The sequence below is a fragment of the Pseudomonas helleri genome, from assembly GCF_001043025.1.
Taxonomy (GTDB): domain Bacteria; phylum Pseudomonadota; class Gammaproteobacteria; order Pseudomonadales; family Pseudomonadaceae; genus Aquipseudomonas; species Aquipseudomonas helleri.
On the sequence record NZ_JYLD01000007.1, the window covers coordinates 56789 to 114459 of the forward strand.

Here is a 57671-nt window from a genome sequence, read left to right on the forward strand (position 1 = left end):
ACTGCCAGCGCTTCAGCCAAACCAACGAACACGCCAGCTACGGCGCCAGCAGCCAAAACCGCTGCTGCGGCCCCAGCCCCTGCAGCGGCGCCTGCGCCAGTGGCCGCCGCAGCCAGCACGAGCAAAGACAGCGGTTCTAGCTGGTGGCCTTTTGGTGGTGGCGACACGGCCAAAAAAGACGCCCCGGCTGATAAAGCACCCGTCGTTGCCAAGGTAGCCTCGGCGCCTGCCGCGCCAAGCACGTCGAAAAACTGGTGGTGGCCGTTTGGTGGTGATGACAAAGCCACCAAGGCCGCCCCGATTGGCGTGATCCCGATGCCGGATCCGAAAATCACCCAAGCCTGGCTGGACGAGTACGAGCCGCGCCTGCGTGTTGCCATCAAAGACTCTAACTTGCAGTTGGAGCGTCGCGAGAACTTGATCGTGATCGTCGCCGCCGCTGACAGCGCGTTCAAACCTACGCGTCCGGATTTGCTGATGCCGTCCATGCTCGGCCCGTTCACCCGTGTGGCCAAAGTGGTCGAAGGCGACCCTAAAACCGCTGTACTGGTACTCGGTCATGCCGACGCTTCGGGCACCATGGCAGCCAACACCCGCTTGAGCCTGGACCGCGCCAAATCGGTGGCCGCGATTTTCCGCATGAGCGGACTGCAAGGTAACCGTCTGACCCTGCGTGGCATGGGCTCTGTCATGCCACGTGCGGCGAACGACAGTAACGAAGGCCGTGCATTGAACCGCCGCGTAGAAATCATGATGACCCCGCAAGCCACCATGTTGGCGCTGGTCAGCAAATACAGCCAACCGGTACTGACCCCCGAAGAGCTGGTTGCCGCTCAACCGGCCGTAGCGCCTTCGACGCTGGCCAAGACTGATTCCGTGTCGGCTAGCAAGAAGGCAGCGCATGCCAAGAAAGCCGCACCGGCTAAAAAAGCTGCCCCGGCCAAAAAACCGGTAGTGGCCAAAGCCGCAGCGGACAAAAAAGTGGCTGCCAACGATCAGAACAAGAACTGATTGTTTTAGGGAAGGATTGCCCTCATGACCCAAGCGCTGGCCGATATGCGCCGCGATTACACCCGTGACGGGCTGGCCGAGGCGCAAGCCCCGGCCGAGCCTTTTGCGCTGTTTCATCAGTGGTTCAATGACGCGGTCAAGACCGAGCAACCGCCGGTTGAGGCCAATGCCATGACTCTGGCCACGGTGGACGCCGAAGGGCGTCCGCATTGCCGGGTGCTCTTGCTTAAAGGGCTGGATGAACAAGGTTTTACCTTTTTCACCAACTACACCAGCGCCAAGGGTGAGCAGCTGGCAGCGCGTCCTTTTGCCGCCATGACGTTCTTTTGGCCCACCCTGGAGCGACAAGTGCGCATCGAAGGCCAAGTGGTCAAGGTGACACCGCAGGAGTCCGACGCTTACTATCAGGTGCGCCCCTTGGGTAGCCGGATCGGGGCCTGGGCTTCACCGCAAAGCCAGGTGATTGCAGACCGTGAGGCGTTGACCACACTGCTGGCGGCCACTCAGGCACGTTTTAGTGACACGCAGCCGCATTGCCCGGAACACTGGGGCGGTTATCGTTTACTGCCACAGCGTATTGAGTTTTGGCAGGGGCGCCCGAGCCGCTTGCATGACCGGCTCAACTATCGCCGTGAGGGCGCTGAGTGGGTGCGTGAGCGTCTGGCTCCCTGAAAACGTAATAAACAACGGTGGTGTGCGAGTCAAAACGGCTATTTCGCGCTACCCTTGTCGTTAATTTGTAAGCGTCTGTCACCCACGCTGTGTCTGTACAGGCGCTGAATAAAGACCACATTATCTGCGCTGCGCGGTGACAGGCACCCGGTTGCAGAGTTTAATGAATCCCTGATCTTTTGGAGTTGATCCTATGCGTAAGACCGCACTGTTAGTTGCAGCTATTTCGACCATGACAGTTCTGTTGAGCGGCTGTGCCTCGAACTTGACCGGTGACACCTATTCGCGTGATGAGGCGCGTCGCGTACAAACCGTACGTACCGGCACTATCGTTGCCCTGCGCCCTGTGCAAATCGAAGGCACCAAAACCCCAATCGGCGCCGCAACAGGTGCTGTGATCGGCGGCGTTGGCGGCAGCGCCATCGGTGGCGGGCGTGGCAGCATCGTGACTGCAGTGATCGGCGCAGTAGCCGGTGGCCTGCTGGGTTCGGCTGCTGAGTCGGGCCTGACCAAAACCCAAGGTGTTGAAATCACCGTGCGTGAAGACGACGGCAGCACCCGTGCTTATGTTCAACAGGTTGAGCCGAACCAGGTATTCCGTACCGGCGAGCGCGTACGCATCATGACCGTTGACGGCACCAGCCGCGTGACCCAATAAGCTGTAGCTGGGCACTAAAACAAAACCCCGGCCAGTGTGAACTGGCCGGGGTTTTTTTATGCGCGGGTGCAGCCAGCCGGGTTGGCTCAGGACGAGCGTCTGAACGCCTGTTCGGCACCTGACAGCGATATGGCGATGCGATCCAGCAGCCTTTCGGCCGAGTATTTGGGTGCGACAGCGCACACCAGTACCACAGCCAACCCTAGCGCCAGCGCCGGGCGAGGTATTTTGCCGATGTTGGATTGGCTCAGCATGACCAGAAAAATGAATGCGGCGATCGTGCCTACCAACGCGCCCGCAATGGCTTCTGACAAGGGGTGGATGGTCAGGGCGATGTAGTTGATGCTGAACCACCAGGTCAGTACTACCCCGACCCCGAAGGCCGGCCAGCGCAAACGCGGGTTAATTTGCTGGCACAACAGGCTCAGCATCACGGTGAACACCAGGCAGGTATTGGTCGCATGCCCGCTGAACACCGCAATGTCCAGGCTGTGCAAGCCAATTCCCCAGCCCTTGAACAGGATTTTGGTCACGCCTACGATGAAGTAGGCAGACAGCAGGACACCCAGCCACAACACCGCGATTTTTTTAGAGGCAGCAGCCCACAGCCAGGCTGCGATGACCAAGGCTGCCGGGAACATCACACTGATGCCCCCGTACTGCACAAATTGAAGTTTTGCGTCCACATTTCCCTCGTTGGGCGACAAAAAACCATCAGGGGCAACACCGGTTAACGGTGCTGCCCCTGTGAGAATCCCTGTTGATGTTGAGTTACACGTCTGCCTGTTTACGGCTGAAGACGGCGGTAACAGCGTAGCCGATCAGAGCCGCGAGGATTGAGCCGGTCAAGATCCCCATGCGGTCCATGCCGACGTACTCACTGCTGCCCGGCACAAACGCCAGTGAGCCGACGAACAGGCTCATGGTGAAGCCGATACCACAGAGAATCGCCACCCCAAACACCTGTCCCCAGTTGGCTCCTGCCGGCAATGCCGCCAGGCCTGCTTTGATAGCGATCCAGGTCAGACCAAACACACCCACGGTTTTGCCGATCAGCAAGCCAGCGGCAATGCCCAGCGGCACGTGGTGAGTGAAGCTGTGCAGATTGACACCGGCCAGCGATACGCCCGCGTTGGCGAAGGCAAACAGCGGCAGAATCCCGTAGGACACCCAGGGGTGCAGGGCGTGCTCAATCGTCAGCAATGGCGAAGTTTCGGCGTTTTTGGTGCGCAGCGGGATGCAGAACGCCAGGGTTACGCCTGCCAGCGTGGCATGCACGCCGCTTTTGAGCACGCAGACCCACAGGATCAGGCCGATGATCATATACGGCGCGATCTTGATCACGCCCATGCGGTTCATCACGATCAGGGCAATCAGGCAGGCCGCTGCCAGCAGCAACGACACGCCGGAGAGTTCGCTGGAGTAGAACACCGCAATAACGATGATGGCCCCCAGATCGTCGATGATCGCCAGGGTCATCAGGAACAATTTGAGTGAAACCGGTACACGCTTGCCCAGCAAGGCTAATACGCCGAGGGCGAAAGCAATGTCGGTGGCCATGGGGATCGCCCAGCCATCGAGTGCATCGGGGTAGTCTTTGTTGAGGAACCAGTAAATCAGTGCCGGCACTACCATCCCGCCAATGGCCGCTGCGCCGGGCAGTACGACCTGGGAGGGTTTGGACAGGTGGCCCTCAAGCAGCTCGCGCTTGACCTCCAGACCAATCAGCAGAAAAAACAACGCCATCAGGCCGTCGTTGATCCATAGCAGCGAAGGTTTGGCGATTTGCAGGGCACCGATCTGCACGGCCACAGGCACATCAAGAAATGCCGTGTAGTAGTGCGAAAGCGGTGAGTTATTGATGATTAACGCCAGAGCCGCAGCTGCAATCAACAGCAGACCGCTGGCAGCTTCCATCTGAAAGAAACGAGTGAAAGTGCTACGCAGAGGCAAGGTGGCTCTCCAACGAATGGTTATTAGGTGCGACACCCTAACCTGTGCGGATAGTTGTTAAAACAAAAACTATATTCTTTTTTGTTATAAGCAACGTATTGATCCCGCACCGTCTACGAGACTATCAGCTATGTATCTAAATAAGTCGGGAAACAGCGAAATACGCTGTGGGAAAGGTCTTGCTGGAGCGAGGCAAACTCGCTCCAGCAAGGGCGATATTACGCCTCGATACCGAGGATATCGCGTGCTACTGCTTCAGCGATGCGGATGCCGTCAACACCGGCAGACATGATGCCGCCTGCATAGCCTGCGCCTTCACCGGCCGGGAACAGACCTTTGACGTTCAGGCTTTGCATCGACGCGTCACGGGTGATGCGCAACGGCGATGAGGTGCGGGTTTCGATGCCGGTCAGAACCGCGTCGTGCATCGAGAAGCCGCGAATTTGTTTCTCGAACGCTGGCAGTGCTTCGCGGATCGCTTCAATGGCGTAGGCAGGCAGGGCCAGGGCTAGATCACCCAGGGAAATCCCCGGCTTATAGGACGGCTCCACGCTGCCCAGCTCAGTGGACGGCTTGCTGGCAATGAAGTCGCCCACCAACTGCGCCGGGGCTTCGTAGTTGCTGCCACCCAGCACGTAGGCGTGGGCTTCGAGGCGCTCTTGCAGCTCGATACCGGCCAAAGGCCCGCCCGGATAGTCTTCTGGCGTAATGCCGACAACGATGCCGGAGTTGGCGTTGCGCTCGTTACGTGAGTATTGGCTCATGCCGTTGGTGACGACGCGGCCTGGCTCGCTGGTCGCGGCCACAACGGTACCGCCAGGGCACATGCAGAAGCTGTACACCGACCGACCATTTTTGGCGTGGTGCACCAGTTTGTAGTCGGCGGCGCCGAGTTTCGGGTGACCGGCGTATTTGCCCAGACGTGCGCTGTCGATCAGCGATTGCGGGTGTTCAATACGAAAACCCACCGAGAACGGCTTGGCTTCCATGTACACGCCACGGCCGTGGAGCATGCGGAAGGTGTCGCGGGCGCTGTGGCCCAGGGCCATGATCACGTGACGGGCCTTCAATTGCTCGCCGTCAGCCAGCACCACGCCTGTCAGTTGGCCGTCTTCAATCAGCACGTCAGTTACGCGCTGTTGGAAACGCACTTCGCCGCCCAGCGCGATGATCTGCTGGCGCATGTTTTCAACCACGCCGGTCAAACGGAAGGTACCGATGTGCGGTTTGCTGACGTAGAGGATCTCTTCGGGAGCACCGGCTTTGACAAACTCGTGCAGCACTTTGCGGCCGTGGTGTTTCGGGTCTTTGATCTGGCTGTAGAGCTTGCCGTCGGAGAATGTCCCGGCGCCACCTTCACCGAACTGCACGTTGGACTCGGGGTTCAGGACATTTTTACGCCACAGGCCCCAGGTGTCTTTGGTGCGCTGGCGCACTTCGGTGCCGCGCTCAAGAATGATCGGCTTGAAGCCCATTTGGGCCAGCAGCAGACCGGCGAAAATCCCGCAGGGGCCAAAGCCCACCACAATCGGGCGATCGCTCAAATCCTGTGGTGCCTGACCAACCACTTTGTAGCTGACATCCGGTGCAGGGTTGACGTTACGGTCGTCGGCGAAGGTGTGCAGCAACGCCGCTTCATCCCGCACGCTCAGGTCGATGGTGTAGATGAAGCACAATTCGGAGGTTTTTTTACGCGCGTCGTAACTGCGCTTGAACAAGGTGAAATCGAGCAAGTCATCGCTGGCGATGCCCAGGCGCTGCACGATGGCAGTGCGCAGGTCTTCTTCGGGATGGTCGATTGGCAACTTGAGTTCGGTGATTCGTAACATGACGGTGTCCAGTGTCGGGGCCAGGTAAACCCCGGCAGCCTTATGCGAACCGGGGATTATAGGCGGCTTCGAACCGTTGGGTCAGGTTAAAACAGCAATCTGCGGTTACAGTTGTCGGTTAGTCGTTACGCGCGCCACCAAAATAACCGCAACCGCGTTGAACCTGGCCATTGACCCGCAGTTCAGCCGAAAGGTGTTGCACGCTGCCGTTGACGCTGTCGGTGCAACGCTGCGGGGCGACCCAGAGCTCAATGCGCTGATTATTGGCCTCTGTGGACAGTGAGAAGCGGCTATCACCGATCTGCTCTTCAACGTAAGGCAGCGCCAGATCTTGTTGGCCTTCGCGTTTGAGGATCAAACCTTTACCGCCTGCTTGTACTTCCCAGGCAGGCCCGTTGCCGTTGGCGTGCACTGTTTGTTGCTTGAAGTTGGGGTCTTGGCAGGCAGCGCTGCTGCGCTCAAGGCGGTACACCTGTTGCAGCTTGACCTCGCCTTGCTCACCCGGAGTTTTGGCGCTGACGAAGCTGCCGCGAATATCGGCGAACAGCTTGCCTGGTTTGACCGGCATGTCGGTTGCGTCCTGGATCAGTGTGGTACTGGCGCCATCACTGACCACATAGCGCTGTTGGCCAACGCAGGGTTGGAAAACCAGTTGGCCGTTGTCTGACACCAGTTCGCCCTGAAGGCGAGTCAGGCCGGCGTTGCTATCAACGGGTTTGCTGTTCAGCAACTGGCAGCCGGCAAAGACGGGCAACAGGGCGACTAAAACTAAGGAACGGGCAGCGCGCATCATTCGGACTCCTGACTAATGCCGTCACGTTACTTAGGCTCGCCGTGCATCACAAGCCCGTCCCCTCAAATCTGACAATGTGCTTTAGCCCACCTGATAGGTCTGTCCGGTGTGCAGGCCTTCGACACTTTTGGCGTAAGCCAGCGCCACATCGGCGGCTGCTACCGGCTTGAAGCCACGGAAGTAGGGCGCGTATTTGTCCATCGCCTCTGCCAGCACCGTAGGGCTGACGGAGTTCACCCGTAGCCCGCGAGGGAGTTCAATCGCAGCTGCCCGGACAAAGCCGTCGAGCGCAGCGTTGACCAATGCCGCCGAACTGCCGGTGCGAATCGGCTCACGGTTGATCACTCCGCTGGTGAACGTGAATGACGCATTGTCGTTGGCGTACTCGCGGCCGATCAGCAGCAGGTTGACCTGGCCCATCAGCTTGTCCTGCAAACCCAGGGCGAAGTCTTTTTCGGTCATGTCGGCCAACGGCACGAAGTTGACATTACCTGCGGCGCAGACCAGCGCGTCGAAGCGTCCGGTTTGTTCGAACAAGGCGCGAATGGAGGCGCTGTCGCTGATGTCGACCTGAAAATCGCCGCTATTGCGGCCAATACGCACGATTTCATGGCGCGCCGACAACTCGCGATCAATAGCAGAACCTATGGTGCCGTTAGCGCCGATCAGCAGGATTTTCATCGGGTGTTCCTTGAGTGAGGAGGTGTTGGCTCAGTCTAGTAGTGGATTTTGGTGGCGATAAGCGCACTAATAGGAAACCTTTGGTTTTCATATGGAAACAATCCATGAGCGAGATGGATGATCTGGCGGCGTTTGCAGTGTTGGTCAATGCGGGGAGTTTTACCTTGGCCGCTCAGCAGTTGGGCTGCAGCAAAGGGCAGTTATCCAAACGCATCAGCCAGTTGGAGGCTCAGTTCTCGGTCGTGCTGCTGCATCGCACCACGCGGCGTTTGAGCCTTACGGCGGCGGGGGCTGCGTTATTACCCCAGGCCCAGGCACTGGTGCTGCAGGTTGAACGGGCGCATCAGGCGCTGGCGCGGCTCAAGGACGACATGGCGGGCCCGGTGCGGTTGACGGTGCCGGTGTCGCTGGGTGAAACCTTTTTTGACGCGTTGTTGCTGGAATTTTCCCGCGACTATCCCTTGGTCCAGATCGAGCTGGAGTTGAGCAACAGCTACCGCGACCTGGCCCGGGAAGGGTTTGATTTGGCAATTCGCTCTCAAGTGGGTAGCCATGAGCGGCTGGTGGCCAAGTCGGTGCTGAGTTGGCACGAAATGACCTGCGCCAGCCCGGCGTACCTTGAACAGTACGGCGAACCGACCACTCCGGCGCAATTGGCCGAGCATCGTTGTTTGCTTAATAGCCATTACAGCGGCCGCGAAGAATGGCAGTACCACCAGCAGCATGAACTGCATCGTGTTCGGGTTTCGGGGCCTTTTGCCAGTAATCACTACAGCTTGCTGAAAAAAGCAGCGGTGATAGGCGCCGGTATTGCGCGGTTGCCGTCTTACATGCTCCACGCCGAATTGGCTGACGGGCGATTACGCGGGGTACTCCTCAATTATCAGACCCGCAGCAACCCGATGTACCTGGTGCATCCCTACGAAGGTGGATTGCCCAAGCGCACGCAAGTTTTGGCGGATTACCTGATGCAGTGGTTTCAGCGTAGCGTGCTGCAGCCAACTCCCCCGTAGCAGTTGCCGAGTTTTACGAGGCTACGTCCGATTGCGAAGCGATCGTAAATGCTCAATGCAAGGTTGAGCTGACACACCGCAGATCATGGTTTTGCGACTGCTGCGCAGCCGAACGTAGCCTCGCGGTGCTCGTCAACTGCTACAGAGGTGGTGTGATCTTGTAGTCGCTGACGAGGCACGAGGCTGCGATGCGGGCCGCAGGACCGCCGCGATTTGCAGCCAACTTCCCCGTAGCAGTTGCCGAGTTTTACGAGGCTACGTCCGATTGCGAAGCGATCGTAAATGCTCAATGCAAAGTTGAGCTGACACACCGTAGAGCATGGTTTTGCGACTGCTGCGCAGCCGGACGTAGCCTCGCGGTGCTCGTCAACGACTACAGGGGTGGTGTGATCTTGTAGTCGCTGACGAGGCACGAGGCTGCGATGCGGGCCGTAGGACCGCCGCGATTTGCAGCCAAATCCCCCGTAGCAGTTGCCGAGTTTTACGAGGCTACGTCCGATTGCGAAGCGATCGTAAATGCTCAATGCAAGGTTGAGCTGACACACCGCAGAGCATGGTTTTGCGACTGCTACGCAGCTGGACGTAGCCTCGCGGTGCTCGTCAACTGCTACAGAGAGTGGGGGGATCTTGTAGTCGCTGACGAGGCACGAGGCTGCGATGCGGGCCGCAGGACCGCCGCAATCTGCAGCCAACTCACCCGTAGCAAAGTTGAACTGACGTACTACGACTGCTGCGCAGCCCAACGTAGCCTCGCGGTGCTCGACAACGACTACAGGGCGCGCAGCGCGATCTGCGGGCCAATAAAAAACGGCCCCGCAGGGCCGTTTTGTGCAGCAGGCAGGGTTAACCGCCCAGATACGCGTCACGCACTTTTGGATCGTTGAGCAGTTGCTCGCCAGTGCCTTGCATGACCACCCGGCCGTTTTCCAGCACGTAGGCGCGGTCAGCAATTTTTAGCGCCTGGTTGGCGTTTTGCTCAACCAGGAATACGGTTACGCCTTCATCACGCAGCTGTTCGATGATGTCGAAAATCTGCTGAATGATAATGGGCGCCAACCCCAGCGACGGCTCATCGAGCAGCAGCAACTTGGGTTTGCTCATCAGCGCACGGCCAATGGCGAGCATCTGTTGCTCGCCACCGGACATAGTGCCGCCGCGTTGGGTAAAACGCTCTTTAAGACGCGGAAACAGGTGCAAAACCTTGTCGAGTTGCTCCTGATAATCGTGCTTTTCAGTAAAGAATCCGCCCATGGCGAGGTTCTCTTCTACGGTCAAACGGGCAAATACCCGACGACCTTCCGGCACGACCGCGATGCTTTTGCGCATGATCTGCGCCGAGGTCAGGCCCACCAGTTCTTCACCCATGTAGCGAATACTGCCGCTTTGAGCTTGTGGCGAACCGCACAGGGTCATCATCAGGGTCGATTTACCGGCACCGTTGGCACCGATCAAAGTCACGATTTCACCCTGGCGCACTTCGACGTTGACGCTGTGCAGCGCCTGGATCTTGCCGTAGAAGGTCGAGACGTTTTCAAACTGCAGCATTTACGCTTCCCCCAAATAGGCTTTGATCACGTCAGGGTTGTCGCGGATTTGCTCCGGGGTCCCGTCGGCCAAAGGTGTGCCCTGATTGATCACCACGATATGGTCAGAAATGCTCATGACCAGTTTCATGTCGTGTTCAATCAGCAAGACCGTCACGTTGTGCTCGTTGCGCAACACGCTGATGAGCATCTTGAGGTCTTCGGTCTCTTTAGGGTTGAGGCCCGCCGCGGGCTCGTCGAGCATGAGCAGGCGCGGGCGCGTCATCATGCAGCGAGCGATTTCCAGACGGCGTTGCTGCCCATAGGCCAAGGTGCCCGCCGGGCGGTTGGCGAACTCGGTCAGGTTGACCTTGTCCAGCCAGTACGCGGCATATTCCATGGCATCGCGCTCGCTTTTACGGAACGCCGGGGTCTTGAACAGACCGGCCAGGAAGTTGGTGTTGAGGTGACGGTGCTGAGCGATCAGCAGGTTCTCAACGGCAGTCATGTCCTTGAACAAACGAACGTTCTGGAAGGTGCGCACCACGCCTTTGCGGGCGATTTCATGGCCAGACAGCCCTTGAATCGGCTCGCCATCGAGCAGGATGGTACCCGCAGACGGTTTGTAGAAGCCCGTCAGGCAGTTGAACACGGTGGTTTTGCCGGCGCCGTTAGGGCCGATCATCGATACAACCTGTTTTTCCTGGACGGTCAGGGCTACGCCATTCACCGCCAACAAGCCGCCAAAGCGCATGCTCAGGCCGCTGACTTTCAGTAACTCGCGGCTCATTTTCGCAGCTCCAGGTGAGGACGTTGCATAGGCAGCAGACCTTGCGGCCGCCAGATCATCATCACAACCATCAGGGCTCCGAACAGCAGCATCCGGTACTCACTGAATTCACGCATCATTTCTGGCAGCAGGATCATCACCACGGCCGCCAGAATCACGCCCAGTTGCGAGCCCATGCCACCCAGTACCACGATGGCCAGAATGATCGCCGACTCAAGGAAGGTGAACGATTCCGGGGTCACCAGGCCTTGGCGAGCGGCAAAGAAGCTACCTGCGAAACCGGCAAAGGTAGCGCCCAGCGTGAACGCCGACAGTTTGATAATGGTCGGATTCAAGCCCAGTGCGCGGCAGGCGATTTCGTCTTCACGCAGGGCTTCCCACGCGCGACCAATCGGCATACGCAGCAAACGGTTGATCACGAACAGCACGATCAGCACCAGCACCAGCGCGATCAGGTACAGGAAGATGACCTTGTTGATCGAGTTGTAGGCGATACCGAAGTATTCGTGGAAGGTTTGCATGCCTTCGGCAGCGGTCCGGTCGAAGCTGAGGCCAAAAAGAGTAGGTTTTGGAATGTTACTGATGCCGTTCGGTCCACCGGTGATGTCCGTCAGGTTACGCAGGAACAGACGGATGATTTCACCAAAGCCCAAGGTCACGATCGCCAGGTAGTCACCGCGCAAGCGCAGCACCGGGAACCCCAGCAGGAAACCAAAGGTTGCGGCCATCAACCCTGCCAATGGCAGGCACACCCAGAAGCTCAGGCCGAAGTAGTGCGCGAGCAGCGCGTAGGTGTAGGCACCGACCGCGTAGAACCCCACATAGCCCAGGTCCAGAAGGCCGGCCAGGCCCACCACGATGTTCAGGCCAAGGCCCAGCATCACGTAGATCAGGATCAGGGTGGCGATGTCGACGGCGCCGCGTGAGCCATAGAACGGCCAGATCAAGGCGACAACGACCAGCCCCAGAATGATCCAGCGTTGGGTGCTGGGCAGGGTCAGGAAGTTGGTTGCCTTGGCAGGGACTTTCGGCAGGCCCGGTGAAGCACGCCAGGCGGCGCTCAGTTGATGGTGGAACAGCACACGCAAAAACATCAGCAAAGAGCAGATCGCAATCACGCTCAGGGTGAAGGTGCTGGTGTGGTGAACTTCAATGTTGATCCCGACGATTGTCAGTTTCAGGCCGAGTACCGGGTAGGCGACGGCCCAGACCAACAGGGCGCTGAAGAGCGCCGCTTTAAGATTCCTGATCATACTTTTTCAATCTCCGGACGTCCCAGAATGCCGGTCGGACGGAACAGCAGTACCAACACGAGCAGGCTGAATGCCACGACGTCTTTGTACTGGTCGCCGAAAATGTCAGCACCAAAGGCCTCAGCCACGCCGAGCACCAGACCACCGAGCATCGCGCCGGGAATGCTGCCAATCCCGCCCAATACCGCTGCTGTAAAGGCTTTAAGCCCTACAAGGAAGCCGGAACCGGGGTTGATGACACCGTACTGAACGCTGATCAGAACAGCGGCAACGGCTGCCAGGGCAGCACCAATCACGAAGGTCAGGGCGATCACGTTGTTGGTGTTGATGCCCAGCAGGTTGGCCATCTTCATGTCTTCGGCACAGGCGCGGCAGGCGCGGCCCAGGCGTGAACGGGAGATGAACAGGGTCAGGCCGAGCATGGCCACCAGAGTGACGACGAAGACCACGATTTGCATGTAGGAGATGACAACTTCGCTCGCACCACCTGGGCCGAAGCTGAAGCCGCCGGGGATCAGGTTAGGAATCGATTTGTCTTTTGAGTCCTGGGACAGCAGCACCATGTTTTGCAGGAAGATCGACATACCAATGGCAGAGATCAAGGGGATCAAGCGGTTACTGCCACGCAAGGGACGGTAAGCCACCCGTTCAATGCTGTAGCCGTAAGAACTGGTCACTACGATGCTCGCGATAAACGCCCCGGTCAGCAGCAATGGCACGCTGTCCAGGCCCATCATGGTCAGACCGGCGATGGCGATAAACGCAATGTAGGAACCAATCATGTACACCTCGCCATGGGCGAAGTTGATCATTCCAATAATGCCGTAAACCATCGTATAGCCGATGGCGATCAGGGCATACGTGCTGCCAACGTTGAGGCCGTTAACCAGCATTTGGAAGAAGTGATAGATGTCAGGCATTACAAGCTCCTAAAAACCTGAGACGCATTTCACTGGTGGAGTCATTTTCCGGCCTGTTTCGTACGCTTTTTTAGCCGTTTGAGCACAGGTCTTTTGCCAGCGAACCGCTGGTGACGGTTTTAAAGATTTTCAGGTGGGGAGACTTTCGGATCACGAAAGCGCGGCCCAATTTCTGTGGGCCTACGGCCCGTAAAACAAAGCCCACCGTTCGCGCAGTGGGCTTTGTAGTCAGATCAAGAACCGACCCTTATTGAGGGCTTACTTCTGTTTTAGGCTTGCCGAAGTGCCATTCGTAGACCACGAATTTGAAGTCTTTGAGGTCACCTTTGGCGTCGTAGCTCAGATCACCGGTAGGGGTTTTGAACGTGCCAGCATGGATGGCTTCAGCCACTTTGGCCGTGTCTTCGCTCTTGGCAGCGGTGATGCCTTGGGCAATCAGCTCAACCGCAGAGTAAGCCGGGAACACGAACGGTCCGCTCGGGTCCTTGCCATCTGCCTTGATGGCATCCGCAATCGCTTTGTTTTCCGGGTCTGTGTCAAAGGATTTCGGCAGAGTGACCAGCAGGCCTTCGGAAGCATCCTGGGCAATTTGCGAGATGGAGTCGTTACCCACGCCTTCAGGGCCCATGAACTTGGCGTTCAGACCTTTCTCTTTGGCTTGGCGCAGGATCAGGCCCAGCTCAGGGTGATAGCCGCCGTAGTACACGAAGTCGACATTGGCTTGTTTGAGCTTCTGAATGACGGATGCGAAGTCTTTATCGCCTGCGTTGATGCCTTCAAAAACCGCGACCTTGATGCCGTCTTTTTCAAGCGTTTGTTTAACTGCAGTCGCGATGCCTTCGCCGTATTGTTGCTTGTCGTGCAGGACCGCAACGACTTTAGGCTTCACAAACTTGGCGATGTAGTTGCCCGCTGCCGGGCCTTGGGCGCTGTCCAGGCCAATGGTACGGAAGACCAGTTTGCAACCACGACTGGTGATCTCCGGGCTGGTGGCAGCCGGGGTGATCATGATGACGCCTTCGTCTTCGTAAATGTCCGAAGCCGGCTGAGTGGAGCTGGAGCACAAGTGACCTACAACGAACTTGACGCCATCATTGACCACTTTGTTAGCGACAGCGACGGCTTGTTTTGGGTCGCAAGCGTCGTCGTATTCTTTGGCTTCCAGCATCTTGCCATCGACACCGCCTTTGGCGTTGATGTCTTTGATAGCTTGTTTGGCGCCCATGAACTGCATGTCGCCGTACTGGGTCACAGGCCCGGTTTTAGGGCCAGCAATACCGATCTTGATGGTGTCTGCAGCAAACGAATGGCTGGCAACCCCGGCCAAAACCATAGCGGCAAACAGTTTAGTAATCTGCTTCTTAGCCATCTTTATTGGTGCTCCACTCTTCTGTTGTAATTTTTATAGTCCTGGAAGCCAAGGCAGCCGGACCGGGTTTTTTCTGAGCGAAATTCCCGACCAATCTCCCCTGCAACTGTACCGGTACAGTGTAGAGCGCCGGTTCAACGCTTGAATAGCGGGCTACCGGGAGAAAAAGCAGGAAATGTCGCCTAAACGAAAGAAAGAGACAGAATGGCGGCGGATTATGTTGTTGATCTATATCGGGATGTTGCCAGCTCAACAGGTTCGTCCTTGGCGCTTCACTCTTTCCTCGTTTCCATACCTCTGTTTGGGTTTTTCTACCGGGTGTGCGGCGCTATCATTGCGCCGATTTTTTTACCTGGTGAATCCCATGAATCAAGAACCTAGCACCCTCTATGCCAAGCTGCTTGGTGAGACCTCAACAATTGAATGGAAGGTGTTGCTGCCATTCTTCGCCAAAGGTGACTTGTTGTGGGTTGACCCCGCACTGGACTTGATCGACGCGGCCATTGCCGTGACTCAGGATGAAGCAGAGAAGATCAAGGCCTGGATGGCTTCTGGCGTATTTGGAAAGATGACTACAGAACACGCGCTAGACGTTAATGCGCGAGATCCTGAGCTGTGGGCCGTGGTGGTATCGCCTTGGGTGATGGTCCAGGAAAGGGCACAAATTTAATTGAACGCACCAAACAGGAGCGTTTATAGAGGGGCGATTTGGGCGAGGTGGTGTGTAGGCCAGTAACTGGTTTCACAATAGTGGCCACTTGCCGTAGAGAAACGCCACAGTCAGTTCTGTGGCATTTCGCTAAATGGGTAGCTGCTAAATGGGTAGCGAATGCGCTACTACAGTTGAAGCGCCGAGTAGCCCGATGCAAACCGGTGAGATTGATTGAGCTGTTCCAGCACACCGGGCAGCGCTTCAAACGGTACAGGGCGGCTGATCAGATAACCCTGGATAAAGTCGCAGCCATAGCGGCTTAAAAGCTCGAGTTGCTGGGTGGTCTCGACACCTTCGGTCACCACTTGCAGTTGTAGCGTGTGGGCCATGACGATAATCGCCTGAACGATTTCCATGTCCTGGCTGGAGGTTTGGATGTCCTGGATAAACGAACGATCAATTTTCAGGGTATTGAGGGGCAGGCGCTTTAAATAGGCCAGGGACGAGTAGCCGGTGCCAAAGTCGTCAATCGACAAGGACACGCCCAGCGCGCGTATCTGCCTTAATAGCTGTGAGGTATTGCTGATATTGCCCATTAAAGCGTTTTCAGTGACTTCAAGTTCCAGCCGATGCGGGGCGATCCCGGAGCAATACAGCGCATTTTCAATGTCCTCAGCCAGTTCTTCGCGCACCAGGTTGAGTGCCGAGCAGTTGACGGCAACCCCAAGCTGCTGCCAGCCGAGCCGTGAAAGTGTCGCCAGATCGGTGCAGGCTCTGCGCAACACCCAATGATCCAGTTCGGCAATCAGCCCGTTGGCCTCAGCAATATTGATAAAACGATCCGGGCCAAGCAAGCCATGCTCCGGGTGCTGCCAGCGGATCAATGCCTCCAGTTTGGCGACTCGCCCTTGCTTGAGGTCGATGATGGGTTGGTAGTGCAGTAGCAAGCCGGTGTCTTCATTCAGCGCCTGGCGCAGTTCTTCTTCGATTTGCAGTTCCAGTGAGGCACGTGTGGTCAGGTTAGGGCTGAAAAAATTCAGGCTGTTGCGACCACCGCCTTTGGATTGATAGAGGGCCAGATCCGCGTGCTTGAGCAGCTCAATGCTGCTGGTGCCGTCGTCCGGGAACACACTGATGCCAATGCTGGTGGTCATGACCATGCGCCTGCCCGTCAGCTCGATGGGCTCTTTGAGCGTGTGCATGATGCGCTTGGCCATGCTTTGCGCTTCGTCGCGATCGTGGATGTCGATCAAAATACAAAACTCGTCGCCGCCAAATCGCGCCACCACATCCCCGTGATTGCGGGCGGCGCCTCTGATCTGATTGGCAATGGTCTTAAGCAGCTCATCGCCTGCGTCGTGGCCCAGGCTGTCATTGATCCGCTTGAAGTGATCGATGTCGAGAAACAGCACCGCCAGTTTGCTGTTCTTGGCGGCCGCGTCAGCGAGTTTTTCAGCAAAGATCTGGTTGAAGCCGCGCCGATTGATCAGGTTGGTCAGCGGGTCGTAATGCGCCACTTGCTGCAATGACATGCGGGCTTCATCAAGCTGGCTGAGCAGGGCATTGACCCGTGCCAGGTCGTGCTCTTTTTGTTGCAGTTTTTTATCGACCAAGGCGGCACTGATGCTGCTACCGATCAACAGCAGCGTGATCATGGCGACCATCAGGGCGACTTGCCAGTGGTTGGTTTCAATGTGGGTCTGGTTGATCTCGCCCTCAGGCGATAGCGTGTGCAGTGCCCACATGCCAATAAAGTGGACGCATAAAATGGCGGTGCCCGCGGTGAGGCTGATGGCGTATTTAAAAAACTGATGGGCCATGCCGTGGGTAGTGCGCAAGGCTATGGCCATCTGCAAGGCCCAATAACTGGCACCCACAGCCAGGATTAAAGAAAGGGCAACGCCGATGAATTCGTAGTGTTGCTGGCTGTTGGAGTGCATGGCGGTCATGCCGGTGTAATGCATGCCGCCGATGCCCAGGCCAAAAATCAGCGCCGCGAGCATTAAGGGTATGCGCGAAAGGCCGGGCTGATTGAGCAGATGCATGGCAATCAGTGCGCTGACCCAGATGATAACCAGCGAGCCGATGGTGATGCCCAGGTTGTAATGAACCTCAAGCGAAGACTCAAAGGCCAGCATGCTGATGAAGTGCATGGCCCAGATACCGCCTGCCAGGCAGCTGGCGCCCAGCCATCGCCAAACCGTTTTGGCCGTGGCTTTTTCTGCATTGGCGGCACGTTCACCCATATGCAGCGCAGCCAAGCTCGCGGCGCAGGCCACCAGCCAGGCGAGAAACACCAGGTACAGGTTGTGGCTGCTGTGCAGTGTCTGGAGGCCGTGCTCAGCATGTGCGCCGAGAAACTGCCATTCGAACCATTCCATTGCGGCCCTCGGCACTGAGTCCAGGTTTGCCAGTCAACAGGTGCTGACGTGCTTTCAGTGTAGAGGCTGGGATAAGGCGGGGGAGGGTGATGGCGATATGATGCTAATCATTTCGCAATAAACAATTAGTTTTTAATCGCGAACTTCGATTGAAAACTTGTAGGAGCGAGCTTGCCTCGCGATCTTTTAAAGATCAAAAGATCGCGAGACAAGCTCGCTCCTACAGAATGCGGGTTAGCCGGCGACCAGCACGCGAATCGCTTCAAGGCGCAGCGCGGCTTTTTCAAGCATGGCCAGCCCTTGTTCGCGTTGTTTACGCAAGGCAACCAACTCGCTGTCACGTACGGTCGGGTTGACCGCTTGCAGCGCAGTCAGGCGCGCCAGTTCTTCTTCCGTGTCGGCTGCCAGACGGCGTTGCGCTTCGGCCACACGTTCAGCGTGACGTGGCGCAACCTTGGCTTCGCCGGCATTGATTTTCGGCGTCAGGTTATCGCGCTGCGCCTGGATGAACTTGTTGGCGCTGGCACGGGGCACGCTTTCCAGTTGTTCATTCAGGGTGTCGAAGGCCACGCGCGAGGACAGGTCGTTGCCGTTGGCATCGAGCAGGCAGCGCAGCGCAGCAGGCGGCAGGTAGCGGCCCAGTTGCAGGGAGCGCGGGGCAACGGCTTCGCTGACGTAAATCAGTTCGAGCAGAACGGTCCCGGGTTTGAGCGCCTTGTTTTTGATCAGTGCCACGGCGGTGTTGCCCATCGAGCCCGAGAGCACCAAGTCCATGCCGCCTTGCACCATCGGGTGTTCCCAGGTGATGAACTGCATGTCTTCACGCGACAGCGCCTGGTTGCGGTCGTAGGTGATGGTCACGCCTTCGTCGTCACCCAGCGGGAAGCTGGCGTCGAGCATTTTCTCGCTCGGCTTGAGAATCAGGGCGTTCTCGGAATGGTCTTCACTGTCGATGCCGAACGCATTGAACAGAGTTTCCATGTAGATCGGCAGGGTGAACTGGTCGTCCTGCTCAAGAATCGCTTCTACCAGTGCTTCGCCTTCACCCGCGCCGCCGGAGTTGAGCTCAAGCAGGCGGTCACGACCGGTGTGCAGTTCTTGCTCCAGGCGCTCGCGCTGGCTGCGGGCTTCGTTGATCAGCGCTTGCCACGGGGTGTCGTCGGTTTCTTCAAGCAACGGCAGCAGGCGTGGGCCGAACTGGTGTTGCAGGGCGTTGCCGGTCGGGCACGTGTTGAGGAACGCGTTCAGGGCTTCGTGGTACCACTGGAACAGGCGTTCTTGCGGGCTGGTTTCCAGGTACGGCACGTGCAGTTCGATGACGTGCTTCTGGCCGATACGGTCCAGACGGCCGATACGCTGCTCCAGCAGGTCCGGGTGGGACGGCAGGTCGAACAGCACCAGGTGATGGGCGAACTGGAAGTTGCGGCCTTCACTGCCGATTTCCGAGCAGATCAGCACTTGTGCGCCGAACTCTTCATCAGCGAAGTAAGCCGCTGCGCGGTCACGTTCAAGAATGTTCATGCCTTCGTGGAAGACCGTCGCAGGAATGCCGGAGCGAACGCGCAGGGCGTCTTCCAGATCCATGGCGGTTTCGGCGTGGGCACAGATCACCAGCACTTTGGTGCGCTTGAGCATCTTCAGAGTGTCTGTGAGCCACTCTACGCGAGGGTCAAAGCGCCACCAGCGCTCTTCATCGCTGGCGTCCGGCTGGGCCTGGAAGCTGACTTCCGGGTACAGCTCGGCGTGATCACCGATGGGCAGTTCGAGGTATTCGTCCGGGCACGGCAGCGGGTAAGCATGCAGTTTGCGCTCGGGGAAGCCCTGGATCGCGGCGCGGGTGTTACGGAACAAAACGCGGCCAGTGCCATGACGGTCGAGCAGTTCGCGAACCAGACGCGCGCTGGCTTCGGTATCGCCTTGGTTGACTGCGGCGAGCAGCGAGTCGCCTTCAGCACCCAGGAAGTTATGGATGGTGGTGTGCGCTTCAGGGGACAGGCGGCCTTTATCCAGCAGTTCCTGTACCGCCTGAGCGACCGGGCGATAGTTCTCGCTCTCGGCGCGGAAGGCAGCCAAGTCGTGGAAGCGGTTGGGATCGAGCAGGCGCAAACGTGCGAAGTGACTGTCCTGACCCAGTTGTTCCGGGGTCGCAGTCAGCAGCAAGACGCCAGGGATTACGCCGGCCAGTTGCTCGACCAGACCGTATTCAGGGCTGACTTGATCTTCATGCCACACCAGGTGGTGAGCTTCGTCGACCACCAGCAGGTCCCAGTCTGCGTCGAACAGGGCTGCTTGCGCTTTAGGGTCGTCAACCAGCCATTCCAGAGCCACCAGAGCCAACTGGCAGTCTTCAAACGGGTTGCCGGCATCGCTTTCAATGAAGCGCTCTTCGTCAAACAGTGCGACTTCAAGGTTGAAGCGGCGACGCATTTCGACCAGCCACTGGTGTTGCAGGTTTTCCGGGACCACGATCAGCACGCGGCTGGCGCGGCCACTGAGCAGTTGGCGATGAATCACCAGGCCCGCTTCGATGGTTTTACCCAAGCCCACTTCGTCAGCCAGCAATACGCGCGGCGCGATACGGTCGGCCACTTCACGGGCAATGTGCAGTTGGTGAGCAATAGGTTGCGCACGCACGCCACCCAGGCCCCACAGCGGCGATTGCAACTGGCGGCTAGTGTGTTCAAGGGTGTGATAACGCAGCGAGAACCACGACAGCGGGTCGATTTGCCCGGCGAACAGACGGTCGCTGGCCAGACGGAACTGGATAAAGTTCGACAGTTGCGTTTCTGGCAGGGTCACCAGCTCGTTTTGTTCGTTGAAACCGTGATAAACCATCAGACCGCTGGAGTCATCGACTTCGCGAACGGTCATCTTCCAGCCTTCAAAGTGGATGATGGTGTCGCCCGGCGAGAAACGCACGCGCGTCAGTGGGGCGTTACGCAGCGAATATTGGCGGGTTTCGCCAGTGGCCGGATAGAGCACGGTCAGCAAGCGACCGTCCTGTGCCAGAACGGTGCCTAAGCCTAGCTCAGCTTCGCTGTCACTAATCCAGCGTTGCCCCGGTTGATACTGCTGCGCCATGCTGCCTGACTCCCGCTTTGAAAAAGCCGAGTATATTAACGCAGCAGAGTCCTCAGTCCAAAGGACTCTGACAAAAAGCTGCTCTACTCAAAAGAAGCCAATGGCGCTTTTCGATGAGTGGTTTTCAGCCGGACGCAGAACAGGAGCACACCATCATGCTGCCGCCGATTCTACCGCTGAGCGTTGTCCCCGTGACCTCACAACAAGACCCGGTACGCCCGCGACCTGAAATCCCGGCGGTTGTGCCTGCCCAGGCCAGTTCGGGGGACAGCACGGTCAACATCAAACACCATGATGCTGACCAGGCAGCCTTGTTATTGCGCGAAGAGCAGCAGCGTCAGCAACACAAACGCCAGCATGAGGGGCAGCCGCCGCTGCCCGATGAAGTCCAGGCGGATCAGCCTGCCGATGATGGCGTGGTCGATGGGACGCAGCGTCAGGGTTTATGGATTGATATCGAGGTATGACTGGATTTTTTCTGGCCTGTTGTCCGGCCTCAACGCATTATTGCGCTGTCCCTTGAACCCTTTTAGCCAACAGCCTCTGACAGTGACCTGATTTTTATGAGCCAAGACAGCAATCTGGTTGACCTGGGTGCAGAACGTGCCAAGCGTGTGCATGACCTTAAAGAGAAGCGTCTGAACGAAGTGCGCCAGGCATTCGAGCAAGCAATGCCCTTGGAAAATGCCAAGAAAAAGCCGAAAAAGAAACCTAAAAAGCGCTGATCTACCGCGTTTTAGCTGATCTGGGTCAACTTTTCTTTCCAAGCCTCGTCGGGCCGCGATCACTATTGATCCCGGTCAACGTATGCGCCTGCCTGTGTGGTTAATCTAGCTCCAATACAAACAGACACGAGCAGGAGGCCGTCATGTTTCTCGACAATGTGGTTATCGCAGGGGTAGTGACGGTCGGTCTCATGGTGTTGTTCTTCGCAGGTCTGGGTTTTTTTATCTGGAGAGACTCCCAGAAGCGCAATAAGTAGCGCCGGGTCTTTCTGGTACACGAGCACGCAAGGCATTTTGGGCGACTTCGGTCGCCTATTTTTTTGCCTGTAATAAACGCATAAAAAAAGGTACGCCCCGTGAGGGGCGTACCTTTTTTGTCAGGCGCTGGATCAGTTGAGGGCGATGGACGCCAACCAGAACAGTGCTGCAGACAGCCCGACAGTGGCCGGCAGGGTCAGCACCCAGGCCATCAGGATGGTCTTGATGGTGTTGCCTTGCAGGCCGCTTTTGTTGGCAACCATGGTGCCCGCCACGCCTGAAGACAGGATGTGAGTGGTCGATACCGGAAGGGCAAACACGTTGGCCAGGCCAATCGCGATGGTGGTAGTGATCTGAGCGGCCATGCCTTGGGCATAGGTCATGCCTTGCTTGCCGATCTTCTCGCCGATGGTTTTAACCACGCGTCTCCAGCCAACCATGGTGCCCAGGCCCAGAGCCAGTGCGACAGCCAGAATCACCCAGAACGGTGCGTATTCAGTGGTGGTGGTCAGGTCTTTACGCAGTTTTTCGAGATCCGCCTTTTCACTGGCGTCGAGCACTGGCAGCTTGCTGACTTTTTTCGCCGTGTCATCCAGGCACAGCAAATAGCGACGAATTTCGATGCGCTGCTCAGAGGTCATGGAGTGGTAGTCAGTCACGCCCTTGAGTGAGCTCAGCAGAGCGGCAATGGTTGGCTCGGTTTGCTGCGGATTGCAGCTGAACTTGCCCGGCAGGTCGCTTTTAATGCTTTTGCCCAGTGCCAGGTATTCGTTCAGGCTCTCGTGGTTACGCTGATAGAACTGGCTCAGGTGCAGCGTCGCGTCGCGCGTTCGCTCGATCTGGTAAGTGCTACTGTTCAAGTCCAGAACGAAGGCGCTCGGCACGATACCGATCAGTACCAGCATGATCAGGCCAATACCTTTTTGACCGTCGTTGGAGCCGTGAACGAAGCTCACGGTCATGGCAGAAATCACCAAAACCAGACGGTTCCAGAACGGCGGATGCTTTTTATCATCCAGCTTGCGGCGTTCTTCTGGGGTCTTGTGCATCTTGGAGTTAGGACGCCACCACTTCAGGCCCACCAGCATGAGGCCGGCAATGATGAAGCCCGCCAGTGGCGAGAACACCAAAGAAGCGCCAATCTCAATAGCCTTCTGCCAGTTAACGCCTTCGCTCACCGGGATGCCGTTGATCAGGGCGTTGGCCAGGCCGACACCGAGGATCGAGCCGATCAGGGTGTGGGAGCTGGAGGCCGGAATCCCGAAGTACCACGTACCCAGGTTCCAGGTAATGGCTGCAGCCAGCAGCGAGAACACCATGGCCAGGCCATGTCCGGTGTTCACGTTGACCAGAAGCTCTACCGGCAGCAAGTGGACGATGGCGTATGCCACCCCGACTCCGCCCAGCAGAACGCCCAGAAAGTTGAATACACCGGAGAAGAACACCGCCAGGTGAGGCGGCATGGCTTTGGTGTAGATGACAGTCGCTACCGCGTTCGCGGTGTCATGAAAGCCGTTAATGAACTCGAAGGCGAGAACAAAGGCTAGGGCGAAGAAGAGGCTGATAAGAACCCAGGCATCCAATCCGCTTAGTAGATCGATCATGAAGGTTTTCTGACACGGTCATAAAGGGGGCCGGATTATGCCAGAAAACCTTGGTAATCGATGCACTTGGTGCTCGCCGGTAACATCTATAAATGAAAAAAGCGGTAGGACACCCCGATTTACAGAGGCCCAAAAACAGCTCCAAGCCGCTGATAACAAAGGCTATAAGCGTTTCAGAGGGGAGGGCCTGTGCCTACGTAACGGTCTGATTTGAGTGTGTGAAATTTCTGTAATCAGACAGTTTGGTGGCTTGGGCAGACCTTTTGTCGGGCAAAGGTCAGCCTCCGAGCAATGCAGCGGCAGGAGGCGTTGTAGCCGTTTTTACACAGATTTCAGCCGTGGTGATTCACGACTCTTCAGCTTTGAGTTCTTTCTCAATTTTTTGAATTTCTTGAGAAAACGCCTGATCCAGCAGGCTTGCACGTTTGCGCCAAGGCTTGCGCTCGGGCTCCGGCTTTGCGGCATAAGTGGTCACTTCGCCGCCATAAACATCCTTGTAACGTTGTTCCTGACGCTCAAGTTCTGCGCGCAGTTCGTCTTTCGTCACAGTGCTACCTAATTAAGTAAAGATTAAACCTGGTGAACCACTCGCAAGAGAGGTTGATGCATCTGACGTTTGAGTCAGCTTTAGACGGATATCTATAAGCAACGTCAAGGTTAAATCAACCACTCTGTGCAGGCGGCAACGACATTAATTAACACCTGAGCGCTGTCGCACTTAAGTGCTCACCCCAGAGGGTGGACAATTCAGGTCGCACTTGGAAGTTAAGCCTCTCGGCCTATTGAGTTCAACGAGCGGGTTGGATCCAAAAGGCGGGAATGCTTGACTCTGTGCATTCAATTACTTGCGGGCCATAAAGGCTTGAGTAAGGCGTCTACTATCGCCGAAGCGCTTTAGGTCCGTCAACTTCCAAGTGCAAACTTTGTTGCAAAAATTCAGGGAATGAACAGCTTCTGGCATTTTTTAGAACTATTAATACGGGTGAAGGTAAATGGAGTGTCAAGTTGTTGAGCGCTACCGTCAGCTTAATTGACCGGGCATATAAGGAAAATGCACTCCAATGAGTGGGGGAGGCTGTTAGTCGCAGTGTAGCCGGTAAAAAAAGCTTAATGGAAATCAGACGCAGGTGTTGTCTGTAGTTATAAAGTACGGCAATGGAACTTTATTAAACGCACAGGATCATGAGGCGTTGCCTACGTCACATTCATATCCGTGATGCAGGGTGAGGATATTGCGATTATCGGTCGTCGGTTCGATAATCGGCCAATATTGCATCTGCCGTGTGTCTGTTGTTACCGGGGCCGATCTGTAATAACAATAAAAGCGACATCAGGGGGATAGGGTATGAGTGAGCAATTGCGCAATGCAGTGACTGGCCTGGCGCCACCGATTGTGGCGTCACCTGCCAAACGTATTCAGGCGTTTACCGGCGACCCCGACTTCATGGCCTCGCTGGCCCGTGGTCTGGCCGTGGTGCAGGCGTTTCAGGAACGTAAACGGCACCTGACGATTGCGCAGATCAGCCATCGAACCGAGATCCCGCGCGCCGCTGTACGGCGTTGCTTGTATACGTTGATCAAACTGGGCTATGCCACCACCGATGGCCGGACCTATTCGTTGCTGCCCAAAGTGTTGACCCTCGGCCATGCCTATTTGTCGTCGACGCCGCTGGCGGTCTCGGCCCAGCCGTATCTGGACCGCATGAGCGAGCAACTGCACGAAGCCTGCAACATGGCGACCCTTGAAGGTGACGACATCCTCTACATCGCCCGTTCGGCCACCACCCAGCGGCTGATTTCAGTCGACCTTTCGGTGGGCGGCCGTTTGCCAGCGTATTGCACGTCGATGGGGCGTATTTTGCTGGCGGCCCTTGATGATGTGACCCTCAACGAATACCTGGCCCACGCTGAGTTCCAGGCCAAAACCAGTCGCACCCTGCATACCCCCGAGGCGTTGCTTGAATGCTTGCAGAAAGTTCGCGAGCAGGGCTGGTGCGTTGTCGACCAAGAGCTGGAACAGGGGCTGCGTTCGATTGCCGTACCGGTGTACGACGCTTCCGGCCAGGTGCTGGCGGCCCTGAACGTCAGCACCCACGCCGGGCGCGTGTCACGTACAGAACTGGAGCAGCGCTTTTTGCCGATCATGCTCACTTCGAGCCGCGAACTGAGCGCACAGTTGTTCACCTGACCTCGCCGTTAAGTACATTAACCCTGTAGGAGCGAGCTTGCCTCGCGATCTTTTGATCTTAAAAAATCGCAGTCTTTGAGCTACGTTTCGGTCAATTCCAAGCAGGCTAACTATGTGTTCGATTACCGAACACATCGTCGATTATCGGATTGTTTGAGCCGGGAGGGCGGCTTAACCTGCTGACAGTCCGGTGCCGCTCGACGCACCGTTTTCTATTCAGTGGCAAACAAGAAACGGGAGCTACCCCTCATGGCAGAAATCATTTCGTTACACGACGCCGTGAAACAGTTTGTGAATGACGGTGATACGGTCGCCCTCGAAGGTTTCACTCACTTGATTCCGACCGCAGCAGGTCATGAAATCATTCGTCAGGGCAAGAAAGACCTGACGTTGGTCCGTATGACGCCTGACTTGATCTACGACCAATTGATCGGCGCCGGCTGTGCACGAAAGTTGATTTTTTCCTGGGGCGGCAACCCTGGTGTCGGTTCGTTGCACCGTCTGCGCGATGCCGTCGAAAAACAGTGGCCGCAGCCGCTGGAAATCGAAGAACACAGCCACGCCGACCTGGCCAATGCCTATGTGGCGGGCGCTTCGGGCTTGCCATTCGCGGTACTGCGCGCCTATGCCGGTTCCGACTTGCCCAAGGTCAACCCGCTGATCAAGACCGTTACCTGCCCGTTTACCGGTGAAGTGCTGGCGGCGGTGCCTTCGGTGCGCCCTGACGTTACGGTGATCCACGCGCAAAAGGCTGACCGCAAGGGCAACGTACTGTTGTGGGGCATTTTGGGCGTGCAAAAAGAAGCCGCCTTGGCCGCCAAGCGCTGCATCGTGACGGTTGAAGAGATTGTCGATGACTTGCAGGCACCGATGAATGCCTGCGTCCTGCCAACTTGGGCCTTGAGCGCCGTGTGTCACGTACCGGGTGGTGCGCATCCTTCCTACGCACATGGTTACACCGAACGTGATAACCGTTTCTATCAGGCCTGGGACCCGATTGCCCGCGACCGCGAAACCTTTACCGCATGGATAAACGAATACATCCACGGCACCGCCAATTTCAGTGAGTTCCAGGCCAAGCTGGCCCGCGCTTCGGAGGCAAAATAATGGCTTACTCCACCAACGAAATGATGACCGTTGCCGCCGCCCGCCGTTTGAAAAATGGCTCGGTGTGTTTTGTCGGCATTGGCCTGCCTTCGAAGGCTGCGAACCTGGCGCGCCTGACCTCGTCGCCGGATGTGGTGCTGATTTACGAGTCTGGCCCGATTGGCGCCAAGCCCAATGTGCTGCCGCTGTCGATTGGCGACGGTGAGCTGGCCGAAACGGCTGACACGGTCGTCTCCACCAGCGAGATTTTCCGCTACTGGTTGCAAGGTGGTCGGGTTGACGTCGGCTTTTTGGGTGCCGCTCAGGTAGACCGCTTCGGCAATATCAACACGACTGTGGTCGGTGACTATCACCATCCAAAGGTCCGCCTGCCGGGCGCGGGTGGTGCACCTGAAATCGCCGGTTCTGCCAAAAGCGTGCTGATCATCCTCAAGCAATCAGCCCGTTCGTTTGTCGACAAACTGGACTTCATTACCTCGGTTGGTCACGGCGAAGGCGGCGACTCGCGTAAGCGTTTGGGCCTGCCTGGCGCAGGGCCAGTGGGGATCATTACGGACCTGTGCATCATGGAACCCGAAGCGCAGACCAACGAATTCGTGGTCACCGCCCTGCATCCCGGCGTGACGCGTGAACAAGTCGTGGCGGCAACGGGCTGGGCGATTCGCTTTGCTGACAAGGTTGAGCAAACCGCCGAGCCAACCGACGTTGAGCTAAGCGCTTTGCGTGACCTGGAAGCGCGCACGGCCCTGGCCCACGGTCAGGCACCAGGAGAAGCGTGATGCGTGAAGTGTTTATCTGTGACGCGATTCGCACCCCCATTGGCCGTTTTGGCGGGGGCTTGTCGGCCGTTCGTGCCGACGATCTGGCAGCAACGCCGATCAAGGCACTGATCGAACGCAACCCCACGGTCAAATGGGACGAAGTCGACGAAGTGTTTTTGGGCTGCGCCAACCAGGCGGGTGAAGACAACCGCAACGTCGCGCGCATGGCGGCGTTGCTGGCCGGACTGCCGGAGAGCATCCCCGGTGTCACCCTCAATCGTTTGTGTGCCTCGGGGATGGACGCGATTGGCACGGCGTTCCGTGCCATTGCCAGCGGTGAAATGGAACTGGCGATTGCCGGCGGCGTTGAATCGATGTCGCGGGCACCGTTTGTGATGGGCAAGGCTGATGCCGCGTTCTCGCGCAACATGAAGCTGGAAGACACCACCATTGGCTGGCGCTTCATCAACCCGTTGATGAAAGCTCAATACGGTGTCGATGCGATGCCGCAAACCGCCGACAACGTGGCCGATGACTACCAGATTTCTCGCGCCGACCAGGACGCCTTTGCCCTGCGCAGCCAGCAGCGCACGGCGGCTGCACAGGCGGCGGGCTATTTTGCTGAAGAGATTGTGCCGGTACGTATCGCCCACAAAAAAGGCGAAAGTTTGGTTGAGCGCGATGAACACCCGCGTGCCGACACCAGCTTCGACACCCTGAGCAAACTCAAACCGGTCAACGGCCCGGACAAAACCGTCACCGCAGGCAATGCCTCGGGGGTCAACGACGGGGCTGCGGCGTTGATTCTGGCCTCGGCTGATGCGGTCAAACGTCATGGCCTGACTGCCCGCGCGCGGGTGTTGGGCATGGCCAGCGCCGGGGTTGCACCGAGAGTGATGGGCATTGGCCCGGTGCCTGCGGTGCGCAAACTGGTTGAGCGTCTGGGCCTGGCGGTCAGTGACTTTGATGTCATCGAACTCAACGAAGCCTTTGCCAGCCAGGGGTTGGCCGTGTTGCGTGAGTTGGGGCTGGCGGACGATGCGCCACAGGTTAACCCCAATGGCGGCGCCATCGCGTTGGGCCATCCGCTGGGCATGAGCGGTGCGCGGTTGGTGCTGACGGCCCTGCACCAGCTGGAAAAAACCGGCGGTAAAAAAGGTCTGGCTACTATGTGTGTAGGGGTCGGCCAAGGCTTGGCGCTAGCGATAGAGCGGGTCTGATTTGCCCTGACGATGCGCCAGACGATTAAGGACTCAATCGTTTGGCGCATTGTGGTTGCAGGGTACTTGTTGCAAGGTATGTCTGAAAATAACTAACCAGATGAGTCTAAAATCATGACAACAGACACTCACTACACAGGAGAGGAACGTAGAAAAAGGATCTTCGCGATTGTCGGTGCCTCCTCGGGCAACCTGGTCGAATGGTTCGATTTTTACGTTTACGCGTTCTGTGCAATCTACTTTGCGCCAGCTTTTTTCCCCTCCGATGACCCTACGGTACAACTGCTGAACACGGCCGGTGTATTTGCGGCGGGCTTCTTGATGCGTCCTATCGGTGGCTGGCTGTTTGGCCGGGTGGCCGACAAGCACGGGCGCAAGAACTCAATGATGATCGCGGTGATGATGATGTGCGCCGGTTCATTGGTCATCGCCTTTTTGCCGACCTACGCCTCGATTGGTGCGTGGGCGCCCGCATTACTCTTGATGGCGCGGTTGTTCCAGGGCCTGTCGGTGGGTGGTGAATATGGCACCACGGCCACTTACATGAGTGAGGTTGCCCTCAAGGGGCAGCGTGGTTTCTTTGCCTCGTTCCAATACGTCACGTTGATCGGCGGGCAGTTGCTGGCAGTGCTGGTGGTGGTGATCCTCCAGCAGATTTTGTCAGATGAGGAACTGCGCGCATGGGGCTGGCGCATCCCGTTTGTGATTGGTGCCATCGCAGCCGTTATTTCGCTGTTGTTGCGTCGTTCCCTGGAAGAGACCACCAGCGCTGAATCCCGTAATGACAAAGACGCCGGTAGCATTGCGGCGCTGTTTCGTGACCATAAAGCTGCGTTTATCACCGTGCTCGGCTACACCGCTGGCGGCTCGCTGATTTTCTACACTTTTACCACGTACATGCAGAAATACCTGGTGAACACCGCCGGGATGCACGCCAAAACCGCCAGCTACATCATGACCGGCGCGCTCTTCCTTTATATGTGCATGCAGCCGTTGTTCGGCATGCTCGCGGACAAAATCGGCCGTCGAAATTCGATGCTCTGGTTTGGCGCCTTGGGCACATTGTGCACGGTGCCGATTTTGCTCAGCCTGAAAACCATTACCAGCCCGTTTTTGGCCTTTGTGTTGATCACCCTGGCGCTGGCGATTGTCAGCTTCTACACCTCGATCAGCGGTTTGGTTAAGGCCGAGATGTTCCCGCCACAGGTGCGGGCGTTGGGAGTAGGGCTGGCCTACGCCGTGGCTAACGCAGTGTTTGGCGGTTCGGCGGAATATGTGGCCTTGGGCCTGAAGTCCATGGGCATGGAAAACACCTTTTACTGGTACGTGACGGTCATGATGGCCATCGCCTTCCTGTTTAGCTTCCGTTTGCCGAAGCAGCCCAAATACCTGCATCACGATATGTGATGAGTTTGCGCGCGCCGATGTTCGGCGCGCGCCTGCAAAGGAAGGTTTATGAGTAACCAACTGTTCGATGCCTATTTCACGGGCAAGGCTATGGGTGTGGTGTTCTGCGACCATGGCCGGGTTCAAGCCATGCTCGACTTTGAGGCCGCCCTGGCTCGGGCTCAAGCCAGTACTGGGTTGATTCCGTCGTCAGCAGTTGCACCGATTGAAGCGGCTTGCCGCGCCGAACTCTACGACTTTGAAGCCTTGGGGCTGGCCATCGCCAGCGCTGGCAACTCGGCCATCCCGTTGGTGAAAGCGCTCGGCAAGCAGATTGCCAGCGTCAGCCCCGAGGCCGAGCGTTATGTGCACTTGGGCGCCACTAGCCAGGACGTGATGGACAGCGGGTTGGTGCTGCAACTGCGCGCCGCCCTCGAACTGATCGAGCAGGATTTGCAGCAGTTGGGCGAAGTCCTCGCGCAACAGGCCCAGCGTTATGCCACCACGCCCTTGGCGGGTCGCACCTGGTTGCAGCAAGCAACGCCCGTGACCTTGGGGATGAAAATCGCAGGTTGGCTGGGCGCAGTTACGCGCAGCCGTCAGCGGCTTCAAGCATTAAAACCACGTTTGCTGAGCCTGCAGTTTGGCGGTGCTTCGGGCACCTTGGCCGCGCTGGGTGAGCAAGCGTTACCCGTGGCGCACGCGTTGGCCGCCGAGTTGAAGCTCGCGCTGCCCGACCAACCCTGGCACACCCAGCGTGACCGTCTGGTGGAGTTCGGTGCGGTACTCGGGTTGGTGGCAGGTAGCCTGGGCAAGATGGGCCGCGACATCAGTTTGCTTATGCAGACCGAAGCGGCGGAAGTCTTCGAGCCTTCTGCGCCGGGCAAGGGCGGGTCCTCGACCATGCCGCACAAGCGCAATCCGGTGGGTTCTGCCGTATTGATCAGTGCGGCGACGCGGGTTCCCGGGCTGCTCAGCACTTTGTTCAGCGCCATGCCTCAAGAACACGAGCGCAGTTTGGGCTTGTGGCATGCCGAGTGGGAAACCCTCCCAGAGATTTGCTGTTTGGTGGCAGGCGCGTTGGCTCAAGCCCTCAATATTGCCCAGGGGCTGGAAGTGGATGCCGAGCGCATGGCGCAAAACCTCGATTTGACCCACGGCCTGGTATTGGCCGAAGCCGTGAGTATTGAATTGGCGCAGCGAGTGGGGCGCGAAACCGCGCATCACCTGTTGGAGCAATGCTGTAAGCGGGCCGTGGCCGAGCATCGGCATCTGCGTGCGGTGTTGGGCGATGAGCCCGAGATTAGCGCGCAGTTATCGGCAGCCGAACTGGATCGCTTGCTCGATCCTGCTCATTACCTGGGGCAAGCGACGACGTGGGTCGAGCGGGCACGGGCTGAACATTTTGCGTTGGCAGTCTAAAAAGGAGATGGTCGTGGGGCGTGTACAACTGGCAGAAGGTGAACTCAACTACCAACTCGATGGCCCGAAAGGCGCCCCGGTGTTGGTGTTGTCCAACTCATTGGGCACGGACCTGGGCATGTGGGCAACGCAAGTTCCGGCGTTCGCGGAGCATTTTCAGGTGCTGCGGTACGACACCCGTGGCCATGGCCAGTCGCTGGTGACCGAAGGTCCGTACAGCATTGAGCAGTTGGGTGGCGATGTACTGGCGTTACTCGATGCGCTGCATATTGAGCGCGCGCATTTTTGCGGCCTGTCGATGGGCGGCCTGATTGGCCAGTGGTTGGGCATTCATGCCGGTTCACGGCTGAATTCACTGGTGGTGTGCAACACCGCGGCCAAGATCGGTGAGCCGTCGGTGTGGAACCCGCGGATTGAAACGGTGTTGCGTGACGGTGCAGAGGCAATGGCCGGATTGCGTGATGCCTCGATTGCCCGCTGGTTTACCGCAGACTACGCCCAGGCCCACCCGGATCAAGCCAAACGCATTACTGACATGCTGGCGGCTACCTCGCCGCAGGGTTATGCCGCCAACTGCGCGGCGGTGCGTGATGCCGATTTTCGTGATCAGCTTGGCGCGATTCGCGTGCCGACGCTGGTGATTGCAGGCACCGAAGACGCCGTGACGCCGCCTTCGGGCAGTCATTTCATTCAGGAACACGTGGCAGGTGCCGAGTACGCAGAGTTCTACGCGGCGCACTTGTCCAACGTGCAGGCCGGTGATGCGTTCAGCCAGCGGGTGCTGGCGTTTTTGTTAGCCCAACAAGCGGTTTAAGGAGCGTTCTGTGGACGAGAAACAACGTTATGAAGAGGGCATGGGTGTACGCCGCGCCGTGCTGGGCGATGCGCACGTCGACCGCAGCCTGAACGCCCTGACCGAGTTCAACAGCGAATTCCAGGAAATGATTACCCGCCATGCGTGGGGTGATATCTGGACGCGGCCTGGATTGCCACGTCATACCCGCAGCCTGATTACCATTGCGATGCTGATCGGCATGAACCGCAGCGAAGAACTCAAACTGCACCTGCGCGCCGCTGCCAACAATGGCGTGACCCGTGCAGAGATCAAAGAAGTGATCATGCAGAGCGCGATCTACTGCGGCATTCCGGCAGCCAATGCGACCTTCCATTTGGCAGAGTCGGTGTGGGACGAGTTGGGCGTTGAGTCCCGGGAATAGTCATATGGGCAACAAAAAACCCGCCAATTGGCGGGTTTTTTGTTTTATCGGGTCGCTATCAAGCTTTTGGCGGCTTGTCCGATACAGGCCGGTTTTGCCCGGTCTGCTCGTACCAGCCACCGCCCAGCGCCTTGTACAGTGTGACTTCGCTGGTCAACTGCGACAGACGATCGGTGATCAACGCCTGCTGCGCGCTGAACAACGAGCGCTGTGCATCAAGGAACGTCAGGTTGCTGTCGACACCAATCCGATAACGACGCTCTGCCAGACGGTAGTAGTCCTGGTTGGCGTTAACGAAATCGGCTTGCGCCTGCAACTGCTGGTTGTAGGTTTGACGTGCTGCCAGGCCGTCAGAAACTTCCTGGAATGCCGTCTGGATCGCCTTCTCGTATTGCGAGACGGTGATTTCCTTCTGGATTTTCGAGTAGTCCAGGCTCGCGCGCAGAGCGCCTGCGTTGAAGATCGGCAGGTTGATCTGTGGCGAGAACAGCCAGGTGCCCGAACCGCCCTTGAACAGACCCGAGAGGTCTGGGCTCAAGGTCCCGGCATTGGCGGTGAGGCTGATGCTCGGGAAGAACGCGGCGCGTGCGGCACCAATGTTGGCGTTGGCCGCCAACAACTGGTGCTCGGCCTGAAGGATGTCGGGGCGACGTTGCAGCAAGTCGGACGGCAAGCCCGCTGGCATTTGGGTCAGCAAATCAGCTGACAGCGGTTTGGCTGTCGGCAGATTGTCCGGAATACCAGTGCCGAGCAGCAGGGCCAGGCTGTTTTCATCCTGGGCGACCTGACGGGTGTACTTGGCCAATTGAACTTTGGCGTTTTCCACTGAGGTGCGCGACTGGCTGAGCTCCAGTGCCGAGGCCACGCCCACTTCATTGCTGCGCAGGGTCAGCTTGTAGCTTTCATCGAACGCCTTGAGGGTGTCTTCAGTCAGCTTGAGCAGCTCTTTGTCCGCTTGCCAGGTCAGGTAAGCGGTCGCAACGTTGGCCACCAGACTGATCTGGGTGGAACGGCGGGCTTCTTCAGTGGCGAAGTAGTTTTCCAGAGCCTGATCGCTCAGGCTGCGGATACGTCCGAACAAGTCCAGCTCATACGCACTGACCCCAAGGGTCGCGGAGTATTGGCTGGTAATGCCTGCCTTGCCGGTTTGCGACATGCGCGCCGGGGTGCGTTGACGACTGCCGCTGGCATCTGCGGTCACCGCCGGGAACAGGTCCGCACGCTGGATGCGGTACTGCGCGGCATAAGCGTCGATGTTCAGCGCCGCGACCCGAAGGTCGCGGTTGTTGACCAGAGCTGTCTGGATCAGCTGTTGCAGGGCAGGATCATGGAAAAACTGACGCCAGCCTTGTTCTGCCGCGGCCTGGTTTGGCGCCTCGTTCGGCGAGTACGCCGGGCCCTGCGGGTATTGCGCGGCTATCGGCGCTTCAGGGCGCTGGTAGTCCGGTATCAGCGAGCAGCCACTCAGCGTAAACGCTGTAACCGCTACTGCGAGAAGCGACTTGCTCATTGGCCAGCCTCTTTGTTTGGAGTGTTAGTCAGTTCTTCTTTTTGCTCAGTGTCTTTTTTATTGCCAATCGAGGAGACGGCAACAAAGAACAGCGGCACCCAGAAAATAGCCAGCAGGGTCGCACTCAGCATACCGCCGATAACACCTGTACCAATGGCGTGCTGGCTGCCCGAGCCTGCGCCGTGGGAGATGGCCAGCGGCACAACACCGAGGATGAACGCCAGGGACGTCATGATGATCGGTCGCAGACGCATCCGGCACGCTTCAATCGCGGCATCGTACAGACTACGCCCTTGTTCATGCAGCTCCTTGGCAAATTCGACGATCAGAATGGCGTTTTTCGCTGCCAGACCGATTGTCGTCAATAGACCTACCTGGAAGTACACGTCGTTGGACAGGCCTCGCAGGCTGGTAGCCAGCAGCGCACCAATAATCCCCAGCGGTACAACAAGCATGACCGCGATCGGAATCGACCAGCTTTCATACAGTGCGGCAAGACACAGGAAGACCATCAGCAAGGAAATCGCGTACAAGGCAGGGGCTTGCGAGCCCGACAAACGTTCCTCGTAAGACAGACCTGTCCAGGAAATACCCACACCTGCCGGGAGTTTCTTGGCGAGGGCTTCAACCTCGGCCATGGCCTCACCACTGCTGTAGCCCGGTGCTGGTGTACCCAGAATTTCCATGGCTTCTACGCCGTTATAACGCGACAGCTTGGGTGAGCCGTAAATCCACTCGCCCTTGGCAAAGGCCGAGAACGGCACCATGGTTCCCTGATCGTTACGCACGTACCACTTCTTCAGGTCTTCCGGGCTCATACGGGAGGAGGCGGTACCTTGCAGGAACACCTTTTTCACCCGGCCGTGGTCGATGAAGTCGTTGACGTAGCTGGCACCCAGCGCGATGGACAGCGTGCTGTTAAGGTCCGCCAGGCTCACGCCCAGCGCTTGTGCGGCTTCATCGTCGATGATCAGTTTGTACTGAGGTTCGTCGTTCAAGCCGTTTGGACGCACACCCGCCAGCACTTTGCTTTGCGAAGCCATACCGAGGAACTGGTTACGCGCTTCCAGCAATTTCTCGTGTCCAATGCCTGCCTGGTCTTGAAGGAAAAAGTCAAAACCGGTGGCGTTACCCAACTCCATGACCGCTGGCGGAGCAAACGCAAACACCATTGCATCGCGGAAAGTGAAGAAGTGCTTCTGGGCACGTGCTGCTAGTGCAAACACGCTGTTGTCGGCATCACGCTCGCCCCACGGTTTGAGCATGATAAATGCCAGACCCGAACTTTGGCCGCGACCTGCGAAGTTGAAGCCGTTCACGGTAAATACCGAAGACACCGCCGATGTTTCATCGGTCAGCAGGTATTCACGCATCCGGTCGATGACTTCCTGAGTCCGCTCGGCTGAGGTACCCGGTGGGGTTTGAACCTGAGCAAAGAGTACACCCTGGTCTTCTTCCGGAAGGAAGGAGGTCGGAATGCGGGTAAACAGGAACACCATGCCCACAACGATCAGGACATAGGCCAGCAGGTACGGTGCTTTGTGGCGCAGAATGCTGCCTACGCTTTTTTCGTAGCCGCGTACGCCGCTGTCAAAGGTACGGTTGAACCAGCCGAAGAACCCACGCTTGTTCTGACCGTGATCACCCTTGGTGATCGGTTTGAGCATCGTGGCACACAGAGCCGGGGTGAACACCAGGGCAACCACAACCGACAGGGCCATGGCCGATACGATGGTGATCGAGAACTGACGGTAGATCACACCGGTGGAACCGCCGAAGAACGCCATCGGCAGCAATACCGCCGACAGTACAAGGGCAATACCCACCAGAGCGCCCTGGATCTGGCCCATGGACTTCTTGGTGGCTTCTTTGGGCGGCAGGCCTTCCTCGGCCATTACCCGCTCGACGTTTTCCACCACAACGATGGCATCGTCCACCAGCAAGCCGATGGCCAGGACCATACCGAACATGGTCAGGGTGTTAATGCTGAAACCTGCAGCGGCGAGGATCCCGAAGGTACCCAGCAATACAACCGGTACTGTCATCGTGGTGATGATGGTGGCGCGGAAGTTTTGCAGGAACAGGAACATCACCAGGAACACCAGCACGACAGCTTCTACCAGTGTTTCAACAACCCCTTTGATGGAGGCCGAGATCACTGGAGTGGTGTCATACGGGAATACGACTTCCATCCCTGGCGGGAAGAAGGGTTCCAGGTCAGTAATGGTTTTGCGAACGGCTTTGGCTGTGTCCAAGGCGTTAGCGTCAGACGCCAGCTTGATTGCAATACCGGAAGATGGCTTGCCGTTGTACTGGGCGCTGATGCTGTAGTTCTCACCGCCCAGGCCCACTTCGGAGACATCACCCAGACGAACCTGAGAGCCGTCGGTGTTCACTTTCAGCAGGATCTTTTTAAACTCGTCTGCGGTTTGCAGGCGGGTTTTGCCAATGATCGTTGCGTTCAGCTCCTGGCCTTTCAGCGCAGGCAGACCACCCAGTTGACCGGAAGACACCTGTACGTTCTGCGCCGAGATCGCGGATTTAACATCCACCGGGGTCAGGTTGTACTTGTTCAACTTGGCCGGGTCCAGCCAGATACGCATGGCGTACTGAGCACCGAACACCTGGAAGTCACCCACGCCTGCCGTCCGCGACAGCGGGTCTTGCATGTTGGAGACGATGTAGTTCGACAAGTCGTCCTTGTTCATGCTGCCGTCGGTGGACACCACGCCGACTACCATCAGGAAGTTTTTCACTGCCTTGGTAACCCGGATACCCTGCTGCTGCACTTCTTGCGGCAGCAGCGGGGTGGCCAGGTTCAGCTTATTCTGGACCTGGACCTGAGCGGTGTCAGGGTTGGTACCCTGGTCGAACGTTACGGTAATGGTCATGCTGCCGTCGGAGTTACTTTCCGATGACACGTAACGCAGGTGGTCAATACCGTTAAGTTGCTGCTCGATCACCTGAACCACGGTGTCCTGTACGGTTTGTGCCGAAGCACCCGGATAGGTCACGGAAATCGAGATGGCCGGTGGTGCGATGCTCGGGTACTGGTTTATTGGCAGCTTGAGGATCGATAAAGCCCCGACCAGCATGATCACCAGGGCTATTACCCAGGCGAAAATTGGACGGTCGATAAAAAATTTCGACATGGTTTATTCCCCTTTACTGCCCGAAGCTTTATCAGTGGCCGGGGCCGATGCCGGGGTTGCGCCTGGAGTCTTGTCCATGATTTTGACTTCAGCGCCTGGACGGACGTACTGCAGGCCGTCTGTAATCAAACGGTCACCGGCGTTCAGGCCTTTTTCTACCAGCCAGTCGCTGCCAACCGTGCGCGTTGCTTGCAACACACGCAGCTCAACTTTGTTGTCCGGACCGACGATAAGGGCCGTTGGCTCGCCTTTGGCGTTGTGGGTGACACCAATTTGCGGGGCCAAAATGGCATCGCTGTTGATGCCCGCTTCCAGTTGGGCGTGAACGAACATGCCAGGCAACAGAACGCTGTCAGGGTTCGGGAACACCGCACGCAGGGTGACGGAACCGGTGGTCTCGTCTACCGAGACTTCGGTGAACTCAAGACGACCTTCCAGTGGGTATTCGCTACCGTCCGGCAGGGTCAGTTTGACTTTGGCAGCGTTCTCACCGGCTTTTTTCAGACGGCCATCTGCCAGGTCGCGACGCAGTTCCAGCATCTCTACCGAGGACTGGGTCACGTCTACGTAAATCGGGTCCAGTTGAGTAATCACGGCCAATGCATTGGCTTGGCCACTGGTTACGAGTGCGCCTTCAGTGAACAGCGAGCGACCAATACGACCTGACAGCGGCGCCAGGACCTTGGTGTAGCGCAGGTTTACCTGAGCGGTTTTCAGTGCAGCTTCGGCTTCTAGACGAGCAGCTTCGGCGTTGTCGTATTCCTGACGGCTCACGGCTTGCTCTGCAACCAGTTGCTTGTAGCGATCAGCCAGGGATTTGGCCGATTGCAGGGTCGCCTTGGCGCTCAGCACGCTGCTCTCGTAGATCGCCGGATCGATTTGATACAGCTGCTGGCCTTCTTTAACGTCGCTGCCTTCTTTGAAGTAGCGCTTAAGGATAATGCCGTTCACTTGAGGGCGAACTTCTGCCGAACGGTATGAAGTCGTTCGACCAGGAAGATCGGTAGTCAAGGTAAATGGCTGGGTTTTCAGCGTCACGACGCCGACCTGAGGGGTTTGTGGGGCAGGTGCTGCCTCTTCCTTCTTACATCCGCTGAGCAGCGAAGCTAGGGTGATGGCAGCAACCAGAGCGGTAACAGCTGGCTTAAATTGCATGAAGATCCTCGGGTCAGGCACGCGAAAGCGCACAAGAATAGTGGAAGGGTATAGAAAGCTGTTCCGGGTGGATAATGAGCTTGCTAAGGAATATACTTACATTCATGTCTGTTTGTAAACAGTGGGAACCTGTCGCAAGCCGCGTTCCAGAGTCCATTTTTGAGTCCGTAGTAGACCGGGATAAGGCAGAACAAACGCCACCCGATGCCGGTTTGGATACCGAACTGAAATTGTCCAGACCCTCCTGATTGAGGTTGTGATTGTTATGGTGCGTCGTACCAAAGAAGAAGCTCAGGAAACCCGGAGCAAAATCCTCGAAGCAGCCGAGCAGGCCTTTTATGAAAGAGGGGTTGCCCGCACTACGCTGGCTGATATCGCTGCGTTGGCGGGTGTCACCCGGGGTGCCATTTACTGGCATTTCAGCAACAAGGCTGACCTGGTTCAGGCCATGCTGGACAGCCTGCGCGAACCTTTGGAAGAACTGGCCAAAGCCAGCGAGAGCCAAGAGGAGCTTGATCCGCTGGGTTGCTTGCGCAGTTTGTTGGTCCATTTGTTTCGTCAGGTGGCGACTGATCCGAAAACTCGGCGTATCAATGAGATTTTGTTTCATAAGTGCGAATTCACTGACGAAATGTGCGATTTGCGCCGTCAACGCCAAATGGCAAGTATCGACTGTAACAGCCGGATCGAGCTCACGCTGAGTAATGCAATCCATCGCGAACAACTCCCTTCGAACCTGGATGCCCGCCGTGCGGCAATCGCTTTGCACGCCTATATAGACGGTATTCTTGGGCAATGGCTGCTGGTTCCCGACTGTTTTGAGCTCTATAAACAAGCTGAAATCTGGGTCGACACCTGCATTGACATGCTGCGGCTCAGTCCTACCCTGCGCAGCCCGGAGCTCAATAGAGCTTGAGTCTAGTTGCCTGAAGGCATAAGGCTAGTGAAGTTTTTACCCGTCGCGTGAATTGATACCAGATGGCCTTTATATATGTCTACGCTGCGGGTTTAAAGTTAGTCAGCTAAGTATTTTGTACTGTAATTGTTACCGGCCTGTTGTCCTCATCGTCCTTGAACGCAAAAAGCCCCGGCTCGCAAGAGACCGGGGCTTTTTGGTGCAGCGTGAATCAGCGTTCGAGATCTTTGATCTTGCCTGGCACGCCATCCCACTCTTCCGCGTCCGGAAGAGCGTCTTTCTTTTCAGTGATGTTTGGCCAGATTTCAGCCAGCTCAACATTCAACTGAATAAATTGTTCCATGCCGGCAGGCACTTCATCTTCAGAGAAGATGGCTTGTGCAGGGCATTCAGGCTCACAAAGCGCGCAGTCAATGCACTCATCCGGGTGAATTACCAGGAAGTTCGGGCCTTCGTAGAAGCAGTCCACCGGACAGACTTCTACGCAGTCGGTGTACTTGCACTTGATGCAGTTGTCGGTGACGACGAAGGTCATTTCTAATTTTCTCCTCAGGCGGCGGCAGCGAAGCCCTTACAGTTCGGGTTCGCAGGGCTCGGGAGTGATATCTACTGACCAGGCTAAAAGGCCAGTAGCATCCCGAACCGCGCGCGATTCTAGCAGCTTTTAAAGGCGTGTCTTTAATGTGTAGAGCAAATCAAGTGCTTTACGCGGCGTCATGTTGTCCAGATCGAGCTTGGACAGGTCATCCAGTACGGGGTGCGGCAGGCTGGCAAACAGATCGCTTTGCTGCGGTACTGCTTTTTTGCCAGGTACTGGTCGCGGTACTTCATGAGGCAGGCTGGTCGTTTCGAGTCGGCTCAAATGTTCACGTGCCCGGGTGATGACATTGGCTGGAACCCCGGCCAATTGTGCAACGGCCAAACCATAGCTTTGACTGGCCGGGCCTGGCAAGACATGGTGCAAAAACACGATGCGTTCATTGTGTTCGGTTGCGCTCAAATGCACGTTGGCGACCAGCGGTTCGTTCTCGGGCAGAACGGTCAGCTCAAAGTAGTGCGTGGCAAACAGGGTGTAAGCGCGCAAGTGGGCGAGGCGCTCGGCGGCGGCCCACGCCAGAGACAAACCATCGAATGTACTGGTGCCGCGGCCTACTTCATCCATCAGCACCAAGCTGCGATCGGTCGCGTTGTGCAGAATATTGGCTGTTTCGCTCATCTCCACCATAAAGGTAGAGCGACCGCCTGCCAGGTCATCGCTGGAGCCGATCCGGGTGAAGATCCGGTCGACCAGTGACAGTTCGCAGCTGGCAGCCGGTACAAAGCTGCCGATATGGGCCAGCAAGACGATCAATGCGGTCTGGCGCATGTAGGTCGATTTACCGCCCATGTTAGGACCGGTGATCACCAGCATGCGGGTTTTGTCATCCAGCGCCAGATCGTTGGCCACAAACGGTGTTGTCAGTACTTGCTCGACCACCGGGTGACGGCCCTGCTCGATACGCATGCACGGCTCGTCGACAAAGCGCGGGCAGTTCAAGTCCAGGTTCAGCGCACGTTCGGCCAGGTTGCTCAGCACATCGAGCTCGGCCAGCGCGGCGGCAGTGTCCTGCAAGGGCGGCAATTCCCCGATCAGAGTTTCCAGCAGCGCTTCGTAGAGCATCTTTTCGCGGGCCAGCGCGCGGCTTTTGGCCGACAGGGCTTTATCTTCGAAGGCTTTTAGCTCAGGCGTGATAAAGCGCTCAGCGCCTTTGAGGGTTTGCCGGCGAATGTAGTCAGCAGGTGCTTGTTCGGCCTGTTTGCTCGGCAGCTCGATAAAATAGCCGTGCACGCGGTTATAACCCACCTTGAGGTGGCTCAGGCCGGTTCGGGCTTTTTCCCGTGCTTCAAGATCAATCAGGAACTGCCCGGCGTTCTCGCTCAGCGATTGCAGTTCATCCAGCTCAGCGTCATAACCGGTTTTCAGCACGCCGCCGTCACGGATCACCGCAGGCGGGTTGTCATTGATGGCTTTTTCCAGCAGCGCCGCCAGTTCCGGGTAGGTGCTGGTGACGGTGGCCAGATGTTGCAGGTGTGGGGCTTCGAGGCCGATCATCGCATCTTGCAGCTCAGGCAAAGCGCCCAGGGCATCACGCAAGCGTGCCAGATCTCGCGGGCGAGCATTGCGCAGACCGATACGCGCCAGAATCCGCTCCAGATCACCGATCTCTTTAAGCTGCGGTTGCAGCTTTTCAAAGCGATAGCCATCGAGCAGGCAGGTAATCGACGACTGACGGGCCAATAGCACGCTCAAGTCACGCAGCGGGCGGTTCAGCCAGCGGGTCAGCAGGCGGCTGCCCATCGAGGTCTGGCAACGGTCGACCACCGATTGCAAGGTGTTGTCGCGACCACCGGCCAGGTTGGTGTCCAGCTCCAGGTTGCGACGGCTGGCGCCATCCAGCACCACGGTGTCATCCAGACGCTCATGGCGCAGGCTACGCAAATGGGGCAGGGCGGTGCGCTGGGTTTCTTTGGCGTAGCTGAGCAAGCAACCGGCAGCGCCAATTGCCAGGGTCAGGTTTTCGCAACCAAAGCCTTTTAGGTCTTGGGTCGAAAACTGCTGGCACAGGCTTTTAAATGCCGAATCACGTTCAAAGTCCCACGGCGCGCGGCGACGAACGCCACGGCGTTTTTCGGCAGGCAGGCCTTGCGGCCAGTCGTCCGGAATCATCAGCTCCACCGGGTTGATGCGTTCCAGTTCGGCCAACAGGTTTTCCCAGCCTTTAATCTCCAGCACCGAGAAATTGCCGCTGGTAATGTCCATCACCGCCAGGCCAAACAGACGCTCATCGCCCAGTACGGCGGCAATCAGGTTGTCACGGCGTTCATCCAGAAGCGCTTCATCGCTGACGGTGCCCGGCGTGATGATACGCACCACTTGACGCTCGACCGGGCCCTTGCTGGTTGCCGGGTCGCCGATCTGCTCGCAAATCACTACCGACTCACCTAGCTTGACCAACTTGGCCAAGTAGCCTTCGGCAGCGTGATAAGGAATACCGCACATCGGAATCGCCTGCCCGGCCGACTGCCCGCGAGCCGTCAGGGTGATGTCCAGCAACTTGGCGGCCTTCTTCGCGTCTTCATAGAAAATCTCGTAGAAGTCGCCCATGCGATAGAACATCAACTGATCGGGGTGCTGGTTTTTGAGGCGCCAGTACTGCTGCATCATCGGCGTGTGTGAAGACAGGTCGGAAGTATTCTTACTCATGAGAAGGCTTAGGCGGATTCGATTAAAAGGTGGGTGAAAAGCGGGCGTCAGGCGCGGCTGTTTCGCAATGGGCGCAAGGTTAACATGTCAGCCCCCCGCATCTACAGGTGCGTGCCAGGCGTGCTGACGCGTTGCTATAAATAGAAGAAATAGCATTTGCCATCTATAAACACGGCCAGCACTATTCCCGGCATGTCCAAACGAAATGTTTCAACGGTCTTGAAAGAACTGCTTGCCCGGCACCAGATCAGCGCGATGGCGCTGCATCGGAGCACGGGAGTCCCGCAGTCCACACTCTCGCGAATTTTGAGCGGGAAAATTGTCGATCCTTCCGACAGACATATCTCCAAAATTGCCGAGTACTTCAACATCAGCACTGATCGCCTGCGGGGGCGGGATGATCGCGCCGGCTCAGGCTTTTCTGACAGCCCACCCAGGCATGCTGAGTTGCGTGATATCTCGTTGTGGGATGACGACACCCCCGTGGCCGATGACGAAGTGTCCATTGCGTTCTTGCGCCAGGTCGAATTAGCCGCAGGCTCGGGGCGTTTTGCCATTGAAGAGAGCGAGCGGGCCAAGTTACGGTTCGGCAAGCGCAGCCTGCGCCACAACGGCGTGGAGTTTGACCAGGCAAAGTGTGTGACGGTACGCGGTGAAAGCATGCTTCCGGTGCTGCGTGACGGCGCCACTGTGGGCGTCAATGTCGGCAAGCGCTCACTTGAGGAGGTCATCGACGGTGACCTGTATGCGCTCAACCACAACGGCCAGTTGCGCGTGAAGCAGCTGTATCGTCTGGCCAGTGGCATTCGTTTGCGTAGTTTTAATCGCGATGAGTATCCCGACGAGGACTATGCCTACTGTGATTTGGAGGATGAGCAGTTGGTGATTTTGGGCCACGTCTTCTGGTGGGGTATGTACGCTCGTTAGCCTGCAGTTTTAAGAATGAGCCCACGTCTAAGTGCAATGCTGTTCACATAAGCGAAAGCGAACCCTGTAGGAGCGAGCTTGTCTCGCGATCTTTTGACCTTTTAAAAGCTCGCGAGACAAGCTCGCTCCTACAGTTACTCGTACGCATCTCATAAGTGAACAGCATTACACGTCTAAGTGGGCTTTTTCGTGCTTATTGAAAGACTGATCGCACTGCTCACGTTGCCTTTTCTGGCTGATAGCAGCGTTCAAAACAAATATATGCATTGGTGCATTGACTGTATATCCATACATGCATAGTCTTTGTCTCATCGCGGTTCCCCGATCTGACTCGCGCAGGGATGCGACGCGGCGGGCAGCGCGCCCGCTGTTCAGCTCAGGCCAGACACTGGCTTTTATCAGTAAGGATTCAGGAGTGATGGCACGATGAATGAGCCGCAAATTTTGCAGGATATGCCGCTGCTGCTGGTCATCCTTCTCGCTTTGGTGGGCGGCGTCTTTGGCGAGATGTGGCGCGCAGATAAAGAAGGTGCAAGCGGCTGGCTGCTGGTCCGGCGGCTGGCGTTGCGTTCCGGTGCCTGCATGGTGTGTGGTGTTTCCACCTTTATGTTGTTGTACGCCGCCGGCATGTCGATTCTGGCGGCTGGCGCCTTTGGTTGCCTGACCGCGCTGGCGGGGGCCGATGCTGCAATTAGCGTGTATCAACGCTGGGCAGCCAAGCGCCTGGGGGTCGACACTGCAGCGCCGGACTCGCGTAGCGAACGCTAGGCTTGGGCTGCATCGCCTTGCAACGCTCACCGGCTCGTGTAGGTTATGGCGCTTGGGCGTACCCACAGGAGAACCTCATGGACCCACTCTCTCAACTGGCGGCTGAACTTGGGCGCCATCTACAGACTCTTAACGCTCACGTGACAACCGCCGAGTCGTGCACGGGCGGGGGTATTGCAGAAGCCATCACCCGTATCGCCGGCAGTTCTGCCTGGTTCGAGGCGGGGTTTGTGACCTATTCCAATCAGCAAAAGACCCGGCAGCTTGATGTGCCGCAGGCGCTGTTTACTCAGGTTGGAGCCGTGAGCCGTGAAGTGGTCGAGGCGATGGTCCGCGGCGCGCAGGCGCACAGTGATGCACGCTTTGCTGTCGCCGTCAGTGGCGTCGCCGGCCCGGGCGGCGGTTCGCCAGAGAAACCGGTGGGCACGGTCTGGCTGGCGTGGGGCGTTGGTGACGAGGTGACGGCCGAGTGCAGGCACTTCCCGGGTGATCGCGATGAGGTCCGTCGACAAACCGTTATTGCGGCGCTGGAAGGCCTAATACGCCGAACGGTACGAGAAATAGAAAATCAGGGGTAGGCGATCGTTTAACCCTGTGGAATAATACTGGCTACTTATACAGTTATCGGCCGTCATGGCCTTATTGATTTTGAGAGGACTTTAATGGACGACAACAAGAAGAAAGCCTTGGCTGCGGCCCTGGGTCAGATCGAACGTCAATTCGGCAAAGGCGCCGTCATGTTGATGGGCGATCAAGATCGCCAGCCAATCCCTGCTATCTCTACAGGTTCGCTGGGTCTGGACATCGCGCTGGGCATTGGCGGTCTGCCAAAAGGCCGTATTGTTGAAATCTACGGTCCAGAGTCCTCGGGTAAAACCACCCTGACGTTGTCTGTGATTGCACAAGCGCAAAAAGCGGGTGCAACCTGTGCCTTCGTTGACGCCGAGCACGCGCTTGACCCTGAGTATGCGGGCAAGCTGGGTGTGAACGTCGATGACCTGCTGGTTTCCCAGCCCGATACGGGCGAACAGGCACTGGAAATCACCGACATGCTGGTGCGTTCCAACGCTGTTGACGTGATCATCATCGACTCCGTGGCCGCGCTGACTCCTAAAGCTGAAATTGAAGGCGACATGGGCGACGCACACGTGGGCCTGCAAGCCCGTTTGATGTCGCAAGCACTGCGTAAAATCACCGGTAACATCAAAAACGCCAACTGCTTGGTGATCTTCATCAACCAGATCCGTATGAAGATCGGCGTAATGTTTGGTAGCCCTGAAACCACCACCGGTGGTAACGCCCTGAAGTTCTACTCGTCTGTTCGTCTGGACATCCGTCGTACGGGTGCCGTGAAAGAAGGCGATGTGGTGGTGGGTAGCGAAACCCGCGTCAAAGTGGTCAAGAACAAAGTGGCACCGCCATTCCGTCAGGCCGAGTTCCAGATTCTTTACGGCAAGGGCATCTACCTCAACGGTGAGATGATCGACCTGGGCGTATTGCATGGCTTCGTTGAAAAAGCGGGCGCCTGGTACAGCTACAACGGCAACAAAATTGGTCAGGGCAAGGCGAACTCCGCCAAGTTCCTGGACGATAACCCGGACATCAAGGACGCCCTCGAGAAACAACTGCGCGCCAAGCTGTTGGGGCCAAAAACTGACAGCGAGCTGGCCGAGCTGAAAGTTATGCCGAAAATGAGCAAGGCTGCCAAAGCGGCTGCTGAAGAAGCAGAAGCGGCAGAAATCGAGTTCGAAAACTCTGCAGAAAACGATAACTGATACAACTCATGACTGTCGTTTTGGATAACCTCGTCGCGGTGCGACGAGCTGCAATGGACCTGCTCGCGCGACGCGAGCATGGTCGAGTCGAGCTGACACGTAAGTTGCGTCAGCGCGGAGCTTGCCCCGACATGATCGACATCGCCCTCGACCGTTTAACGGAAGAAGGGCTGTTGTCGGAGTCGCGTTACCTCGAAAGCTATATCAATTACCGTGCAGGCTCTGGCTATGGCCCTTTGCGTATTCGCGAAGAGCTTGGACAGCGCGGTTTGTCGCGTGGCGATATTGAAGAGGCGTTGCGCGAAAGTGGCTTTAACTGGCAAGAACAGTTGGAAGACACTTGGCGTCGCAAGTTTGCAGGCAAGTTGCCCGAAGATGCGAAAGAGCGTGCCCGCCAAGGCCGCTTCTTGAGTTATCGCGGTTATACGATGGACATGATTGGTCGCGTATTAAGCGGCCGAGAATTCGACGACTAGCGACTACCCCGTAGTCGCTGCCGAAGGCCGCGATGGGGCGCGCAGCGGCCATGTTTTTAATCCAGACACCCAACTCTGACTTCAGATTTAATCCGCCAGCGACTCACACTCTGCCGACGTGGCTGCCATGTCGGTCATTTCCCAGTGCTGCGGCAGATTGATAAAGTCGACCAACTCCCGCAAACGTCCCTGATTACGCCCGCTGAATGCAAAGCTCAAACGGTATAAGTTGAGTGACGCGTCATGGTCTATGCCGTCATCCGGCGACTGACAAAACCCATTACTCAAACAGATATCGGCGAATGCTTTTTGAATATGCGCGAGCGCGTGCACATTGAGCGGATACTTCATGCGCACAACGAACGTTTTATTCAGCCAGCGGGTTGAATGGAAGTTGTTATAAAACTGATTGATCTCAGCCAATGCCTCTTCGGCACTGTAGGCAAAGCGCATCAGTTTCAGATCGTTAGGCAGAATGTACTGATTGGCTTCCAGCTCGTTGTGGACGAACTCCAGCGCACTTTTCCAATAGGTGCCGCCCGGCATGTCCAGCAACACGATGGGCACCAAAGGAGACTTGCCGGTTTGAATCAGCGTCAACACTTCCAAGGCTTCATCCAGCGTGCCAAAGCCACCAGGGCACATGACCAGAGCGTCCGCTTCCTTGATGAAAAACAGCTTGCGGGTGAAGAAGAAGTGGAAGGCCAGCAGATTGGCAGAGCCATTGATCGTCGGGTTGGCGCGCTGTTCAAAAGGCAGGGTGATATTAAAGCCCAGGCTGTGCTCAAGCCCCGCGCCTTCATGGGCAGCCCCCATGATGCCAGCGCCGCCTCCGGTAATGACCATCATATCGGCGCGTGCCAGTGTCGCACCCACTTCACGGGCCAGTGCATACAGCGGGTGTTCTACCGGAGTACGTGCCGATCCGAAGACCGTGACTTTGCGGCGGCCTTTGAAGGTTTGCAGTACACGGAAGGTTTTTTCCAGCTCGCGAACAGCTTGCAACATGATCTTGGCGTTCCAGCGATCAAGATCATCGTGGGCCATGCGCAAAACAGTGAACAACATTTCGCGATACAGCGGCCGGTTGGGGCTGTCGGGTGCGACAAGCTGCAACTGCGCGTCCACGTGTTGAGCGAGGTCGAGGCCCTGGCCTTCGAAATACAGGGGAAGGGAGTCACTGGATTGATCGGGCATGCATTACTCCTTCAACACAACATCCTTTAAAACGCCGTACGTGGGGCAGCCCCCAAGACACAGCGTGTCACCATCATGCCTTGATAATGGTCCTGAGTTGTTGGCGCTGGCAACCGCTAATTGGCTGATGTAAATGAAGAATTGGAGAGGAGGAGGGTGCACGCCATTGTTAGCAACGGCGTGCAACAGACGCGGAATCAGCCTTTGCGCTTGCAGTTATCGGCGCGGATGTCTTGGGTCAGTACCGATTTGTTATTGCCGTATTCCCGGATGTCGAAGCGCATGGTGGCACCACGAGCCAACAGTTTGCGGAAATTGGGGTCGCTGCAAACGCTACGGCCTAGCTGCGGGACGGCCAACTCGGGAGCAGAGCGCATTTTGGCGGCCATGTTCGGGCTGGCTTCCAGGCTGTTGATCAGTACGGTGCCATCAACCGTGAAGCCTTTATCCAGCAAATCGGGGCTGATAGCCCGTGGTTTCCCAACGTTGCTGGCTTCTGCGGTCGCTTGCAGGGACTTGTTCAGATTGAATTCTGCAAGAGAGGCCGCTTGCGCGCCCAAAGGCAGTGCCAGCATTAAGGCTACGGTTGGAATAATAGTGCGCAACATGAAACTCTCCTGTTGTACGTGACGCAGGCTTTGACCCACCATCGATCTGTGCGTTCAGTGGCGCAGGAGTATAGGTCAGCATTGTGTGTCAGGAAATGCCCGTGGTCATGGTTTGGCATGCAGGCGTGCGGCCTCTGGTAGACTGCGCGCCTTCCTCTATTGAATCCGCTTCTGCGCCAAACCGTGGCGAATCAGCGGTTGCTGGCGTAAGTAAAAACCCATGACCTTGATGACCTTTTCCCCTAACGCTGTAGCCCGTTTGCGAGACGAGCGCGAAGAGGAAAGCACTAAACCTTATTTGGCGCGTGGCTCTCGTGCACCGCGTTGCCATACCTGCCGTGTGATCGAAAGCCATTGCTTGTGCCGGTGGCGGCCAAAGGTCAACACGCGCGCGGGCGTTTGCTTGCTCATGACTAAAAAGGAAGTGTTCAAGCCGAGTAATACCGGCTGGTTGATCGCGGACGTGGTCAGCGACAACTTCGCCTTTATCTGGTCGCGTACTGAAACCGATAAAGACCTGCTGGCGTTGTTGGCTGATCCGCAGTGGCAGCCTTATCTGGTGTTTCCCGGCGAGTATGTAGCGGCTGAGCGAGTCACCCACACCGTCGAAGTCGACAGCAGCAAGCGGCCGCTGTTTATCCTGCTGGATGCGACCTGGACTGAAGCGCGCAAGATCTTTCGCAAAAGCCCGTATCTGGATGGCTTGCCGATCCTGAGCCTTTTGCCAGAAAAGCTCTCACGCTACCGGTTGCGCCGTTCAACACGGAGTGAGCATTTGTGTACCGCCGAAGTGGCCAGTTTGTGCCTTGATCTGGCTGGCGATACGCAAGCATCGGCTGCCCTGGATGCGTACTTTGATGTGTTCAGCCAGCATTATCTGGATGCCAAAAACCAGTTGCCGGTGAATGAGTCGAGTACAGCGCATCAAGAACTGGGCTTTTTTGTAAAAGACCTTTCTCAGAACCGGGCTCAATAGACTAAAGAAGTAGCGCTACAATTTTTAAAGCGAACTAAGCGGCTGGCCCCATTCGATTTGAATGCTGGCGCAGTAATGGCTGTTACTGGACCTCGGTGTCAGGTTTTACGCTTGACCCTACAGTTTTGGCTGGGCATGCTTGGCGCCGATTCGGCGGCAGATGCTGCTCAAACGCTTATAAGTTCTAACTTCTAGCGTAAATCTTGCCCTTTGATGCACAGTTTTCAGACTGTTGCTCGAGTTGCCTTAGCGGGTTCTGGCTTTAAACCGGACCCGCCTGAAAAACAGGATCATTTAAACAATGGCCACATACGAAATCCTGATTGCTGATGACCATCCGTTGTTTCGCAGTGCCTTGCACCAGGCCGTTGCTCTGGGATTGGGTTCTGATGTTCGCTTGGTCGAGGTCGCCAGTATTGCCGAGCTGGAAAAACAGCTGGCGATAAAGGCCGATTGGGATCTGGTGCTGCTCGACTTGAACATGCCAGGTGCTTATGGTTTCTCCGGGTTGGTGTTGTTGCGCGGTCAGTACCCGCAAATCCCGGTGGTGATGGTGTCAGCCCAAGAGGAAGCCTCGGTCATGGTGCGCTCGCGAGAGTTTGGCGCCAGTGGCTTTATTCCTAAATCCAGTTCAATGGAAGCCATTCAAAACGCTGTGCGCACGGTACTGGATGGCGATGTTTCCTGGCCGCCCCAAGCCTTTGAAGAAGTGCCGGTTTCGGCAGAAGCCAAAGCGGCCAGCGAAGGCTTGGCCAGCCTGACACCTCAACAGTTCCGGGTTTTGACCATGGTTTGCGAGGGGTTGCTGAACAAGCAGATCGCCTACGAGTTGAGCGTTTCGGAAGCGACGATCAAAGCGCACGTGACAGCGATTTTCCGCAAGTTGGGAGTGCGTACCCGCACTCAGGCCGCGCTGCTGCTGCAACAACTCGAATCTATATCGAGCCATTAAACTGTCAAACTTCACGCATTTTTGACGCGGCCTGATTTAGTTTTTTCCACTCATTTTTTACGCAGTTGCCTATCTATGTCGCCTTTCAAGGGTAAAACCGGATTTAAACGGATTTTGAATGCTGGCGGTTACTCGCTGGACGGTTTGCGTGCAGCCTTTACCGGTGAGGCGGCATTTCGCCAATTGGTGCTGCTCAATGTGGTGCTGATCCCGCTGACGTTCCTCCTGGATGTCAGCCGGGTCGAGCGAGCACTGCTGATAGCGGTATGCCTGTTGGCGTTGATTGTCGAGCTGCTTAACTCAGCCATTGAAGCGGCGATCGATCGAATTTCCCTCGACTTGCACCCGCTGTCAAAGAACGCCAAGGACATGGGCAGCGCCGCACAGTTTGTCGTGCTGACCCTGATTGCCGTGGTGTGGGCAGTGATTCTGCTTTAAGCGATCGCAGGCAGAACAATTTCGTCGCTGCGCTGAACCCCGGCGGTAAAGGCGCGGCACAGCTCCAGAAATTCGCGCATGGCGGAGGTTTGATACTTCTTCTTGTGCCAGATAAAGAAAAACTGCCGCGCCAGATCCAGGTCAGGGGTTTCGACCGCCACCAGGCTGCCGCGGCGAAAAGCATCACGCAGTGCCAGGCGCGAGATACAGCCGATGCCCAAGCCGGACTCAACGGCCCGCTTGATCGCTTCGGTGTGTTCCAGCTCCAGGCGAATGTTAAGCGCGCTTTGATGATGGCGCATGGCTTGATCGAACGTGAGGCGCGTGCCCGAACCTTGTTCGCGTAAAATCCAGGCTTCGCGGGTCAGTTCTTCGAGGGTGGCGTGCCCACGGGCGGCCAGTGGGTGTTGAGGGGCGCAAAAGACCACCAGCTCGTCTTCAACCCAGCTCTGAACGTCGATGTCCGGGTGGCTGCAGTCGCCTTCGATCAGACCCAGATCAATTTCATAGTGAGCAACTTGTTGCACGATATGAGCTGTGTTCTGGACAATCAGTTTGACCTGGCTTTCCGGGTGAGCCTGCATGAAGCTGCCGATCAGCAAGGTCGCCAGGTAATTGCCAATCGTCAGGGTCGCGCCGACGGTCAGTGAGCCAAAGCCGGACTTGCCGTTGAGCAGGTCTTCGATTTCCTTGGCCTGGTCCAGCAAGGCGACGGCCTGTGGCAATAACTGCCGACCCAGGGCGTTGAGGCTTAAGCGCTTGCCCGCGCGGTCGAACAGTTGGCAACTGGTCTGGCGCTCCAGTTCGGTGATTGAGGTACTGGCTGCCGATTGTGAAAGGGCCAACAAGCCTGCCGCACGGGACACGCTCTCTTGTTGGGCGACGGTAACGAACACCTGGAGTTGTCTGAGAGTAAATCGCATATCGATATAACCGATAACCCTTATCTTAATAATTCAGTTAACAGATATTGTCGTCGCCATTAGAATGCTGTGCAATTGCGCTCATAGTCAGCGCTGGCGAATTTAGGAGCCCCGTACATGAGCAACATGAACCACGAACGTGTCCTCAGTGTTCACCACTGGAACGACACCCTTTTCAGTTTCAAGTGCACCCGTGATCCGGGCCTGCGCTTTGAGAACGGTCAGTTCGTGATGATCGGCCTGCAACAGCCCAATGGCCGTCCGCTTATGCGCGCCTACTCCATTGCCAGCCCGAACTGGGAAGAGCATCTGGAGTTCTTCAGCATCAAGGTGCCGGATGGTCCGTTGACCTCCCAGTTGCAGCATTTGAAAGAAGGCGACGAGATCATCATCAGCAAGAAACCTACGGGTACGCTGGTGCTGGACGACTTGAAGCCTGGCAAGCATCTGTACCTGCTGAGCACGGGCACTGGCCTGGCTCCTTTCATGAGCGTGATTCAGGACCCGGAAACCTACGAGCGTTTCGAAAAAGTGATCCTGTGCCATGGCGTGCGTTACGTCAACGAAGTTGCGTACCGCGAGTTCATCACCGAGCACCTGCCGCAGAACGAATTCTTCGGTGAAGCGCTGCGTGACAAGCTGATCTACTACCCAACCGTGACCCGCGAGCCGTTTGAAAACCAGGGCCGTCTGACTGACCTGATGCGCAGCGGCAAACTGTTCAGCGACATCGGCCTGCCGCCAATCAACCCGCAGGACGACCGTGCCATGCTGTGCGGCAGCCCAAGCATGCTCGACGAAACCAGCGAAGTGCTAAACAGCTTCGGCCTGACCGTTTCGCCACGCATGCGCGAGCCAGGTGATTACCTGATCGAGCGCGCCTTCGTCGAGAAGTAAGCGTCGCTGCACAAAAAAGCCCGCGCTACCCCAAGGTAGCGCGGGCTTTTTTATTGTCCTCGACGACAGGACCTATAGGCCCGAGCTCGCCTCGCGATCCCTTGATTTTGGTGCTTAACCTTTGCTGGCTAAAACAACCTCAAGCACACGAATCACCCCCGGCTCCGGATAATGCCAGCGCACATCCAGATCCCAGAACTGCGCACCGTATTCACGCTCGGCAGTCGGCGTTTGGTAAGCAGGGCGTGGGTCTTGCGCCAGGCATTGCTCAATCAGCGCCACCAACGGTTCCTGCAAGCGCAACCCATGGGCATGCGCTTCGTGCAGCGCTGAGTCAGCCCACCGCACGGGGATCAGCACTGGCGCTGCGCTGGCCATGCTGTTGCTCGCACTGCTGATAATGTCGGCGTAGGGCACATACGGCTTGATATCAAGAATCGGCGTTCCGTCGAGCAGGTCAATGCCCGAAATGTGCAAGCGACCGGCTTCGACCTTATCCAGTTTGACCACCGACTGGCCGATGCCATTGGGCCGGTGAGTCGCGCGGGTGGCAAACACCCCCATGGACTTATTGCCGCCCAGGCGGGGCGGGCGCACCTTTAGCCGGGGCTTATCTTCCAAAGCTTGGTGGAACACAAACAATAGCCACACATGACTGACCTGCTCCAGGCCTTGCACGGCATCGCCTTGGTCAAAGGGCGCAACCAGCTCCAGAACACCCCGGGCAGCGGGTGCCAATTGGGGTTGTCGCGGGATAGCGAACTTCTCCTTGAAACAGGAGCGCACAAAGCCGACAGGCGAGACGGTGTAAGTCATGTGTTTGTCGCCGTATCAGCCACGAACCCGCAGGGTTAGCCCCTTCAGGAAGTTGCGCAGCAGTTGGTCGCCACAGGTGCGGTAGTTGTTGTGGCCGAATTTGCGGAACAGGGCGCTCAGTTCTGGTTTGGATACCGGGAAATCAACCGACTTGAGGATCGCGTGCATGTCGTCCTCTTTCAGTTCGAACGCCACGCGCAGTTTTTTCAGGATGATGTTGTTGGTCACAGGCAGTTCAACCGGCTGTGCTGGACGGCTGTCGTCTTTGCCGCGCTTGAAGATCACCAGGCCATCAAGAAAGTGCGCCATGACGTCGTCCGGGCAGCGAACAAAGCCTTCTTCTTCGTCTTTTTTGAGGTAGGTTTCGATGTCAGCTTTGGTGACGTCCAAACCGCCCAGTTTGATGATCTCGACAACTTTGTTGTCGCTGATGTCTAGCATGTAGCGCACGCTGCGCAGTACGTCGTTATGAATCATGTGGGTAATCCTGATAATCAGCAGTGAGCACCGCAGGCAAGGCTGCGGTGTCGAAATAGGTGGGCGCGGCCGTGTTTAGAACTTTTCTTTGGCCGTCATGTAGCGCCATTGGCCAACGGGCAGCTTGCCCATCGAGACGCCGCCAATACGAATCCGGCGAATCGAAATAACGGTGAGGCCTACGGCCTGGCAGAACAATGCAATCACGCCCGGTTGCGGGTTCTTCATGGCAAAGCGTAGGCGGTTTTCACTCTGCCAGCTGGCTTTGACCGCAGGCAGCTCGCGACCTTTGTAGGTCAGGCCGTGGTTGAGCCGGTTAAGGCCATGGGGAGCCATCTCGCCCGACACTTCGACCACGTACTCCTGCTCGATCTTGCTGGCATCGGCGGTCAGCTTGCGGACGATTTTCCAGTCCTGGGTAAACACCAGCAAACCGCTGGCGTTGGCTTGCAGCTCGTTGCCCACGCTCAAACGCAGAAAGTGCCCTTTAAGCGGGCGCTTGCCGAAGCGGTGTTCTTCGCTCAGGGTTTGAGGGTTGAGCAGTTGCATGGCGCTGTCAGTGTCCAGGCCCGCCGGTGCGTTGAGCAGCAGGGTTACAGGCTCTGGCGCCGTGGCCTTGGCGTGAGGATCAAGTTCGACCTTTTGCTGGTCGACCTTGAATTGCGGTTCGTCGATGACTTCGCCATCTACCGTGACCCAGCCACCTTCAATGAACAGTTCGGCCTCACGGCGCGAGCAGCCGACGAGTTCGATGAGGCGTTTGGAGAGACGTATCGGTTCAGACATGACAGGGGCCGTAATGGAATTGGGCGGCTATTGTACCCGCCTGGCGCCGGTTAAGCCCGGCAACATTTGCCTTAACTGCGCGCCAGCGGCTTTTGGCGTTTGTAGCGCAGGTGCAGCAACGGATAAGGCTGGCCCAGGCCGTCGTTTTCGCAGCGCCCGATCACCTCAAAGCCTTGTTTGAAGTAAAAGCCGATGGCTTGCGGGTTTTGCTCGTTGACGTCCAGCCTCTCGGCATTCAGCTCGTTGATGGCGAACAGGAGCAGGCACTTGCCAACGCCTTGGCCGCGGTAGTCAGGGTGGATGAAGAGCATTTCAACTTTGCCGGCGGCAACCCCGGCGAAACCTGCAATGCGCTTGCTGGAAGGGTCTTTGCAGCAAATCAGCATCACCGCGTCCAGGTACTGGCTGATAACCAGTTGGCGCAGCAAGACAATGTAACTGTCGGGTAAAAAATCATGGGTGGCTCGAACGGACGCTTCCCACACCTCGGTTAATGCTTCGAAATCTCTGAGACGTGGCGTTTGGATGGCCCATTGTTGTTTCATCGTGCGTGTCTCCGACACTGATGATTGAGGAGCCTCCTAACAATAGCCGTAAAAAAAGCCCTGACGCATTGGCGGCAGGGCTTTTTTTAAGCGCAGCGTGTGGCTTACAACGCTTCAGCCCACAAGTCGTACTCGTCGGCGTCGGTCACGCGGCACATGATCTTGTCGCCCGGCTTGATGTCTTTCTCGGTGGCGATAAACACGTTGCCGTCGATTTCCGGGGCGTCGAAGAAGCAGCGGCCAACAGCGCCTTGCTCGTCAACTTCGTCGATCAGGACTTCAATTTCCTTGCCGATCTTCAGTTGCAGGCGTGCCGCGCTGATAGCTTGCTGGTGCGCCATAAAGCGCTCCCAACGGTCCTGTTTGACGTCGTCCGGTACGATGGCAGCGTCCAGCAGGTTGGCCGGTGCGCCTTCAACGGGCGAGTACTGGAAGCAACCTACGCGGTCCAGTTGCGCTTCTGTCAGCCAGTCCAGCAGGTACTGGAAGTCTTCTTCTGTTTCACCCGGGAAGCCGACGATAAAGGTCGAACGGATGATCAGTTCCGGGCAGATCTCGCGCCAGTTTTTGATGCGGGCCAGGGTCTTGTCTTCAAAGGCCGGGCGTTTCATGGCCTTGAGTACTTTAGGGCTGGCGTGCTGGAACGGGATGTCCAGGTACGGCAGGATCTTGCCGGCCGCCATCAACGGGATCAGCTCGTCAACGTGCGGGTACGGGTACACGTAGTGCAGGCGAACCCAGACACCCAGTGTGCTCAAGGCTTCGCACAGCTCGGTCATGCGGGTCTTGACCGGCGCGCCGTTCCAGAAACCGGTGCGGTATTTGACGTCGACGCCGTAGGCGCTGGTGTCCTGAGAGATCACCAGCAGCTCTTTAACCCCGGCTTTAACCAGGCGCTGAGCTTCGTCCAGCACATCGCCCACCGGGCGGCTGACCAATTTGCCGCGCATCGAAGGAATGATGCAGAAGCTGCAGCTATGGTTACAGCCTTCAGAAATTTTCAGGTACGCGTAATGGCGCGGCGTCAGCTTGATGCCTTGTGGCGGCACCAGGTCGATCAGCGGGTTGTGGTCCTGACGGGGCGGCACCACTTCGTGAACCGCGTTGACCACTTGCTCGTACTGCTGAGGGCCGGTCACGGCGAGCACGCTCGGGTGCACGTCGCGGATGTTGCCTTCTTCGACGCCCATGCAGCCGGTCACGATGACCTTGCCGTTTTCCTTGATGGCTTCGCCGATGACTTCCAGCGATTCAGCCTTGGCGCTGTCGATAAAGCCGCAGGTGTTGACCACCACGACGTCGGCGTCCTGGTAGGTGGAAACAACGTCGTAGCCTTCCATACGCAGTTGCGTAAGGATGCGCTCGGAGTCGACCAGCGCTTTCGGGCACCCCAGTGATACAAACCCTACACGTGGATTATTACTCATATACTCATAGCCTGCAGGGTTCGCCCTGGTCGAATTTCGTGGCGCGCGATTCTAAGCGCTGATTAAAAAATGCGCAAAAGCAATTGTTGCTATTGGTTTTCGTTCTCATATTTGGGTGAAAGTGTTGAAGGCAGGCATCGGCAAAGTTTTCAGTTACCTTCGTTTTTCGGACCCGCGCCAAGCAACAGGCAGTAGCGCGGATCGTCAACTTGCTTACGCAGCAAGCTGGGCGGCAAAGCAGGGCATGGAGTTAGACGCGACTCTTACGCTGAAAGATGAGGGGTTATCTGCTTACCACCAGCGACACGTGACGCAGGGTGCATTGGGTGTTTTCCTTCGGGCGATCGAGGACGGACGTATCGCCAGCGGATCAGTTCTGGTCGTTGAAGGGTTAGATCGTCTGAGTCGAGCAGAACCTATACAGGCCCAAGCTCAGTTGGCCCAGATCATCAATGCCGGCATTACAGTCGTCACAGCGAGCGATGGGCGTGAGTACAACCGGGCAAGTTTGAAAGCCCAGCCAATGGACTTGGTCTATTCGCTCCTGGTGATGATACGTGCGCATGAGGAGTCCGACACAAAGAGCAAGCGCGTTAAAGCCGCGATTCGACGACAGTGCGAAGGCTGGTTAGCGGGATCGTTTCGCGGATTAATCCGTAACGGCAAAGATCCGCAGTGGTTGCGCTGGGGGGATCAGGGATGGGAGTTAGTCCCTGAGCGCGTCAGCGCTGTACGTCGAGCTTTAGAGCTGTATCAGCAGGGGTTGGGCGCCGGAAGGGCTGCAAACCTAATGCACCAGGAAGGATATGAACTTTCCAGTTGGGGTATCTCGGGCCAACAAGTTTACCGCCTAATTAAATTGCCAGCGCTGCGTGGGGCAAAGCGGTTGTCTGTGGATGGTGAGGATTACATGCTCGAAGAGTATTACCCTCGAATTCTTTCTGAAACAGAGTGGGCAGAACTGCAGCACTTGGCTAGTCAGCGCCACCGACGTCGTGGGGCTGGTGAAATCCCCGGGATCATTACCGGTGTCGGCCTGGCCTATTGCGGCTACTGCGGTACCGCATTGGTGGCTCAAAACATCATGAATCGCCGGCGCGCAGATGGCAGTCTTGCTGATGGTAATAGGCGCCTGCAGTGCACTTCATACAGCAAGAACGGTGGATGCTCAGCAAGTGGCAGTTGCAGCGTTGTGCCGATTGAGCGTGCGCTGCTCAACTTCTGCTCTGACCAACTCAA

At 57.1% G+C, this 57671-nt stretch carries 54 protein-coding genes (2 of these 54 running past the window's edge); 27 read left to right on the top strand and 27 right to left on the bottom strand.

Translation table 11 applies throughout. The features are described 5' to 3' along the window. The 3 genes from TU84_RS12785 to TU84_RS12795 form a co-directional block, all read left to right on the top strand. Positions 1–1011, top strand: partial view of an OmpA family protein gene (locus TU84_RS12785; RefSeq protein ID WP_048369450.1) — the 3' portion only. The gene continues 141 nt to the left of window position 1, outside the view; the window shows 1011 of its 1152 coding nt (coding positions 142–1152); the start codon falls outside the window, past its left edge; the stop codon is at positions 1009–1011. A 24-nt stretch (positions 1012–1035) separates the two neighbouring features. Then, positions 1036–1683: a pyridoxamine 5'-phosphate oxidase gene (pdxH, locus tag TU84_RS12790; RefSeq protein ID WP_048369451.1), complete on the top strand. Its 648-nt coding sequence runs from the start codon at positions 1036–1038 to the stop codon at positions 1681–1683. A gap of 193 nt (positions 1684–1876) precedes the next feature. Continuing rightward, a complete protein-coding gene (locus tag TU84_RS12795) occupies positions 1877–2341 on the top strand; it encodes an outer membrane lipoprotein (protein WP_048369452.1) in 465 nt (154 codons plus the stop codon). 86 nt (positions 2342–2427) lie between these two features. Here the strand turns inward: TU84_RS12795 and TU84_RS12800 are convergent, their stop codons facing one another. From TU84_RS12800 to TU84_RS12820, 5 genes are all read right to left on the bottom strand, one after another. Then, positions 2428–3027 carry a hypothetical protein gene (locus tag TU84_RS12800; RefSeq protein ID WP_082148714.1) on the bottom strand — a complete coding sequence of 200 codons (600 nt, stop codon included), beginning with the start codon at positions 3025–3027 and terminating at the stop codon, positions 2428–2430. 85 nt (positions 3028–3112) lie between these two features. Then, complete coding sequence (gene nhaA, locus TU84_RS12805) at positions 3113–4294, bottom strand: Na+/H+ antiporter NhaA (protein ID WP_048369453.1); 1182 nt, start codon at positions 4292–4294, stop codon at positions 3113–3115. A gap of 218 nt (positions 4295–4512) precedes the next feature. Further along, positions 4513–6123: an NAD(P)/FAD-dependent oxidoreductase gene (locus tag TU84_RS12810; RefSeq protein WP_048369455.1), complete on the bottom strand. Its 1611-nt coding sequence runs from the start codon at positions 6121–6123 to the stop codon at positions 4513–4515. 118 nt (positions 6124–6241) lie between these two features. Continuing rightward, a complete protein-coding gene (locus TU84_RS12815; protein WP_174479327.1) occupies positions 6242–6913 on the bottom strand; it encodes a COG3650 family protein in 672 nt (223 codons plus the stop codon). Between the two features lie 84 nt (positions 6914–6997). Beyond that, positions 6998–7597: a short chain dehydrogenase gene (locus tag TU84_RS12820; protein ID WP_048369458.1), complete on the bottom strand. Its 600-nt coding sequence runs from the start codon at positions 7595–7597 to the stop codon at positions 6998–7000. A gap of 104 nt (positions 7598–7701) precedes the next feature. Here TU84_RS12820 and TU84_RS12825 point away from each other — a divergent pair, with 104 nt between their 5' ends. Beyond that, positions 7702–8610, top strand: a complete 909-nt coding sequence (locus TU84_RS12825) for a LysR family transcriptional regulator (RefSeq protein WP_048369459.1) — start codon at positions 7702–7704, stop codon at positions 8608–8610. Between the two features lie 843 nt (positions 8611–9453). Here the strand turns inward: TU84_RS12825 and TU84_RS12830 are convergent. The 5 genes from TU84_RS12830 to TU84_RS12850 all read right to left on the bottom strand — a co-directional run bounded on the left by TU84_RS12830 (position 9454) and on the right by TU84_RS12850 (position 14471). Further along, positions 9454–10155, bottom strand: coding sequence for an ABC transporter ATP-binding protein (locus TU84_RS12830; RefSeq protein WP_048369461.1), 702 nt, complete (start codon positions 10153–10155; stop codon positions 9454–9456). Beyond that, a complete protein-coding gene (gene livG / locus TU84_RS12835; protein ID WP_048369464.1) occupies positions 10156–10923 on the bottom strand; it encodes a high-affinity branched-chain amino acid ABC transporter ATP-binding protein LivG in 768 nt (255 codons plus the stop codon). Next, the gene (locus TU84_RS12840; RefSeq protein ID WP_048369466.1) at positions 10920–12176 is read right to left on the bottom strand and encodes a high-affinity branched-chain amino acid ABC transporter permease LivM; all 1257 of its coding nucleotides are present in this window, start codon (positions 12174–12176) and stop codon (positions 10920–10922) included. Before TU84_RS12840 ends, livG begins: the two co-directional genes overlap by 4 nt. Continuing rightward, positions 12173–13096 carry a high-affinity branched-chain amino acid ABC transporter permease LivH gene (gene livH / locus TU84_RS12845; RefSeq protein WP_048369467.1) on the bottom strand — a complete coding sequence of 308 codons (924 nt, stop codon included), beginning with the start codon at positions 13094–13096 and terminating at the stop codon, positions 12173–12175. Before livH ends, TU84_RS12840 begins: the two co-directional genes overlap by 4 nt. Before the next feature lie 247 nt (positions 13097–13343). Continuing rightward, on the bottom strand, positions 13344–14471 hold the full coding sequence (locus TU84_RS12850; protein ID WP_157403798.1) for a branched-chain amino acid ABC transporter substrate-binding protein: 1128 nt from the start codon (positions 14469–14471) through the stop codon (positions 13344–13346). A gap of 358 nt (positions 14472–14829) precedes the next feature. Between TU84_RS12850 and TU84_RS12855 the strand changes: the two genes are divergently transcribed. After that, positions 14830–15135, top strand: coding sequence for a DUF2288 domain-containing protein (locus TU84_RS12855; protein WP_048369860.1), 306 nt, complete (start codon positions 14830–14832; stop codon positions 15133–15135). Positions 15136–15302: 167 nt separating this feature from the next. Here the strand turns inward: TU84_RS12855 and TU84_RS12860 are convergent, their stop codons facing one another. Both TU84_RS12860 and rapA read right to left on the bottom strand, forming a co-directional pair. Beyond that, a complete protein-coding gene (locus tag TU84_RS12860) occupies positions 15303–17498 on the bottom strand; it encodes a putative bifunctional diguanylate cyclase/phosphodiesterase (protein WP_048369472.1) in 2196 nt (731 codons plus the stop codon). A 234-nt stretch (positions 17499–17732) separates the two neighbouring features. Continuing rightward, positions 17733–20579 (bottom strand): RNA polymerase-associated protein RapA, encoded by a 2847-nt coding sequence (gene rapA, locus TU84_RS12865; RefSeq protein WP_048369474.1) that lies wholly within the window; start codon positions 20577–20579, stop codon positions 17733–17735. Positions 20580–20734: 155 nt separating this feature from the next. On the opposite strand from rapA, the gene TU84_RS12870 reads away from it, so the two are divergent. The 3 genes from TU84_RS12870 to ccoM all read left to right on the top strand — a co-directional run bounded on the left by TU84_RS12870 (position 20735) and on the right by ccoM (position 21561). Then, the gene (locus TU84_RS12870; RefSeq protein ID WP_048369861.1) at positions 20735–21046 is read left to right on the top strand and encodes a hypothetical protein; all 312 of its coding nucleotides are present in this window, start codon (positions 20735–20737) and stop codon (positions 21044–21046) included. A 96-nt stretch (positions 21047–21142) separates the two neighbouring features. Continuing rightward, positions 21143–21304, top strand: a complete 162-nt coding sequence (locus tag TU84_RS26290; protein ID WP_088500389.1) for a hypothetical protein — start codon at positions 21143–21145, stop codon at positions 21302–21304. A 143-nt stretch (positions 21305–21447) separates the two neighbouring features. After that, positions 21448–21561 (top strand): cytochrome c oxidase subunit CcoM, encoded by a 114-nt coding sequence (gene ccoM, locus TU84_RS26605; RefSeq protein ID WP_048369476.1) that lies wholly within the window; start codon positions 21448–21450, stop codon positions 21559–21561. 132 nt (positions 21562–21693) lie between these two features. Here the strand turns inward: ccoM and TU84_RS12880 are convergent, their stop codons facing one another. Both TU84_RS12880 and TU84_RS12885 read right to left on the bottom strand, forming a co-directional pair. After that, positions 21694–23166, bottom strand: a complete 1473-nt coding sequence (locus tag TU84_RS12880) for an inorganic phosphate transporter (protein ID WP_048369477.1) — start codon at positions 23164–23166, stop codon at positions 21694–21696. Between the two features lie 346 nt (positions 23167–23512). After that, on the bottom strand, positions 23513–23713 hold the full coding sequence (locus tag TU84_RS12885; protein WP_048369479.1) for a hypothetical protein: 201 nt from the start codon (positions 23711–23713) through the stop codon (positions 23513–23515). A gap of 798 nt (positions 23714–24511) precedes the next feature. Here TU84_RS12885 and pcaR point away from each other — a divergent pair. The 8 genes from pcaR (at position 24512) to pcaC (ending at position 32467) form a co-directional block, all read left to right on the top strand. Next, entirely contained in the window at positions 24512–25354 is an 843-nt protein-coding gene (gene pcaR, locus TU84_RS12890) for a pca regulon transcriptional regulator PcaR (RefSeq protein ID WP_048369481.1), read from the top strand. Positions 25355–25603: 249 nt separating this feature from the next. Continuing rightward, positions 25604–26461: a CoA transferase subunit A gene (locus tag TU84_RS12895; protein WP_048369484.1), complete on the top strand. Its 858-nt coding sequence runs from the start codon at positions 25604–25606 to the stop codon at positions 26459–26461. Continuing rightward, positions 26458–27240, top strand: coding sequence for a CoA-transferase subunit beta (locus tag TU84_RS12900; RefSeq protein ID WP_173430589.1), 783 nt, complete (start codon positions 26458–26460; stop codon positions 27238–27240). The genes TU84_RS12895 and TU84_RS12900 overlap by 4 nt, the downstream gene beginning before the upstream one ends. Then, positions 27237–28442, top strand: coding sequence for a 3-oxoadipyl-CoA thiolase (gene pcaF, locus TU84_RS12905; protein WP_174479325.1), 1206 nt, complete (start codon positions 27237–27239; stop codon positions 28440–28442). The genes TU84_RS12900 and pcaF overlap by 4 nt, the downstream gene beginning before the upstream one ends. 114 nt (positions 28443–28556) lie before the next feature. Further along, positions 28557–29849 (top strand): MFS family transporter, encoded by a 1293-nt coding sequence (locus TU84_RS12910; protein WP_048369489.1) that lies wholly within the window; start codon positions 28557–28559, stop codon positions 29847–29849. Positions 29850–29897: 48 nt separating this feature from the next. Beyond that, entirely contained in the window at positions 29898–31250 is a 1353-nt protein-coding gene (locus TU84_RS12915) for a 3-carboxy-cis,cis-muconate cycloisomerase (RefSeq protein WP_048369491.1), read from the top strand. A gap of 13 nt (positions 31251–31263) precedes the next feature. Next, positions 31264–32064, top strand: a complete 801-nt coding sequence (gene pcaD / locus TU84_RS12920) for a 3-oxoadipate enol-lactonase (protein ID WP_048369863.1) — start codon at positions 31264–31266, stop codon at positions 32062–32064. 10 nt (positions 32065–32074) lie between these two features. Next, positions 32075–32467, top strand: a complete 393-nt coding sequence (gene pcaC, locus TU84_RS12925; RefSeq protein ID WP_048369492.1) for a 4-carboxymuconolactone decarboxylase — start codon at positions 32075–32077, stop codon at positions 32465–32467. A 58-nt stretch (positions 32468–32525) separates the two neighbouring features. Here pcaC and TU84_RS12930 read toward each other — a convergent pair whose 3' ends face one another. The 3 genes from TU84_RS12930 to TU84_RS12940 are packed head-to-tail and all read right to left on the bottom strand — an operon-like array spanning position 32526 to position 38284. After that, positions 32526–33977, bottom strand: a complete 1452-nt coding sequence (locus TU84_RS12930) for an AdeC/AdeK/OprM family multidrug efflux complex outer membrane factor (RefSeq protein WP_048369494.1) — start codon at positions 33975–33977, stop codon at positions 32526–32528. Further along, entirely contained in the window at positions 33974–37129 is a 3156-nt protein-coding gene (locus tag TU84_RS12935) for an efflux RND transporter permease subunit (protein WP_048369496.1), read from the bottom strand. The genes TU84_RS12930 and TU84_RS12935 overlap by 4 nt, the downstream gene beginning before the upstream one ends. Before the next feature lie 3 nt (positions 37130–37132). Beyond that, positions 37133–38284: an efflux RND transporter periplasmic adaptor subunit gene (locus TU84_RS12940; RefSeq protein WP_048369498.1), complete on the bottom strand. Its 1152-nt coding sequence runs from the start codon at positions 38282–38284 to the stop codon at positions 37133–37135. 265 nt (positions 38285–38549) lie between these two features. Between TU84_RS12940 and TU84_RS12945 the strand changes: the two genes are divergently transcribed. Beyond that, positions 38550–39200 (top strand): TetR family transcriptional regulator, encoded by a 651-nt coding sequence (locus tag TU84_RS12945; protein WP_048369500.1) that lies wholly within the window; start codon positions 38550–38552, stop codon positions 39198–39200. A 211-nt stretch (positions 39201–39411) separates the two neighbouring features. Here the strand turns inward: TU84_RS12945 and fdxA are convergent, their stop codons facing one another. Further along, the gene (fdxA, locus tag TU84_RS12950) at positions 39412–39735 is read right to left on the bottom strand and encodes a ferredoxin FdxA (protein ID WP_048369501.1); all 324 of its coding nucleotides are present in this window, start codon (positions 39733–39735) and stop codon (positions 39412–39414) included. Between the two features lie 129 nt (positions 39736–39864). Next, positions 39865–42444 carry a DNA mismatch repair protein MutS gene (gene mutS / locus TU84_RS12955; RefSeq protein ID WP_048369503.1) on the bottom strand — a complete coding sequence of 860 codons (2580 nt, stop codon included), beginning with the start codon at positions 42442–42444 and terminating at the stop codon, positions 39865–39867. A 192-nt stretch (positions 42445–42636) separates the two neighbouring features. On the opposite strand from mutS, the gene TU84_RS12960 reads away from it, so the two are divergent. From TU84_RS12960 to recX, 5 genes are all read left to right on the top strand, one after another. Then, positions 42637–43371 (top strand): LexA family transcriptional regulator, encoded by a 735-nt coding sequence (locus tag TU84_RS12960; protein WP_082148715.1) that lies wholly within the window; start codon positions 42637–42639, stop codon positions 43369–43371. 426 nt (positions 43372–43797) lie between these two features. Continuing rightward, positions 43798–44139 (top strand): phage holin family protein, encoded by a 342-nt coding sequence (locus TU84_RS12965; RefSeq protein WP_048369505.1) that lies wholly within the window; start codon positions 43798–43800, stop codon positions 44137–44139. A gap of 77 nt (positions 44140–44216) precedes the next feature. Beyond that, positions 44217–44717, top strand: a complete 501-nt coding sequence (locus TU84_RS12970) for a CinA family protein (RefSeq protein ID WP_048369506.1) — start codon at positions 44217–44219, stop codon at positions 44715–44717. A gap of 84 nt (positions 44718–44801) precedes the next feature. Further along, positions 44802–45914 carry a recombinase RecA gene (recA, locus tag TU84_RS12975; protein WP_048369508.1) on the top strand — a complete coding sequence of 371 codons (1113 nt, stop codon included), beginning with the start codon at positions 44802–44804 and terminating at the stop codon, positions 45912–45914. Between the two features lie 8 nt (positions 45915–45922). Further along, on the top strand, positions 45923–46390 hold the full coding sequence (gene recX, locus TU84_RS12980; RefSeq protein ID WP_048369509.1) for a recombination regulator RecX: 468 nt from the start codon (positions 45923–45925) through the stop codon (positions 46388–46390). 87 nt (positions 46391–46477) lie between these two features. Here recX and TU84_RS12985 read toward each other — a convergent pair whose 3' ends face one another. Beyond that, positions 46478–47587 (bottom strand): LOG family protein, encoded by a 1110-nt coding sequence (locus tag TU84_RS12985; protein ID WP_048369511.1) that lies wholly within the window; start codon positions 47585–47587, stop codon positions 46478–46480. A gap of 197 nt (positions 47588–47784) precedes the next feature. Beyond that, a complete protein-coding gene (locus tag TU84_RS12990; RefSeq protein ID WP_048369514.1) occupies positions 47785–48195 on the bottom strand; it encodes a PA3611 family quorum-sensing-regulated virulence factor in 411 nt (136 codons plus the stop codon). A 229-nt stretch (positions 48196–48424) separates the two neighbouring features. Between TU84_RS12990 and TU84_RS12995 the strand changes: the two genes are divergently transcribed. The 3 genes from TU84_RS12995 (at position 48425) to TU84_RS13005 (ending at position 50561) form a co-directional block, all read left to right on the top strand. Then, a complete protein-coding gene (locus TU84_RS12995; protein WP_048369865.1) occupies positions 48425–49171 on the top strand; it encodes a tRNA-uridine aminocarboxypropyltransferase in 747 nt (248 codons plus the stop codon). Between the two features lie 301 nt (positions 49172–49472). Continuing rightward, complete coding sequence (gene erdR / locus TU84_RS13000; RefSeq protein WP_048369516.1) at positions 49473–50123, top strand: response regulator transcription factor ErdR; 651 nt, start codon at positions 49473–49475, stop codon at positions 50121–50123. Between the two features lie 75 nt (positions 50124–50198). Continuing rightward, a complete protein-coding gene (locus tag TU84_RS13005; RefSeq protein ID WP_048369518.1) occupies positions 50199–50561 on the top strand; it encodes a diacylglycerol kinase in 363 nt (120 codons plus the stop codon). Here TU84_RS13005 and TU84_RS13010 read toward each other — a convergent pair. Then, entirely contained in the window at positions 50558–51484 is a 927-nt protein-coding gene (locus TU84_RS13010) for a LysR family transcriptional regulator (protein ID WP_048369520.1), read from the bottom strand. The genes TU84_RS13005 and TU84_RS13010 overlap by 4 nt on opposite strands. 117 nt (positions 51485–51601) lie before the next feature. Here TU84_RS13010 and fpr point away from each other — a divergent pair, with 117 nt between their 5' ends. Beyond that, a complete protein-coding gene (fpr, locus tag TU84_RS13015; protein ID WP_048369522.1) occupies positions 51602–52381 on the top strand; it encodes a ferredoxin-NADP reductase in 780 nt (259 codons plus the stop codon). Between the two features lie 114 nt (positions 52382–52495). Here the strand turns inward: fpr and tsaA are convergent, their stop codons facing one another. From tsaA to rimO, 5 genes are all read right to left on the bottom strand, one after another. After that, complete coding sequence (gene tsaA, locus TU84_RS13020) at positions 52496–53197, bottom strand: tRNA (N6-threonylcarbamoyladenosine(37)-N6)-methyltransferase TrmO (protein WP_048369524.1); 702 nt, start codon at positions 53195–53197, stop codon at positions 52496–52498. A 15-nt stretch (positions 53198–53212) separates the two neighbouring features. Then, on the bottom strand, positions 53213–53674 hold the full coding sequence (locus tag TU84_RS13025; RefSeq protein WP_048369526.1) for a YehS family protein: 462 nt from the start codon (positions 53672–53674) through the stop codon (positions 53213–53215). A gap of 75 nt (positions 53675–53749) precedes the next feature. Next, complete coding sequence (locus TU84_RS13030; protein ID WP_048369529.1) at positions 53750–54460, bottom strand: rRNA pseudouridine synthase; 711 nt, start codon at positions 54458–54460, stop codon at positions 53750–53752. A gap of 71 nt (positions 54461–54531) precedes the next feature. Next, entirely contained in the window at positions 54532–55005 is a 474-nt protein-coding gene (locus TU84_RS13035) for a GNAT family N-acetyltransferase (protein WP_048369530.1), read from the bottom strand. A gap of 104 nt (positions 55006–55109) precedes the next feature. Continuing rightward, complete coding sequence (rimO, locus tag TU84_RS13040; RefSeq protein WP_048369532.1) at positions 55110–56432, bottom strand: 30S ribosomal protein S12 methylthiotransferase RimO; 1323 nt, start codon at positions 56430–56432, stop codon at positions 55110–55112. Positions 56433–56556: 124 nt separating this feature from the next. On the opposite strand from rimO, the gene TU84_RS13045 reads away from it, so the two are divergent. After that, positions 56557–57671, top strand: the 5' portion of a protein-coding gene (locus tag TU84_RS13045; protein WP_048369867.1) for a recombinase family protein. Its footprint extends 505 nt past the window's final position; 1115 of the gene's 1620 nt are visible here — the first part of the coding sequence; its start codon is at positions 56557–56559; its stop codon lies beyond the right edge, outside the window.

Bases quoted from the DNA above. Each gene is read 5' to 3' on its own strand.
- TU84_RS12940 (WP_048369498.1), bottom strand. From the start codon at position 38,284: ATGCAATTTAAGCCAGCTGTTACCGCTCTGGTTGCTGCCATCACCCTA.
- TU84_RS12910 (WP_048369489.1), top strand. From the start codon at position 28,557: ATGACAACAGACACTCACTACACAGGAGAGGAACGTAGAAAAAGGATC.
- TU84_RS12825 (WP_048369459.1), top strand. From the start codon at position 7,702: ATGAGCGAGATGGATGATCTGGCGGCGTTTGCAGTGTTGGTCAATGCG.
- TU84_RS12915 (WP_048369491.1), top strand. From the start codon at position 29,898: ATGAGTAACCAACTGTTCGATGCCTATTTCACGGGCAAGGCTATGGGT.
- fdxA (WP_048369501.1), bottom strand. From the start codon at position 39,735: ATGACCTTCGTCGTCACCGACAACTGCATCAAGTGCAAGTACACCGAC.
- livG (WP_048369464.1), bottom strand. From the start codon at position 10,923: ATGAGCCGCGAGTTACTGAAAGTCAGCGGCCTGAGCATGCGCTTTGGC.
- TU84_RS12995 (WP_048369865.1), top strand. From the start codon at position 48,425: ATGACCTTTTCCCCTAACGCTGTAGCCCGTTTGCGAGACGAGCGCGAA.
- fpr (WP_048369522.1), top strand. From the start codon at position 51,602: ATGAGCAACATGAACCACGAACGTGTCCTCAGTGTTCACCACTGGAAC.
- TU84_RS12815 (WP_174479327.1), bottom strand. From the start codon at position 6,913: ATGCGCGCTGCCCGTTCCTTAGTTTTAGTCGCCCTGTTGCCCGTCTTT.
- TU84_RS12870 (WP_048369861.1), top strand. From the start codon at position 20,735: ATGCTGCCGCCGATTCTACCGCTGAGCGTTGTCCCCGTGACCTCACAA.
- TU84_RS13005 (WP_048369518.1), top strand. From the start codon at position 50,199: ATGTCGCCTTTCAAGGGTAAAACCGGATTTAAACGGATTTTGAATGCT.
- rapA (WP_048369474.1), bottom strand. From the start codon at position 20,579: ATGGCGCAGCAGTATCAACCGGGGCAACGCTGGATTAGTGACAGCGAA.
- TU84_RS12960 (WP_082148715.1), top strand. From the start codon at position 42,637: ATGTCCAAACGAAATGTTTCAACGGTCTTGAAAGAACTGCTTGCCCGG.
- tsaA (WP_048369524.1), bottom strand. From the start codon at position 53,197: ATGACTTACACCGTCTCGCCTGTCGGCTTTGTGCGCTCCTGTTTCAAG.
- TU84_RS12930 (WP_048369494.1), bottom strand. From the start codon at position 33,977: ATGAGCAAGTCGCTTCTCGCAGTAGCGGTTACAGCGTTTACGCTGAGT.
- TU84_RS12880 (WP_048369477.1), bottom strand. From the start codon at position 23,166: ATGATCGATCTACTAAGCGGATTGGATGCCTGGGTTCTTATCAGCCTC.
- ccoM (WP_048369476.1), top strand. From the start codon at position 21,448: ATGTTTCTCGACAATGTGGTTATCGCAGGGGTAGTGACGGTCGGTCTC.
- TU84_RS12945 (WP_048369500.1), top strand. From the start codon at position 38,550: ATGGTGCGTCGTACCAAAGAAGAAGCTCAGGAAACCCGGAGCAAAATC.
- pdxH (WP_048369451.1), top strand. From the start codon at position 1,036: ATGACCCAAGCGCTGGCCGATATGCGCCGCGATTACACCCGTGACGGG.
- TU84_RS12970 (WP_048369506.1), top strand. From the start codon at position 44,217: ATGGACCCACTCTCTCAACTGGCGGCTGAACTTGGGCGCCATCTACAG.
- TU84_RS13025 (WP_048369526.1), bottom strand. From the start codon at position 53,674: ATGATTCATAACGACGTACTGCGCAGCGTGCGCTACATGCTAGACATC.
- TU84_RS12895 (WP_048369484.1), top strand. From the start codon at position 25,604: ATGGCAGAAATCATTTCGTTACACGACGCCGTGAAACAGTTTGTGAAT.
- TU84_RS12810 (WP_048369455.1), bottom strand. From the start codon at position 6,123: ATGTTACGAATCACCGAACTCAAGTTGCCAATCGACCATCCCGAAGAA.
- erdR (WP_048369516.1), top strand. From the start codon at position 49,473: ATGGCCACATACGAAATCCTGATTGCTGATGACCATCCGTTGTTTCGC.
- TU84_RS12830 (WP_048369461.1), bottom strand. From the start codon at position 10,155: ATGCTGCAGTTTGAAAACGTCTCGACCTTCTACGGCAAGATCCAGGCG.
- TU84_RS12855 (WP_048369860.1), top strand. From the start codon at position 14,830: ATGAATCAAGAACCTAGCACCCTCTATGCCAAGCTGCTTGGTGAGACC.
- TU84_RS13030 (WP_048369529.1), bottom strand. From the start codon at position 54,460: ATGTCTGAACCGATACGTCTCTCCAAACGCCTCATCGAACTCGTCGGC.
- mutS (WP_048369503.1), bottom strand. From the start codon at position 42,444: ATGAGTAAGAATACTTCCGACCTGTCTTCACACACGCCGATGATGCAG.
- pcaR (WP_048369481.1), top strand. From the start codon at position 24,512: ATGAGTGAGCAATTGCGCAATGCAGTGACTGGCCTGGCGCCACCGATT.
- TU84_RS13035 (WP_048369530.1), bottom strand. From the start codon at position 55,005: ATGAAACAACAATGGGCCATCCAAACGCCACGTCTCAGAGATTTCGAA.
- recA (WP_048369508.1), top strand. From the start codon at position 44,802: ATGGACGACAACAAGAAGAAAGCCTTGGCTGCGGCCCTGGGTCAGATC.
- recX (WP_048369509.1), top strand. From the start codon at position 45,923: ATGACTGTCGTTTTGGATAACCTCGTCGCGGTGCGACGAGCTGCAATG.
- TU84_RS13010 (WP_048369520.1), bottom strand. From the start codon at position 51,484: ATGCGATTTACTCTCAGACAACTCCAGGTGTTCGTTACCGTCGCCCAA.
- rimO (WP_048369532.1), bottom strand. From the start codon at position 56,432: ATGAGTAATAATCCACGTGTAGGGTTTGTATCACTGGGGTGCCCGAAA.
- TU84_RS12985 (WP_048369511.1), bottom strand. From the start codon at position 47,587: ATGCCCGATCAATCCAGTGACTCCCTTCCCCTGTATTTCGAAGGCCAG.
- TU84_RS12935 (WP_048369496.1), bottom strand. From the start codon at position 37,129: ATGTCGAAATTTTTTATCGACCGTCCAATTTTCGCCTGGGTAATAGCC.
- livH (WP_048369467.1), bottom strand. From the start codon at position 13,096: ATGCCTGACATCTATCACTTCTTCCAAATGCTGGTTAACGGCCTCAAC.
- TU84_RS12820 (WP_048369458.1), bottom strand. From the start codon at position 7,597: ATGAAAATCCTGCTGATCGGCGCTAACGGCACCATAGGTTCTGCTATT.
- TU84_RS12795 (WP_048369452.1), top strand. From the start codon at position 1,877: ATGCGTAAGACCGCACTGTTAGTTGCAGCTATTTCGACCATGACAGTT.
- TU84_RS12990 (WP_048369514.1), bottom strand. From the start codon at position 48,195: ATGTTGCGCACTATTATTCCAACCGTAGCCTTAATGCTGGCACTGCCT.
- TU84_RS12860 (WP_048369472.1), bottom strand. From the start codon at position 17,498: ATGGAATGGTTCGAATGGCAGTTTCTCGGCGCACATGCTGAGCACGGC.
- TU84_RS12965 (WP_048369505.1), top strand. From the start codon at position 43,798: ATGAATGAGCCGCAAATTTTGCAGGATATGCCGCTGCTGCTGGTCATC.
- TU84_RS26290 (WP_088500389.1), top strand. From the start codon at position 21,143: ATGAGCCAAGACAGCAATCTGGTTGACCTGGGTGCAGAACGTGCCAAG.
- TU84_RS12840 (WP_048369466.1), bottom strand. From the start codon at position 12,176: ATGATCAGGAATCTTAAAGCGGCGCTCTTCAGCGCCCTGTTGGTCTGG.